Origin of the sequence: Paenibacillus sp. FSL M7-0896 (genome assembly GCF_037975415.1) — a bacterium.
Classification (GTDB): domain Bacteria; phylum Bacillota; class Bacilli; order Paenibacillales; family Paenibacillaceae; genus Paenibacillus_AQ; species Paenibacillus_AQ silagei.
In genome coordinates this window covers 5,419,569-5,477,239 of sequence record NZ_CP150250.1, presented here as the reverse complement: position 1 = coordinate 5,477,239, position 57,671 = coordinate 5,419,569, and the positions used below count along the sequence as shown (strand labels likewise).

The 57,671-nt window shown below is 54.1% G+C and carries 44 protein-coding genes (1 of these 44 only partly in view); 39 read left to right on the top strand and 5 right to left on the bottom strand.

Annotation, left to right across the window (positions count from 1 at the left end; translation table 11 throughout):
* Positions 1–264 precede the first annotated feature (264 nt).
* The 3 genes from MKY12_RS23585 (at position 265) to holA (ending at position 3,401) form a co-directional block, all read left to right on the top strand.
* On the top strand, positions 265–816 hold the full coding sequence (locus MKY12_RS23585; protein WP_036690462.1) for a sigma-70 family RNA polymerase sigma factor: 552 nt from the start codon (positions 265–267) through the stop codon (positions 814–816).
* A complete protein-coding gene (locus tag MKY12_RS23580) occupies positions 813–2,069 on the top strand; it encodes a zf-HC2 domain-containing protein (RefSeq protein WP_339311137.1) in 1,257 nt (418 codons plus the stop codon). Before MKY12_RS23585 ends, MKY12_RS23580 begins: the two co-directional genes overlap by 4 nt.
* Before the next feature lie 312 nt (positions 2,070–2,381).
* Positions 2,382–3,401: a DNA polymerase III subunit delta gene (holA, locus tag MKY12_RS23575; RefSeq protein ID WP_036732248.1), complete on the top strand. Its 1,020-nt coding sequence runs from the start codon at positions 2,382–2,384 to the stop codon at positions 3,399–3,401.
* 181 nt (positions 3,402–3,582) lie between these two features.
* Here holA and rpsT read toward each other — a convergent pair whose 3' ends face one another.
* Positions 3,583–3,855: a 30S ribosomal protein S20 gene (gene rpsT / locus MKY12_RS23570; protein WP_036732246.1), complete on the bottom strand. Its 273-nt coding sequence runs from the start codon at positions 3,853–3,855 to the stop codon at positions 3,583–3,585.
* Between the two features lie 180 nt (positions 3,856–4,035).
* Here rpsT and gpr point away from each other — a divergent pair, with 180 nt between their 5' ends.
* The 6 genes from gpr to MKY12_RS23540 all read left to right on the top strand — a co-directional run bounded on the left by gpr (position 4,036) and on the right by MKY12_RS23540 (position 11,177).
* A complete protein-coding gene (gene gpr, locus MKY12_RS23565; protein ID WP_036732245.1) occupies positions 4,036–5,046 on the top strand; it encodes a GPR endopeptidase in 1,011 nt (336 codons plus the stop codon).
* 293 nt (positions 5,047–5,339) lie between these two features.
* Positions 5,340–6,713 carry a stage II sporulation protein P gene (spoIIP, locus tag MKY12_RS23560; protein WP_339311134.1) on the top strand — a complete coding sequence of 458 codons (1,374 nt, stop codon included), beginning with the start codon at positions 5,340–5,342 and terminating at the stop codon, positions 6,711–6,713.
* Positions 6,714–6,743: 30 nt separating this feature from the next.
* Positions 6,744–7,241 (top strand): hypothetical protein, encoded by a 498-nt coding sequence (locus MKY12_RS23555; protein WP_051478637.1) that lies wholly within the window; start codon positions 6,744–6,746, stop codon positions 7,239–7,241.
* A 211-nt stretch (positions 7,242–7,452) separates the two neighbouring features.
* On the top strand, positions 7,453–9,264 hold the full coding sequence (gene lepA / locus MKY12_RS23550; protein WP_036732242.1) for a translation elongation factor 4: 1,812 nt from the start codon (positions 7,453–7,455) through the stop codon (positions 9,262–9,264).
* Positions 9,265–9,408: 144 nt separating this feature from the next.
* Positions 9,409–10,593, top strand: a complete 1,185-nt coding sequence (gene hemW / locus MKY12_RS23545; protein ID WP_036732240.1) for a radical SAM family heme chaperone HemW — start codon at positions 9,409–9,411, stop codon at positions 10,591–10,593.
* 176 nt (positions 10,594–10,769) lie between these two features.
* Positions 10,770–11,177, top strand: coding sequence for a GNAT family N-acetyltransferase (locus MKY12_RS23540; protein ID WP_339257594.1), 408 nt, complete (start codon positions 10,770–10,772; stop codon positions 11,175–11,177).
* Positions 11,178–11,277: 100 nt separating this feature from the next.
* Here the strand turns inward: MKY12_RS23540 and MKY12_RS23535 are convergent, their stop codons facing one another.
* A complete protein-coding gene (locus MKY12_RS23535; RefSeq protein ID WP_339311131.1) occupies positions 11,278–11,994 on the bottom strand; it encodes a hypothetical protein in 717 nt (238 codons plus the stop codon).
* Between the two features lie 211 nt (positions 11,995–12,205).
* On the opposite strand from MKY12_RS23535, the gene hrcA reads away from it, so the two are divergent.
* The 5 genes from hrcA (at position 12,206) to MKY12_RS23510 (ending at position 17,542) form a co-directional block, all read left to right on the top strand.
* A complete protein-coding gene (gene hrcA / locus MKY12_RS23530; protein WP_036732236.1) occupies positions 12,206–13,237 on the top strand; it encodes a heat-inducible transcriptional repressor HrcA in 1,032 nt (343 codons plus the stop codon).
* Between the two features lie 49 nt (positions 13,238–13,286).
* Positions 13,287–13,874, top strand: a complete 588-nt coding sequence (gene grpE / locus MKY12_RS23525) for a nucleotide exchange factor GrpE (RefSeq protein ID WP_339311129.1) — start codon at positions 13,287–13,289, stop codon at positions 13,872–13,874.
* A 73-nt stretch (positions 13,875–13,947) separates the two neighbouring features.
* Positions 13,948–15,795 carry a molecular chaperone DnaK gene (gene dnaK / locus MKY12_RS23520; RefSeq protein ID WP_036732232.1) on the top strand — a complete coding sequence of 616 codons (1,848 nt, stop codon included), beginning with the start codon at positions 13,948–13,950 and terminating at the stop codon, positions 15,793–15,795.
* Positions 15,796–15,913: 118 nt separating this feature from the next.
* On the top strand, positions 15,914–17,041 hold the full coding sequence (gene dnaJ / locus MKY12_RS23515) for a molecular chaperone DnaJ (RefSeq protein WP_036690440.1): 1,128 nt from the start codon (positions 15,914–15,916) through the stop codon (positions 17,039–17,041).
* A 210-nt stretch (positions 17,042–17,251) separates the two neighbouring features.
* Positions 17,252–17,542 (top strand): hypothetical protein, encoded by a 291-nt coding sequence (locus MKY12_RS23510; RefSeq protein WP_339311128.1) that lies wholly within the window; start codon positions 17,252–17,254, stop codon positions 17,540–17,542.
* Positions 17,543–17,635: 93 nt separating this feature from the next.
* On the opposite strand, the gene MKY12_RS23505 is transcribed toward MKY12_RS23510, so the two are convergent.
* Positions 17,636–17,947: a hypothetical protein gene (locus tag MKY12_RS23505; RefSeq protein WP_339311127.1), complete on the bottom strand. Its 312-nt coding sequence runs from the start codon at positions 17,945–17,947 to the stop codon at positions 17,636–17,638.
* A 493-nt stretch (positions 17,948–18,440) separates the two neighbouring features.
* Here MKY12_RS23505 and MKY12_RS23500 point away from each other — a divergent pair, with 493 nt between their 5' ends.
* Entirely contained in the window at positions 18,441–18,608 is a 168-nt protein-coding gene (locus MKY12_RS23500; RefSeq protein ID WP_339311125.1) for a hypothetical protein, read from the top strand.
* A 67-nt stretch (positions 18,609–18,675) separates the two neighbouring features.
* Here MKY12_RS23500 and MKY12_RS23495 read toward each other — a convergent pair whose 3' ends face one another.
* Positions 18,676–22,809: a S8 family serine peptidase gene (locus MKY12_RS23495; protein ID WP_339311123.1), complete on the bottom strand. Its 4,134-nt coding sequence runs from the start codon at positions 22,807–22,809 to the stop codon at positions 18,676–18,678.
* Between the two features lie 508 nt (positions 22,810–23,317).
* Here MKY12_RS23495 and MKY12_RS23490 point away from each other — a divergent pair.
* The 13 genes from MKY12_RS23490 (at position 23,318) to MKY12_RS23430 (ending at position 36,479) form a co-directional block, all read left to right on the top strand.
* On the top strand, positions 23,318–23,677 hold the full coding sequence (locus MKY12_RS23490; RefSeq protein ID WP_076082583.1) for a hypothetical protein: 360 nt from the start codon (positions 23,318–23,320) through the stop codon (positions 23,675–23,677).
* A 36-nt stretch (positions 23,678–23,713) separates the two neighbouring features.
* Positions 23,714–23,893, top strand: coding sequence for a YfhD family protein (locus tag MKY12_RS23485; protein ID WP_036732220.1), 180 nt, complete (start codon positions 23,714–23,716; stop codon positions 23,891–23,893).
* 122 nt (positions 23,894–24,015) lie between these two features.
* Positions 24,016–24,375: a hypothetical protein gene (locus tag MKY12_RS23480; protein WP_036732217.1), complete on the top strand. Its 360-nt coding sequence runs from the start codon at positions 24,016–24,018 to the stop codon at positions 24,373–24,375.
* 110 nt (positions 24,376–24,485) lie between these two features.
* Complete coding sequence (locus tag MKY12_RS23475; protein WP_339311119.1) at positions 24,486–25,397, top strand: methyl-accepting chemotaxis protein; 912 nt, start codon at positions 24,486–24,488, stop codon at positions 25,395–25,397.
* 188 nt (positions 25,398–25,585) lie between these two features.
* A complete protein-coding gene (locus MKY12_RS23470; RefSeq protein ID WP_339250301.1) occupies positions 25,586–26,143 on the top strand; it encodes an RNA polymerase sigma factor in 558 nt (185 codons plus the stop codon).
* Complete coding sequence (locus tag MKY12_RS23465; protein WP_339311117.1) at positions 26,103–27,764, top strand: DUF4179 domain-containing protein; 1,662 nt, start codon at positions 26,103–26,105, stop codon at positions 27,762–27,764. Before MKY12_RS23470 ends, MKY12_RS23465 begins: the two co-directional genes overlap by 41 nt.
* Positions 27,765–27,883: 119 nt before the next feature.
* Positions 27,884–28,465 carry a DNA-3-methyladenine glycosylase I gene (locus MKY12_RS23460; RefSeq protein WP_339311115.1) on the top strand — a complete coding sequence of 194 codons (582 nt, stop codon included), beginning with the start codon at positions 27,884–27,886 and terminating at the stop codon, positions 28,463–28,465.
* A gap of 160 nt (positions 28,466–28,625) precedes the next feature.
* On the top strand, positions 28,626–29,684 hold the full coding sequence (gene prmA, locus MKY12_RS23455; RefSeq protein WP_339311114.1) for a 50S ribosomal protein L11 methyltransferase: 1,059 nt from the start codon (positions 28,626–28,628) through the stop codon (positions 29,682–29,684).
* 2 nt (positions 29,685–29,686) lie between these two features.
* On the top strand, positions 29,687–30,370 hold the full coding sequence (locus MKY12_RS23450; RefSeq protein WP_339311112.1) for a site-2 protease family protein: 684 nt from the start codon (positions 29,687–29,689) through the stop codon (positions 30,368–30,370).
* A 163-nt stretch (positions 30,371–30,533) separates the two neighbouring features.
* Positions 30,534–31,298 (top strand): RsmE family RNA methyltransferase, encoded by a 765-nt coding sequence (locus MKY12_RS23445; RefSeq protein WP_076082556.1) that lies wholly within the window; start codon positions 30,534–30,536, stop codon positions 31,296–31,298.
* Between the two features lie 3 nt (positions 31,299–31,301).
* Positions 31,302–32,636, top strand: a complete 1,335-nt coding sequence (gene mtaB, locus MKY12_RS23440) for a tRNA (N(6)-L-threonylcarbamoyladenosine(37)-C(2))-methylthiotransferase MtaB (protein ID WP_339311111.1) — start codon at positions 31,302–31,304, stop codon at positions 32,634–32,636.
* 466 nt (positions 32,637–33,102) lie between these two features.
* A complete protein-coding gene (locus tag MKY12_RS23435) occupies positions 33,103–35,331 on the top strand; it encodes an Ig-like domain-containing protein (protein WP_339311109.1) in 2,229 nt (742 codons plus the stop codon).
* Between the two features lie 242 nt (positions 35,332–35,573).
* Positions 35,574–36,479, top strand: a complete 906-nt coding sequence (locus MKY12_RS23430; RefSeq protein WP_339314964.1) for an Rpn family recombination-promoting nuclease/putative transposase — start codon at positions 35,574–35,576, stop codon at positions 36,477–36,479.
* 76 nt (positions 36,480–36,555) lie between these two features.
* On the opposite strand, the gene MKY12_RS23425 is transcribed toward MKY12_RS23430, so the two are convergent.
* Positions 36,556–37,545: a Na/Pi symporter gene (locus MKY12_RS23425; protein WP_339311107.1), complete on the bottom strand. Its 990-nt coding sequence runs from the start codon at positions 37,543–37,545 to the stop codon at positions 36,556–36,558.
* A 270-nt stretch (positions 37,546–37,815) separates the two neighbouring features.
* Between MKY12_RS23425 and MKY12_RS23420 the strand changes: the two genes are divergently transcribed.
* From MKY12_RS23420 to floA, 11 genes are all read left to right on the top strand, one after another.
* The gene (locus tag MKY12_RS23420) at positions 37,816–39,219 is read left to right on the top strand and encodes a class I SAM-dependent rRNA methyltransferase (protein WP_339311106.1); all 1,404 of its coding nucleotides are present in this window, start codon (positions 37,816–37,818) and stop codon (positions 39,217–39,219) included.
* A gap of 331 nt (positions 39,220–39,550) precedes the next feature.
* Positions 39,551–39,847: an AraC family transcriptional regulator gene (locus tag MKY12_RS23415; RefSeq protein WP_339311105.1), complete on the top strand. Its 297-nt coding sequence runs from the start codon at positions 39,551–39,553 to the stop codon at positions 39,845–39,847.
* A 67-nt stretch (positions 39,848–39,914) separates the two neighbouring features.
* On the top strand, positions 39,915–43,475 hold the full coding sequence (addB, locus tag MKY12_RS23410; protein ID WP_339311104.1) for a helicase-exonuclease AddAB subunit AddB: 3,561 nt from the start codon (positions 39,915–39,917) through the stop codon (positions 43,473–43,475).
* Positions 43,472–47,656, top strand: coding sequence for a UvrD-helicase domain-containing protein (locus MKY12_RS23405; protein ID WP_339311103.1), 4,185 nt, complete (start codon positions 43,472–43,474; stop codon positions 47,654–47,656). The genes addB and MKY12_RS23405 overlap by 4 nt, the downstream gene beginning before the upstream one ends.
* 831 nt (positions 47,657–48,487) lie before the next feature.
* Positions 48,488–49,669, top strand: coding sequence for an exonuclease SbcCD subunit D (locus tag MKY12_RS23400; RefSeq protein WP_339311102.1), 1,182 nt, complete (start codon positions 48,488–48,490; stop codon positions 49,667–49,669).
* 1 nt (position 49,670) lies between these two features.
* Positions 49,671–53,363 (top strand): AAA family ATPase, encoded by a 3,693-nt coding sequence (locus MKY12_RS23395; RefSeq protein ID WP_339311101.1) that lies wholly within the window; start codon positions 49,671–49,673, stop codon positions 53,361–53,363.
* An 894-nt stretch (positions 53,364–54,257) separates the two neighbouring features.
* On the top strand, positions 54,258–54,617 hold the full coding sequence (locus MKY12_RS23390) for a histidine triad nucleotide-binding protein (protein WP_076075810.1): 360 nt from the start codon (positions 54,258–54,260) through the stop codon (positions 54,615–54,617).
* Between the two features lie 142 nt (positions 54,618–54,759).
* Positions 54,760–54,933: a 30S ribosomal protein S21 gene (gene rpsU / locus MKY12_RS23385; RefSeq protein WP_005547957.1), complete on the top strand. Its 174-nt coding sequence runs from the start codon at positions 54,760–54,762 to the stop codon at positions 54,931–54,933.
* A 15-nt stretch (positions 54,934–54,948) separates the two neighbouring features.
* Positions 54,949–55,392, top strand: a complete 444-nt coding sequence (locus MKY12_RS23380) for a GatB/YqeY domain-containing protein (RefSeq protein ID WP_036724349.1) — start codon at positions 54,949–54,951, stop codon at positions 55,390–55,392.
* A 160-nt stretch (positions 55,393–55,552) separates the two neighbouring features.
* The gene (locus tag MKY12_RS23375; protein ID WP_339311100.1) at positions 55,553–56,935 is read left to right on the top strand and encodes an NfeD family protein; all 1,383 of its coding nucleotides are present in this window, start codon (positions 55,553–55,555) and stop codon (positions 56,933–56,935) included.
* 36 nt (positions 56,936–56,971) lie between these two features.
* Positions 56,972–57,671 carry the 5' portion of a flotillin-like protein FloA gene (floA, locus tag MKY12_RS23370; RefSeq protein WP_339311099.1) on the top strand. 302 nt of this gene lie beyond the right edge of the window, so 700 of the gene's 1,002 nt are visible here — the first part of the coding sequence; the start codon lies at positions 56,972–56,974; its stop codon lies beyond the right edge, outside the window.

Below are 57,671 nucleotides of genomic sequence, written 5' to 3'. Positions count from 1 at the left end.
TTCTCATGTCATTTCTGTAACTAACTTCTATAAAAAGAGTATTTGAATGATAGCAGCATCCCTTGTATGCTTAGTAGGGATTGTGGACTACAAGTAGAAACGGCTTTGCTGTCCTTTTTTAGGACGGTACCGTTTCAGCGAGAAAGATAAGGAACATTTATGCGCGAAGCATATCGTTTTTGTCTTTTAAAATAATCATTACAGGCTTGCAACAAATTCGCAGTCTTGCGCGTCAGTAAGATTGCATAGAGAGGGGGAACCTTCGTGGTGGAGCAGGGACTCATCAGAGCCGCTCAAGCGGGCGATCGCGACGCTCTAATCACCCTATTGCGAGAAATTGAAGGGCATGTATATAAGACGGCCTTCTACATTCTGCATAATGAACAGGATGCTCTGGATGCCTCCCAGGAAGCGTTGATCCGGGTGTACACCAAGATCGGCTCCTATGAGGAGAAGGCGCAGTTCAAAACATGGGTTCAGCGAATAGTAACCAACATATGTATAGACAAATTCCGGAGAACGAAGCCTACCGTTTCTATCGATGAACACGAAATGGTGTTCCAGGATAAAAAACATAACGTAGAGCGCGAAGTGATGTCGGGTTATCTGGCGGAGGATATCCGCGAGGCCATCGACCAGCTTCCGGAGCATCACCGGACGGTAATCGTGCTTCGCTATTTACAGGATTTTTCTTACAACGAGATTGCAGACTGTCTGGATCTGCCTCTGAACACGGTCAAATCGTACCTGTTCCGGGCGCGGCAGCAGCTGCAGAATAGACTTCAGGAGTATCAGAAAGGTGGTGTGTCAGGATGAAGTGCGCGGAGGTGATGGAATGGATGCACCGCTATTTAGATAATGATCTCAGTCAGGAAGAAATGCTTGAAATGTTCCGTCATATCGACGATTGTCCTTCCTGCGCGGAAGTCTTGGACCGGCTGACGCTGCTCTCCCAGCAGCTGGAGCAGCTTCCCGACGTGAAGCCCCCCTTCAGTCTGGTTGACTCTATCCTGCCTCAGCTTGAACAGCTGGACCGCGGTGTCCCGGAAGAGCCTGCCGTAATGGAGCCGGAAGATCCGAAGGTTATTCCCTTCTCCCGTTCAAATAACCGGGGCAAGAAGTCTAAGGGCCCTTCACTGGCTGCGCGGACAGGCATTGGTGCTGCGGCGGCAGCGGTGATTCTGCTCATCGCCGTATTCAATATGCCGAAGAGTCTGCCAGGCGCAGACTTGGATATGTCATCCCAATTAATGAGCGGCGGAGCGGCGAACTCCAGCATGAGTACGGAGAGCAGTGCAGACGCCCCGCAGGCGGACGGACAGAATAACAGCGGCGGCAGCAGTGAGCTGCGAAAGATGGATCAGGCCACGCCTAGTGAATCTGCAGACGTTAATTTGAAATCTGCACCGCCTGCTCCCAGTGAGGGTGCTGATCAACCAGCCGCAGCCGGCGGTGGTATGCCTTCAGACAAGGTGCCTGCGGTAAGCGAAGCTCCGATCAGCAACCGCGCCGCTACTTCGCCTCCGGCGGACCGCCCCAAGAGCACCAAGAAAGCGGATAGCCGGTCGGCAGAGCCCCAAAGCACGACGTCGAGTGCGCCAACACAAGAGAATATAGCGGATGATAAGGCGGCTGCGGGAGATGCACGGATAGCGCCGACTCCAGCCGCTAACGAGGCAGGAGCCATGCTGATGGTCGCAGATTCCTCGTGGACTTCACCCGACGGGCAGCATATGGCTGAGATGACTGGCCAGCATGTTGTAATCTATAGCTTAACCGCAGAAGGAGAAGAACAACAACGAACAGTATTAACTTCGCTTCCTTTGGAGGGGAACTGGGTCTCCGGTGTGTGGTCGGAAGACGGCACCCAGTTCACTTATGTGCTACAGCTTGAGGACGGTACGCAGACGACGAAGGTATACACGGTTCCGGCAGAGAGCGCAACACCTGCTCCATCCGCTTCTCCGGCTCCTGCCAACTCTTCAGCGCCTACCGCTTCTCCGGCGGCGTCTGCTTCACCGGTCACCAGCCCGGCTATTACCCCGGACGCGGCAACGTCCGATAAATAACCGGAACGTTCTTCCGGCCTGCGGAATATGCTAAGGCAAGAGGACATGAATTACAGGCTATGCGAGTATCATCGGTATGACCGGCGGCCGGGAGAGTTTCTAGAGCTGCTCCCTCCGTCGTTTATATAGATGCGCCGCTGAAACGGAGTAACTTTGGCCCTGGCTGCCGAGGTTGCTCCGTTTTGGCTTGCGCCCCGGTCAGGACAAAGTCATAATGGTGATACCTATGTTTTCAGCCGATTTTTTGTTAAAATGTACGAATGTATGTGTCTGATACGGACCAGGCAAGTAAATGAAAAAGGAAGTGGCGGGATGGATGCCAAAACGGCGGCCAAAGACATCAAGCAAGGAAAGGTCTCTCCGCTGTACCTGCTGTACGGCAGTGAGAAGTTCCGGATGAATGAATTCGCGGCCATGCTGGAGGAACACCTGATCCCCAAAGAAGACCGCGATTTCGCGGTGATCCCGTTCGATCTCTCCGAAACTCCGGTTCAGGCGGTCATTGAAGAGGCGGAGACGGTTCCGTTCATGGTAGAACGCAAGCTCCTGCTGGTGCGGGATGCGGCTCTGTTCACGGCAGGCAAGGAGAAGGCGAAGCTGGAACATAACGTGGAGATGCTGAGCGAATATATGCAGCACCCTGCCGAGTTCAGTGTGATTGTATTTATGGTGAACGGCGACAAGCTGGATGAACGTAAAAAAATCGTCAAAAGCATCAAGACCGCCGGCACCGTGCTGGCCTTCAATCCCCTGGGTGCGGAGGAGCTGCTGCGCTGGGTGGAGAAGGGCTTCCGCGAACGCGGCTGCTCCCTTGCGCCGGGGACAGCGGAGGTTCTGATTGCAAGCAGCGGAACCGGACTCCAGGGTCTGTCTGCAGAGATGGACAAGCTGTGTCTGTTCGCCGGTACTGGCGGGCGGGTGGATGCGGCAGCGGTGGAAAGTCTGGTCCACCGGGGAACAGAGCAGAACATCTTCACGCTGGTGGAGGATATTGCGAATCTGCGCCTGGACAAGGCACTGAATACGCTCTATGAGCTGCTCAAGCAGCGGGAGGAGCCGATCAAGATCGCTTCGCTGATTGCCCGGCAGTTCAGAATCATCCTGCAGGTCAAGGATCTGTCAGCCCTTAGCTATTCGCAGGGACAGATTGCCTCCCAGCTCGGACTGCATCCGTATGCAGTGAAGCTTGCCGGAGAGCAGGCTCATAAGTTCGGAAGCCAGCGGCTGCGGCAGATCCTGAGTATACTGGCGGATCTGGACTATCAGATGAAGACGGGAGCTGTCGATAAGGTGCTGGGGCTGGAGATGTTCATGCTGCGCCTTGGAGCCTGAATAGAGCGGCCTTACATGGAACGAATCAAAGAGCCTGTCCACCCGCGTGTATCATGGGATGGACAGGCTCTTTGATTGTACAGCGGTATTAATGAAGGAAGTTAACGAGCATAAAAAAACCTAACCGTATGCAGCATAGCGGTCAGGTTCTTCAGTGCTCGTTATGATTGTCGCCCTTGGCTTAGGCTTGAGCCTTGAGAGCGTTCAATTTCTTAGCCAAGCGGGATTTTTTGCGGGCAGCCGCATTTTTATGAACCAGGCCTTTAGTTACAGCCTTGTCCAGCTTTTTGGAAGCCGCTTGGAAAGCAGCCTGAGCTACTTCAACTTCCGTACCAGTCACTGCTACATCAGCAGTTTTCACAGCTGTACGAAGAGCGGACTTCTGGGAAGCGTTCAGTGCACGGCGTTTCTCGATCGTCTTGACGCGTTTTATCGCGGATTTGATATTTGGCATTGCATTCACCTCCTGAAAGACATTCGAAATCAACAAATGATTCACAACTTAAAATAGTTTAGCATGAAGGGTAGCAAAAAGCAAGATAAAAAGCTTTGTAATTCCCTTAGAGCGGTTTGTATAAACGGAGGCTTTCTCTCGCACACTATCAGCAATATGCAAAAGGAGGCTGAACTAAGAATGGAACTGGATCTTCAGCTGTATTCGGTACGTACGGACTTGGCGGTGGAAGCGAAGGAAATGGCAGAGCGGCACGCCAATACGCCGATCCCGGGTGTCAATGAGGAAGTGGAAGAAGCGGACGGCATCAAGGTCACGAGACTTGCTGTAGCAGACCTTGCCGGTTCTCAGGCGATTGGACGCGCTATCGGCAATTACGTGACCCTGGAGGTGCCTGGGCTGCGCGGAGGGGACACCGGGCTGCAGCAGAAGGTCTCCACAGTGTTCGCCCGGGAATTCGAGCACTTTCTGGATGAAATCGGCATTGACCGCGATTCCAAGGTCCTTATCGTAGGCTTGGGCAACTGGAATGTGACGCCTGACTCGCTCGGCCCGCTGGTCGTTGAGAATGCACTGATTACCCGCCAGTTCTATGAGCTGGTGCCCGACCAGATTTCGCCCGGGTACCGGAATGTCAGTGCTATTGCTCCCGGAGTGCTCGGCCTGACGGGGATTGAATCCAGCGAAGTGGTACAGGGGATTGTGGACCGCACCAGCCCGGATGTCATTATAGCCATTGATGCGCTGGCCTCCCGTTCACTGGAGAGGATCAATACCACCATCCAGATTGCGGACATCGGCATTCATCCCGGCTCAGGGATCGGGAACAAGCGCAGAGGGCTGACCAAGGAGGTGCTGGGCGTACCCTGCATCGCCATCGGCGTCCCAACGGTCTGCTATGCTTCCACCATCGTCAACAATGTGCTGGAGATGATGCGGACCCATTTCGGGCAGATGGCGGACGGCGGTGCTCACACCAAAGAAATTATGGGTCTCCTTGATGATATATCTGAGCAGGAGCGTCTCGCCCTGGTGAAGGAAGTGCTTGAGCCGCTGGGGCATGACCTGATTGTGACCCCCAAAGAGATCGATGAATTCATTGAAGAGATCGCCAACATTGTGGCAAGCGGACTGAATGCTGCACTCCATGAAGCGGTAGATCCGGGCAATGTCGGAGCTTACACTCACTGATCTGTCACTTATCACCTCGCCCGCACCGTCTGCTATAACGCAGAACTGGTGGCGGGCTTTTTGTATAAATATAAGAACTTATATGTTTCACACGATAACTTATCCTTCTATTTCCCGCTGAAACGGTACCGTCCTTTAAAAGGACGGCGAAGCCGTTTCTACTTGGTGTTGCCCCCTCACTTCTCTATCGTTACTCCCTGCTATCTCTCATTCTGTGGTTCTAGCACAACCCTTCCGCTCATAGATTTGGAGTATGAGAGATTACAGAGGGCTTAGAGGAGGACATAACAATCATGAACAGAAAATGGTTTCAGCTATGGAATATAGGGCGGCTGCGCGGACGGCTGATGGATATTCTGTCGCTGGGAAGGACGATGCTGCTGCTGGCCGGAGGTTCGCTTGTGTTGTTCATGCTGCTTGGAGCTGGCGGATTGGCCGGGCAGAAGCTGAATTCTTCGCCCATTCCTTCCATGAAAGGCCTGGCGGCTTCGCTCTCCAGTGGATTCTTCATGGAGCTGCTGGGCATGGAGGTCCCCCATCTGCCGAAGGGCGAGGAGCCTTCAGCCTTCTCCGGGGACAAGGTGACCTCCTTCGTATTCCGGCTGCTTACCAGCGTTGATCCTGGTGATCCCAAGAGTCTGGTCTCACGTGAGATGCCCGGACTTGCTGCCGATGATCCCTTCCTGCTGCGGCAAGGCTCAGGGGGAAGTACAGGAGCACCGGCTGATTATCATCCGGGGGGCGATGAACTGGCCACCGGGGAAGATCCCGGAGCAGGGGGCGATCCTGGAGCCCCGCCGGATTCAGGGAACGGTACTGAGGCTGGTAATGGCCATGACAATCCGGGGGAAGGCGTGGTAGAGCCCGAGGCTTCGCCTGTCCCTGACCCGTCCGGTACAGAACCTGACGAGGGCTACTCCGGAAGCGGAGATGCGGAGAATGGCACAGGAGATACTTCGGTCAAGCGTATTCTCGTTTATCATTCCCATCCCCGGGAGGCCTATAATCCGCTGCTTGGCGCACAGAGCGACAACCCCAGCTCGGCAGTCCCTTCCAAGAATGTCATGCTGGTAGGCTCCTATATTGCCAAGAGGCTGGAAGAGCGGGGGATCGGAACTGTCCATGCCCAGGAGGACTATGCTACAGAGGTACCGGGCTACAACTGGAACTTCTCTTATAAATATTCACGTATGACTGTGAAATCGGCCATGGCCTCCAATCAGAACATGAGTGAGCTGATTGATATTCACCGTGATTCGCAGCGGCACGGCAAAACGACAGCTTTGATTAACGGGAAAAATTATGCCCAGGTATATTTTATTTTGGGGCATGCGAATAAAAACTGGAAACAAAACGAGGCCTTCGCCAATAAAATCCATCAGCTGCTGGAGAAAAATTATCCTGGAATTTCACGCGGGATATGGGGGAAATCGTCCGGAAACGGGAATAATGGGGAATATAACCAGACGTTGTCCCCGAACAGTGTGCTGATTGAGGTAGGCGGAATTGACAACAGCGCCGATGAGCTGAAGCGGACGGCGAATATTCTGGCGGATGCCATCGCTGATGTGTACTGGAGCAGCCGGGATGCCGAGAAGGCAGCTGCGCCAGATCAGGGCAGTACGCAATCTGGAGGCACCGGGGCAGAGACATCAACAGGTTCCTGAACGGATTATAGCTGAAAAGGAGCGGAGAATATGACACGGTTCGGTAAAAAGCTGGTAATGGTCGGAATATGGGCGGGCGTGGGGCTGCTGATCGGACTGCAGTTCGGCGGCGGCGGTTCGGGAGTCTCCGGTATACTGCCGGACTGGAGTAAGCCAGCCGGGAGCAGCGCGCCTGGACAGAACGTTACGGCCGGAACTGCGTACGTTCCGGCTGCCAGTACAGCCCCGGGCGGCCAGGCTTATGTATATGTGCCCGTGACTATTGATCCCGTAACGGGCGCTTACACCATGCTGCCCATGAAGCAGCCGGTTGCAGGTACACAGGCGCAGACGGCTGGCGGCACGGGCAGCCTCCCGCAGCAGGAGGTGAAGGACTACTCTGCGCTCAGTCCTGAGCAGATTCTGATCCCGGAGGAGCAGAAGCCGACTGTGGATGTGCTGGCGGATAAGACCGCTGGCCTGCTCCAGCAGGCTTCGCAGAAGGGCATCCGCTGGGTGGTCTCCCTCTTCGACTCGTCGGAGGAGTGAGCAGGAGCTGGGCTGGAACGAGGTTTAGCACAAAAACGGCTGCGGATGATGGAAGTCCGCACTCGTTTTTGTGTTTTTTTGCAGGATTCACCCTGCGATTGCAGAGGGTTCAGGCGGTTTCTTTCTTTTCCAGCGTCCGGCGGGATTGATGGGTGAAGCCCGTACTGTTATAATAAGTGGATTAACATTAGGCTGTCTGTGGGGGTAAGGAATGACTGACGTTCAGAAACGACAACAACAAATTCGCAATTTCTCGATTATTGCACATATAGACCATGGCAAATCGACATTGGCTGACCGCATTCTGGAGTATACGGGTGCGCTGACTTCGCGTGAAATGCAGGAGCAGGTTCTGGATCAGATGGATCTGGAGCGCGAGCGGGGCATCACCATCAAGCTGCAGGCCGTACGCCTGACGTACCGTGCCGATGACGGCCAGGAATATTATTTGAATCTGATTGACACACCGGGGCATGTCGATTTCACCTATGAGGTATCCCGCAGTCTGGCTGCCTGTGAAGGCGCTCTTCTGGTAGTGGATGCAGCCCAGGGGATTGAGGCCCAGACGCTGGCCAACGTGTATCTGGCGCTTGACAACAATCTGGAGATTCTTCCGGTACTCAACAAGATCGATCTTCCGAATGCAGATCCTGAACGGGTGAAGCAGGAGATTGAGGATGTCATCGGGCTGGATGCCAGCGAAGCCGTTCTGGCTTCCGCTAAGGCAGGCATTGGCATCAAGGAGATTCTGGAGCAGGTCGTGAAGCAGGTTCCGGCGCCGACTGGAAACTCGGAAGAACCGCTTAAGGCGCTGATCTTCGACTCCCATTATGACCCGTACAAGGGCGTAATCGTCTATGTCCGCGTAATGGACGGCAGTATCCGTGCCGGTTCCAAGATCAGAATGATGGCCACTGATAAAACCTTTGAGGTTATTGAGGTGGGGGCATTCATGCCGCGTATGACCATTGTACCCGAGCTGAACATCGGCGATGTCGGCTTCATTGTGGCCGGGATTAAGCATGTGGGCGACACTCGTGTCGGTGATACCGTGACGGATGCCAAGCGTCCGACTGCTGAGCCGCTGCCGGGTTACCGCAGAATTAATCCGATGGTCTATTGCGGTCTCTATCCGATTGAGACCTCTGATTATAATGACCTTCGTGAAGCGCTGGAGAAGCTGCAGCTGAACGATGCTTCCCTGAGCTTCGAGCCGGAGAGCTCCAGCGCCCTTGGTTTTGGCTTCCGGTGCGGCTTCCTGGGGCTGCTGCATATGGAGATTATTCAGGAGCGGATCGAACGCGAGTTCAATCTGCCGCTGATTACTACCGCGCCGAGCGTTATTTACCGCATTAAGCTGACGAACGGGGAGACCATTCAGATCGACAATCCGTCGCATTATCCGGAGATCGGGACGATTGACTTCATCGAAGAGCCGTATGTCAAAGCAGCCATTATTGTGCCTAACGACTTCGTGGGAACCGTTATGGAGCTGTGCCAGAACAAACGCGGCGAATTCGTCAACATGGAGTATCTGGACAGCAACCGTGTAACCATTACGTACGAGATTCCGTTGTCCGAGATCGTCTACGACTTCTTCGACCAGTTGAAATCCGGCACGAAGGGTTATGCATCCTACGATTACGAGATCTCCGGTTACCGCCAGTCCAATCTCGTGAAGATGGATATCCTGCTGAACAATGAGCAGGTCGATGCGCTGTCCTTCATCGTTCACCGCGACCGCGCCTACAACCGCGGCCGGGTCATCTGTGAGAAGCTGCGCGGTATTATCCCCCGCCAGATGTTCGAGGTGCCGATTCAGGCTTCCGTCGGCACGAAGGTGGTTGCGCGTGAGACCGTTAAGGCCATGCGCAAGAACGTATTAGCCAAATGCTACGGCGGCGATATCTCGCGTAAGCGGAAGCTGCTGGAGAAGCAGAAGGAAGGGAAGAAGCGCATGAAGCAGGTCGGCAGCGTCGAGGTGCCGCAGGAAGCGTTCATGGCCGTGCTTCAGATTGAGTAGCAGCATATAAGCTCCCCCCGGAGCTTTCGGTTTATCGCAGAAACGGGTGCCGTCCTACGTAGGGCGGTGCAGCCGTTTCTTCTTGCTTTTTAGCAGCAGGTAGTGTGGCAGGCCTGTATATTAATAGAACAAAGGAGACAGCTAATGAATACAGCTACGAGCACTGCACACCATGGCCGTCCCCCTGAGGCCGTATATATTCACATCCCGTTCTGCACCAATAAATGCTTCTATTGTGATTTCAACTCTTACGTGCTGAAGGACCAGCCGGTGATGGACTATCTCCATGCGCTTGACCGCGAGATGGAGCTGACCGTGCAGCACACGCCTCCGGGTGTGATCAAGACGATTTTTGTCGGCGGGGGTACGCCTACTGTCCTCAAGCCTGATGAGATGGCTTATTTCCTGGAATCGGTCCGCAGGCATTTTCCGCAGTGGGACGAGAATATTGAGTTCTCTATGGAAGCTAACCCCGGAACTACCGATATTGATAAGCTCAGAGTCATGAAGGAAGGCGGCGTCAACCGGGTCAGCTTCGGGGTGCAGGCGTTCCAAAATGAGCTGCTGAGCGGAATCGGCCGGATTCATGATGTGAATGACGTATACCGCAGTCTGGAGAATGCCCGTGCGGTCGGGCTTAATAACCTGTCGCTGGATCTGATGTTCGGCCTGCCGAACCAGACGGTGGATATGCTCAGAGAGAGTATCGACAAGGCGCTGGCGCTGGATCTTCCGCATTATTCCATCTACAGTCTGAAAGTGGAGGAGAATACGCTGTTCCACACCCTGTTCAACAAGAACAAGCTTCCGCTGCCGAATGAAGAGGATGAGCTGGCGATGTACCTGCTGCTTATGTCTACCATGGAGGCTGCGGGGTATACGCAATATGAGATCAGTAATTTTGCCAAGCCGGGGCTGGAGAGCCGCCACAACATCACGTACTGGCGCAACGAGGATTATTACGGTCTGGGCGCAGGGGCGCACGGATATGTGGGCCGGCAGCGGCACATGAATATCAAGGGCGTGAACCCTTATAACGAGGCTTCGCGCAGCGGGCTGCCGCGTCTGGACAGCTTTGAGATCTCCGAGCAGGAGGCGATGGAGGATTTCATGATGGTTGGCCTACGGATGCGCGAAGGGGTTTCGGATGCGGCGTTCCGCTCACAATTCGGAAAGCCGCTGGAGGCTGTTTTTGCAGGACCGCTGCATAAAATGCTGAAGGCCGGGCTGCTGGAGCAGGCCGGGGACACCTATCGTCTGAGCAAGCAGGGAATCCTGTTCGGCAACGATGTTTTCGGGGAATTTGTCGGTGCTTTGACAGAGGTTTAATTTTGAAATACCTCTTGAATTGTAATTCACCTTGTTGTATATTTATTCATATTAACAACAAGGGGTGAGTCAAGGTGCTTGTCAAAACGGATCATTTCCAAGAGGCTTCTCCAGCAGGAGAGCAGCAAGTGATATGCAGAAATGCTACGGTGGAGGATGTAGAGCCGCTGTATCTGATGATAGAGGAGTATGCCAGGCAGGGGATTATGCTGCCCCGTTCAAGGCAAGCACTGACCCGCCAGATCGACCAGTTCGTGATCGCCGAGATCGGCGGCAAGTTTGTCGGCTGCGGTTCCTTGTTCCGGCTCGGAAATGACCTTGTTGAGGTCCGTTCGATTGGCCTGAATGATGCTGGCAAGGGCAAAGGTGTAGGAACGATGATCCTGGAGAAGCTGGTTGAAGAAGCGAGACGCCAGCAGATTCCGAAGATTATGGCACTGACCTATGCCGTGGACTTCTTCCTTAAGAACGGCTTCGATGTGGTGCAGAAGGAGATTTTCCCCGAGAAGGTCTGGACCGATTGTGTGAACTGCAAGAAGCAGCATGCCTGCGACGAGATCGCCGTGCTGAAGAGACTGGACTAATCCGGCGGGCTCTAGCCCCCAGTAAACTATATAATAAGAAACCACTGTTCACCCGGAAGCTGATGCTTCAGGGTGACAGTGGTTTTTTGCAGATACAGGTTTATTGTGCGTAGATAAGCTTGCGCTGTTGCTCTACCAGTTCGGCAAGCTCCGGTGTAGCATATGCGGAAGGGTTAAAGGAAGGGGACAGTGTATTATAAGTAATTCCGATGCTGGACCCGTCCGTCATCTCAATCTCCAGCCAGTATTTGTCTCCCACCCAACCCTTGGTCTGCTTGTAGAGCTGCTCGAACGGGAGGTATTCCAGCTTGGGGAATTCGCGGATGAACACGGCGTTGGCCTCCGGGGTAAAGTCCATGAGGTAAGAACCGTCATTGCCGCTCACAAAACGGACAGTTTGTATTTTTCCCTCGATATCCAGCAGATCGTTAAGGGTGTTGGCGTCAGGGTTGTTGCGTGCTTCATACAGCCGGTCTCCCGCCCAGAGTCTCGCCGATGTCTTATAGCCTTCTACCTCGTAGAGCGGTGTGCCTGTCTTAAGAGTTGTCGCATCTCCATCCTGCAGCCCAGCGCGTGGACACTCCTGCTCGGATTTGCTGTATGTGATTTTGCCGATCTCCTTGCCTTTGCCCAGTGGGGCGGGGTCAGGACCGGTATCATCGTAGTACATGACGCCGTCCCATTGCAGGATGGATGCATAATTCGCATCCACACCGATGCACTTGACCGGTAAGATTTTACCAGTACAGCCCGTAAGTGCTAATGCAGTTAAGAGGCCTGCGATTATAGCCCATAATGCTGTTTTCTTGAAACGCATTTTTATCACTCCCTGAGTATTGGACGGCATTGTCCGGGAAATGGTTGCGGTGAAATATACAAAATCTTGCTTTGACTAAAATAGGCGCAATCAAGTTGCTGAACTCACTTGACAATGCCGAGGTCAGTTTGGTATTTTTGTATTAGTGGTTAGCACTCATCTCACTAGAGTGCTAACGAATCGGAGCCACAGCCGGATAGGAGGGAATAACATGTTAACTGAACGCCAGAGAATGATACTGAATGCCATTGTCGATGACTATATTTCTTCCGCTGAGCCGGTGGGCTCGCGCAGTATCTCGAAACGCGGGGATGTGGGCTACAGTCCAGCCACGATCCGCAACGAAATGGCCGATCTGGAGGATCTGGGTTATCTGGAGCAACCTCATACGTCGGCAGGGAGAATCCCGTCCCATAAGGGCTACCGCTATTATGTGGATCATCTGGTACCGTGGAATTCCGCCGAAACGGCCGAACTGGGCACGATCCGCGCTTTTTTCGCCGAGAAGCTGAATGCTACAGAGCAGGTTATCCAACATGCGGCAATGATCCTGTCCAATATGACGAATTATACTTCCATCCTGCTGGGACCGGAGGTTTTTCATACTTCATTGCGCCATTTCCAGCTGCTCCCGCTCGATGACAAGACCGCTGTGGCGATTATCGTTACCAGCACCGGGCAGGTAGAGAACCGGACCGTGAGTCTTCCTCCGGAGATATCTGTCTCCGAGATGGAGAAGGTCGTGAATCTGCTGAACAGCAAGCTGGTCAATGTACCGCTCTACAAGCTGAAGAGTCAGCTCTATTCCGAGCTGGGCGAAGAAATGCAGCGCCACATCTCCCATTATGAAGAATTAATGCAGGTGCTGGATAAGGCGCTGGAAAGCGACCATGATCAGCGGATTTACTTAAGCGGAGCCACGAATATGCTGACCCAGCCGGAGTTCAAGGACGTCGACAAGGTGAAGACGATTCTCGATCTGCTGGAGGAGACGCCTACGCTGCTCAAGATGCTCACCCCGGCCAGCAGCGAAGCAGGAATGCAGGTGCGCATTGGTACAGAGAATAAGCATGAGGCTTTTGCCAACTGCAGTCTGATTACCGCCACTTATTCACTGGACGGCAAACCGCTGGGGAGCATTGGCATCCTGGGTCCGACCCGTATGGAGTACGCACGTGTAATGGGTATTCTGGGTATTCTGTCCCGGGATTTGACAGCAATGCTGGCACACTGGTATAAGTGAACAGAGTGTACTAGTCCATCGCGAATGATATTAAGGAGGTGAAGACAACTTGAAAGAGGAAGAGGTTCAGGAAATGAATGAGAAGAATGACCCCTCGATGAATGACAATCTTGCGGCTGAAGAGACTGATACCACAGCAGACAGCGGCTCATTCACGGCTGAAGAGGCCGGCGAGGCGGCTTCAGGCAATGAGGAATACAGAAAGCTGCAGGAGCTTGCAGATGAACATCAGGCGCGTACCTTGCGTGTGCAGGCTGATTTCGATAACTTCCGCCGCCGGACCCAGAAAGAAAAGGAAGAGCTGGCGCAGTACGCAACATCTAAGCTCGTAACTGAGCTGCTCCCGGTAATGGATAACTTTGAACGCGCACTGGCGACTCCTGCAGCAGGTGCAGACGCTGAAGCGTTCATCAAAGGCGTGAATATGATTTTCCGTCAGCTGGAGGGAGTCCTTAAGACTGAAGGGCTTAAAGCTATGGAAGTGGTAGGGCAGCCTTTTAACCCTGAATATCATCAGGCGATCATGCAGGTGGAGAGCGAGGAGTACGAGGAAGGCATCGTGACGGAAGAGGTCCAGAAGGGCTATCTCCTGAAGGATAAGGTTCTTCGTCCGGCCATGGTCAAAGTCAGCATGTAGATCTGTTCTATATAAGATAATAAATATGGATGAAGCCCCGGGCTTCACATTATTTCTGAGGAGGCACATTACTGTGAGTAAAGTTATCGGTATTGACTTAGGAACCACGAACTCTTGCGTTGCCGTTATGGAAGGCGGCGAAGCCGTCGTTATCCCGAATCCGGAAGGCGCGCGTACAACCCCATCGGTTGTAGGCTTCAAGAAGGACGGCGAGCGCATCGTTGGTGAAACGGCAAAACGCCAGGCCATTACGAACCCGGACCGTACCATCGCTTCCATCAAACGCCACATGGGTACAGGCCACAAAGAAAGCATTGACGGCAAAGACTATTCTGCACAGGAAATCTCGGCAATGATTCTTCAGAAGCTGAAATCCGATGCTGAAGCCTATCTGGGCCAGCCTGTAACTCAGGCGGTTATTACAGTTCCTGCTTATTTCAATGACAGCCAGCGTCAGGCTACCAAGGATGCAGGCAAAATCGCCGGCCTTGAAGTGCTGCGTATCGTTAACGAGCCAACAGCAGCAGCTCTTGCTTACGGTCTGGAGAAATCGGAAGATCACACCATCCTGGTCTATGACCTTGGCGGCGGTACCTTCGACGTATCCATCCTTGAACTGGGCGACGGCTTCTTTGAAGTGAAGGCTACCAGCGGTGACAACCGTCTGGGCGGGGATGATTTTGACCAACTGGTGATGGATTACCTCGTAGCTGAATTCAAGAAAGAGCAGGGCATTGACCTGAGCAAGGACAAGGCTGCTGTTCAACGTCTGAAGGATGCTGCAGAAAAAGCAAAGAAAGAGCTGTCCGGCGTACTTACAACTACAGTATCGCTTCCGTTCATCACGGTAGTTGACGGAGTGCCTCAGCACTTGGAGATCAACCTGACCCGTGCCAAGTTCGACGAGCTGACTGCAAGCCTGGTTGAGCGCACGCTGGGACCTACACGTCAAGCGCTGAAGGATGCCGGAATGACCCCTGCGGATCTGAACAGAATCGTACTGGTCGGCGGCTCCACCCGTATTCCTGCCGTACAGGATGCGATCAAGAAGCTTACCGGCAAAGAGCCTCACAAGGGCGTTAACCCGGATGAAGTAGTAGCCCTGGGTGCTGCTGTTCAAGCGGGCGTACTGACTGGTGATGTAAAAGACGTAGTTCTGCTCGACGTCACTCCGCTGTCCCTCGGTATTGAAACTGCAGGCGGCGTGTTCACGAAGATGATTGAACGCAACACTACGATCCCTACAAGCAAATCGCAGGTGTTCTCGACCTTCGCAGACAGCCAGCCTAGCGTGGAAATCCACGTATTGCAGGGTGAACGCGAGATGGCGAACGGCAACAAGACACTGGGACGCTTCATGCTGAACGAGATTCCACCGGCACCGCGCGGCGTACCGCAGATCGAGGTTACCTTCGACATCGATGCCAACGGTATCGTTAACGTCTCTGCTACAGATAAAGGCACCAACAAGAGCCAGAAGATCACCATCACTTCTTCCAGCGGTCTGAGCGACGCAGAAGTGGAACAGATGATGAAGGATGCCGAGCTGCACGCTGAGGAAGACCGCAAGCGTAAAGAACTGGTCGAAGCCAAGAACGGTGCTGACCAGCTCGTATACTCCACAGATAAAGTAATTAAGGATCTGGGTGACAAGGTCGATGCTTCCGAGATCGACAAAGCGAATGAAGCCAAGGACAAGGTGAAGGCTGCACTTGAAACCGACAACCTGGAAGAAATCACTGCCGCTACAGAGGCGCTGAATGAGATTGTGCAACAGTTGTCCGTGAAGCTGTATGAGCAGGCTGCACAGGAGCAGCAGGGCGCTGAAGCGGGCCAGGATGCTTCTGAAGGCAATGCCAAGAAGGATAACGTGGTAGATGCGGATTACGAAGTGGTTGACGATGAGAAGAATCAAGGGTAACCTTAGACGATAAGTTCTATGGTGGTGAGAGGGAAGGTCAAGACCGGGGCATCCCGGGTTTTGGCTTTCCTTTTACCTTGTAAATGGGGAGAATTAACGATGTACGGAGGTGAAAGCAGTGGCAGATAAACGTGATTATTATGAGGTTCTGGGCCTCGGAAGAGATGCTTCAGAAGACGAAGTGAAGAAGGCCTACCGCAAGCTGGCGCGCCAGTACCATCCCGATGTGAATAAGGCCAGTGATGCTGAGGCCAAGTTCAAAGAGGTTAAGGAAGCCTATGATGTCCTGAGTGACGGGCAACAGCGTGCGCGGTATGACCAATATGGGCATATTGACCCTAATCAGGGAATGGGCGGCGGCTTTGGCGGCGGTGGCGGAGATTTCGGCGGTCTTGGTGATATCTTCGATATGTTCTTCGGCGGAGGCGGTGGACGGCGTGATCCGAATGCCCCACAGCGCGGCGGCGATTTGCAGTATACGATGACCATTGAGTTCAAGGAAGCGGTGTTCGGCAAAGAGACCGATATTACCATTCCGCGCACGGAGACCTGCGATACCTGCTTCGGCTCCGGAGCCAAGCCGGGTACGAAGCCGGAGACCTGTTCCGTCTGCCACGGCAGCGGACAGCAGGAATTCGTGCAGAATACACCGCTTGGACAGATGCGTAACCGCCGTCCCTGCTCCCATTGCAGCGGCACAGGCAAAATCATCAAAGAGAAATGCACCACCTGCGCAGGCCAGGGCAAGGTAAAGAGACAGCGCAAGATCCATGTGCGTATCCCTGCCGGTGTCGATGACGGCGCACAGCTGCGCATGACTGGTGAAGGCGAAGGCGGCACACGCGGCGGCCCGGCCGGAGATCTGTACATTGTGATCCGTGTGAAGAATCATGATTTCTTCGAGCGCGAGAACAACGATATTATGTGCGAGGTTCCCTTGACGTTCGCTCAGGCGGCACTGGGTGACGAGATTGAGATCCCAACGCTGACCGAGAAGGTGAAGCTCAAGATCCCGGCAGGAACCCAGACCGGTACCTTCTTCCGCCTCAAAGGCAAGGGGGTTCCGCATCTGCGCGGCAACGGCGTCGGCGACCAGCATGTCCGCGTCATCGTAGTCACACCTAGCAAGCTCAGCGATGAGCAGAAGGACCTGCTCCGCCAGTTCGCCTCCCACAACGGAGAGAACACGCATGAGCAGGAACAGTCTTTCTTCGACCGTGTGAAGCGGGCGTTCCGGGGAGACTGAAAGATAAGGAATTTATAGTGTAGCAACTAGAGCAAGCCCCCAATCTGGAAGAGGAGATTGGGGGCTTTTTGTTAATAACGAATAAGGAGGAGCTATGGATAAAAGAGTGGAAGAAATCATTGCTTCACTTGATGCTATCAGCATTAAAATAGTGGTACCACTTAGAAAAAAGTTATTAATAAAACTGCATTCAGCGAGCTTTTTGGATTAATGAGTGAATTGCAGAAATTACTTACTAATGAAAAATGGATACAGAAAGAATTAGTGGAAAAATTATTTCACATATATACCCAATTGGATATGCAGGCTGGTTATATTAAGGAGGAAGAAGTTAAAAATGAATTCACTGTCTATCTTAGCAAAATGAGAAGAAAAATGAGAGAAATCTTTGGCAAGAGGGTGCAAGATACTGAGGGAATTTCAGTTCAACAGCTCATAGATAATTCGGATTTTGCTAACTTACAAGAAATTATGGATGAATTTAAGAAGTTATACGAGTAGTTTTGTCTAATATCTTCATATACAAAAGTAAAGCCCCTTCACTTCCCGTATGGGAAACGAAGGGGCTTTATCCTTAGTTTTATGTTTAACACTTTAACGCATTACTTCTTCTTTTTCGATTTCAATTATTTCTCCATCTGCAACTTTTCTATGTTCATAAAGTTCAAATTTACTTCCTACAAAAAGCAAATTTCCTGGTGCCTTCTCAGGAAACAAAAATTCTATATTACAGAGTGTTTCATAATTATCATAGTTTGAAATAATATTTAGTACAACACTCCAATCCCGATCTGCCACATCATAATGAAAATGTGCAGCTGTTGAATAGTTTATTAAAGGAAACCTCTTTTTCCCACCTTGTTCCGTTGGAATCCAGCTAACTCTAGCTACCACCTTATTATCCATGTTATTTAATCACCTTTACCTTCCCAAACTAGTGTTTAGATCTTCTAGTAGACCATCAGAATTAAACAAGCGATTTCATTCCATAAAAGCGGTGAGGTATGAAGCTGCATTCGTAGTGAAAAAACAGGGATAAGTGTATTCTGTACAACTAAAAACAGTGAAACGGATGGACATCCTCTTCTAATTGTATTTTGTGCAACTACATTTACCCGGATGGACGAAAATCCAGGTATAGGGGCATTTTAATTGCACGAACTACATTTAAACGGAGATTTGGAGGCATATCGGACGATTTAGTTGTACGAATTGCAATTAAGCCTCCCCCTTGCCCCCTAATCGGGGTGAGGTAACCACTCAGCAAACCATTAGTTAAAGTAATTTTCATACGTCTAGAGCTGACGAGCTACTAGGTTAAAACAATATACATAGATGTAGGATATTAAGATTTTAGCATAAAATGCTTCCTTTTCCTTATAACGAATAAGGAGGAGCTATGGATCAAAGAGTGGAAGAAATTATTGCTTCACTTGATGGGATTAGCATTGAAATAGTAGTGCCGCTCAGAAAAAAAGTGATTAACGAAGCAGCACTCAGCGAGCTTTTTGGATTAATGGGTGAATTGCAGATATTACTTAATATCTACTGTCTTCATAAACAATAGTAAAGCCCCTCCACTTCCTATCCAGGAAGTGGAGGGGCTAAATGTGTTAATCTTTGCGCGGAGCGTTCTACTGAATCAACCCGCTCTTGCTCAGCAATTCATAGAGTGCAGCGGCTGCTGTCTCACGGGTTGCCGGAGCTGTTGGGTTGAAGGCAATGCCTGATTCGCTGGCGAAGATGCCGGCTTTGGTCAGGGCTTGCAGACTGTCCTTGGCGTAAGGAGCTACCTTAGCGCTATCGGAGTAGGTTGTGAACGAAGGATTGGCTACAGCCTTCAGTTCAGTGCCTGTCAGCTTCAGCGCTCTGTCCAGAATGACGGCGAGCTCCTGACGGGTTACTTTTTGCGTAGGTGCAAACTTGCCGTTGCCTATGCCCAGAATCAGACCAGACTTGGAGGCTGCGGCGACATCCTTGGCGTACCAGTCCGTTGATTTCACATCGGAGAAGGTTACGCCAGCATCGGTACGCAGACCCAGTGCACGGGTTAAGAGTGCTGTGAACTCAGCGCGGGTCAGATTGCTCTGCGGCGCAAAAGTTGTTGCCGAGGTTCCCTGGATAATCAGTTTGTCGGCCAACGTCTGGATGGCAACCGCTGATTTGGAATTCGCGATGTCTGTGAAGGCTGCTGCCGGTTTGCTGACTGCTGCATACACGGAGAAGCCTGGACGGCTTACGGTCACAAGGGTTGTTCCATCGGCTTGCGGTGTGAAGACAGAAGCAACCGGGGTCACCAGTCCGTCTTTCTCAAACAGTACGCCTGCGGTCTTGGATTCAATCTTGCCAGGTACAGTAAAGGTGCGCTTGATGAACACGTTGGTTGGAACGTTCAAGTAAGTGCTGCCTGTAGCTGTAGTCCATGAAGCTTCATAGGATACCGGGGTTCCGATAACCTGGGCACCCGGAGTACCTGCAATCAGCTTGCTGGCTGCGTCTGGCTCTTGCTTAATTACTAGCTTCAAGCTCTGGCCTGCAGGGGAAGCGGCTAATAAGGATACCGGCAAGGCTACAGCAGATCCGCCAACATTCACGATAAGGGTGCTGCCTGCTTGAATGGCGGACAGTAATTTCACCTGATCAGCAGTCAGGCTCAGTTCAGCAGACTTATCTGAGATGCTGATCAGAGAGATAACAACGGCTGTCTTGACAGTAGCGGCTTTGGCCAGAGCGGCCTTCAGATCGCTGTCGCTCACGGTTACTGTCGTTACACCATCCTTCGATGCGGTTAGAGGTGTTACCGTTACTTGCTGAACGCCTTCTTCAACAAGGGACTTCACAGGTTCTGGAACCACCACAGGTGTTGGCGTAACTACTGTACCGCCACCTCCACCACCGCCGCCATTGTTTCCACTGTCAGAGACAGTGATAAAGCGGAATGAGGTGTAGCTACTGTAGTATTCATCATTGTTATAGTCAATCTTGATCGGTTTGGTGTTATCTTTGGCTTTAATGCCGATAACCTCAAGCTTGTAGACTCCATCGGTCAGACCGGCCACCGCAGGGTTGCCGTAAGCATCCAAGATTGGATCACCATTGTGGTCATATGGGTGATAGGTGGATGATACAACCGTGCTATAGTTCCCAGGCTCGAAGAACTTATCCGGCGCACCGGTCGTGGATACCTGGAAGGAGCCTTTCTTGATATCATCCAAGCCAATCAGATTCACTTCATAGTAGTTAATATCTTTTGCTTTAAGCTTGTAGTTCAGAATAGCACTTGAATTGGTGTAGACGATCGGCTGGCTCAGTGCAGCTTCCTGAATGCCTGTGCCCCAATCAGGTTGTTCGGTCGTCTTATCTACATTGATTGCAAACGGCAAGTGCAGAGTTGGCTGTCCTGCTGCTTCCAGGACGACATTACCTTGCAGCATTTGCGGCACGGTATCAGCAGCGACGGTAACCTTCAGGTTGAACGTGGAGGCACCTTTTGCGGCGGCAGTTACCGATGATTTGTCGAGCGTCGCAGATACATGCTTGGGATCACCATAGTTCCATTCCACGGAAGCAGAATAGGTAAGCGCAGTATCGCTCATATTCTTTAATTGCAGCACTTGGCTAGCTTCAGAACCGGGAAGCAGGGTGCCAAAGCTTGTAGACGGATTGTAGTTGATTACATTCTGCGGGATAAAGTTCTTGTCCAGAATAGAGATCGGCTCTATCGATTGCAGCAAGGCCGGAGTGATGATGGCATTTTCTACATTGGCGCGTCCAGGACCTTGAAGATAGAAATCTTCAGGTGCATCCTGGTAGAACACAGGATCTGCTGTGTTGGCCAGAGCGGCACGAATGTCTAATGGTGTATAAGTTGGATGTGCCTGCTTGATCAGCAGTGCCAAGCCTGCTACATGCGGTGTTGCCATACTTGTACCACTAATACGATTGTATGCTTTGGAATAATCAGTTCCTGGATGACCTTTGCCATAAGCAGGCCACGTAGACAGCACTCCGTCACCAGGAGCTACGATGTCCGGCTTAATGCTTAATTTACCGTCGAAGTTCGGTCCTAGTGAGGAGAAGCTGGTCACTTCATCGCCGGCGGTCATATCCATCGGATATTCGGAGCTGAAAGTAAAGTAAGCAGGTTTGTTGCCGTTAGCAACAATGGCTCTGGCTAAAGCGCGGCCTTGGGAGCCCTTCAGGTCCAGCGTAGGGATGTTGTCATATCCATCGCCAAGGTTGGAACCGATAAAGTCAGAACGGTCAGTATAACTCTCATCCAGAATAGCTACTTTCTTACCGTCTACTGTCTGGAAATTACCATTGAAGATCACAATAGCTTTGGCACCGTGAGCTTTGGCATTAGCAATCTTGTCTACAAAGGCTAGATCGCCACGGGATACCAGAACAACAGTTTTCTCACTGAAATTTCCTTCCGGGTAATCTTCATTTGCGCCTAAATTAGCGTAGAACACTTTAACCGGCTCTGTTCCAATAATATCGGCAAAGTCTGTTTGACCCAATTCATAGGCCATGACATGGAACGGATTATAGGTGTCATAAGTCACTGAAGTGACTGAACCCGTAATCTCTGCCTTGAACTCACCGGAGAACGCTTTGATAGGGCTATTAACGGCACCTACCGAAATTCCGAGTTGGGAGGCAGCAGGAGAACCCATGGAGAAATAACCTGCTTCTCCATTATTCCCATTCGCAATTACAGCAGTTACTCCAGAGAGTACGGCATTATTAATCGCGATGGAATCCGGGGAATTCACATCCTTCTCGGAATCGGAGCCGAGCGACAGGTTGATGACATCCATGCCGTCCTTGACCGCACGTTCAATTCCGTCTATGACTTGAGCGGAAGATCCGGAGGAAGTGTTCGGCTTATCAATATTACGGCCCAATACTTTGTAGACATACAGGTCAGCCCCGGGAGCGACACCCTTCTGAGCCACATCACCTTTGGCTGCATACTGACCGATGATGGTACCGGCCACATGCGTACCGTGGTAAGTTCCCGCATAGCCTACGCCATACTCGATATCTTCTTCAGGAGTCAGCGGAACTTCTTCATAAGGATCATTATCCTGATAGAAGGAGTCATAGCCGCCCTTATAAGCCGGGGCAATATCCGGGTGCGTATAGTCCACACCGGTATCAATTACACCGACCTTCAGTCCGGCCCCGGTGAGGCCTTGGTCAGCCGCCCAATCGGCATGAATCTGCTTCAGGGGAGCATTGTCGTTTCTGTAAGTCACTTCGGTCACTGTCTGATCAGGGAGAGCATACCAGGTGCTGTTCGGATAAATGGAAGACACGCCGGAAATCTTCGCCAGCTCAGGGATTTTGTCAGCCGGAACGGTGACTTCAAAGCCGTTCAGAATCGTGTCGTACTTGTAATTGACGGTCAGGTCAATCTTCTTGGCTTCAGCCTTATCCAGTACTTCTTCCTGTTGGCTGTTCACTGCAGCTTCAGTCGCTGTATTGGCGAGCGCTGTAATTCCTTGTCTGGCAGCATACTTGCCGACGGCAGCAGGCTGGCCGCTGAGCTGAACGATAACCCGGACAAGATTTGAGGATTTGGTGTTAATCTGTGGAGAAATATAAGGCTGATTCACTGGAATCAAGGCTGGAAGATGATTGCCTGATACGGGTGTCTTCAAGCTGCTGGCGGCGAATGCCGCGCCTGGAATCATACTTGCAGCCACACCCAATGATAAAGTTAGTAATGATAGCTTACGAGGTAATTTTGTCCACTCCAAATGTAATCCCCTCCACAATATGATGTTGGTTCTGGCTTACATCTCTCCTGCTACAGACAGTAGCCGGATTCTCCTTTTCTATTAATCCGGTTTATTTCCGTCAAGATTACTAGGAAAAATATTAAGAAGATTTTACCACTGGTTATTTGTAAAATCTACACAAAATTTATAGAGTTTTGAGAATGTTTTCATTTCCTGCGGAATGTTATATGACACAAATAGACTTATAAAACTACTATGAAGAAATTAAAAGACAAAAAAATACAAAATAACAGAGAAAAAAACAATTTTCGTCATGAATACTGACATGAATGTTGGTTGGAAAAACAGGGCTGAAATTTAGAAGTGTGGCTTCTGGATAATGAAATCTGCGGACAACAGCGGGTGAAAGTTCAAAACTTCGCTGGAGTCACAGCCAACCATAAATGTATAAAATCATGTCCGGAAATCCAAAATAGCCAAGTAAGCTTGTACGTTATGGACACCAGGCAGAAAGCGGGGAATTCCCATGTCTGAAAAAAGTATACTGGCCTACTTCAAAACCCCGGAGGAAGCGGAAGGGGTCTCCCGTAAGCTGCAGGCACTGCGTGCAGAGGAGATTTCCATTGACCGGTTCAGCAGGTTTGGGGGAAGCGGGCAGGAGCCGGGAGTAAATCCGGTTACCGGCAATTTGGCGAGCATGGATTCGATGACAGCCGTCAGTGACCATACGGGCATATTAGCTGCGGCGCATACGAGCGGGAGCGGGATGAGCCACGGAGGGGATGGCGGGCCTACAGGCAGAAATATTCTGCTGACGGTTATTGTAGATGCAGCTATTCATGGTCAGGCGATGTCACTGATTGAGGAAGCCGGCGGAATGATTTGAAGATCAGATCAATACATTGGAGGCTGATGGCAAGCTATGGACAGAGAGAACTCGAAGATCTTTTCCAAAACCGAAAAAATGAAAATGCTCTATGAGGCGAAGGCCGAGGATGTTGAATTCTCAGCAGCTGAAGCAGATCAGGATGATATAGAGGCCATGGACCGTTCCCGTGAGGCTGATAAGCGGCAGCTGGGAGAAATTATGAAGAAAGAATAATTCGGTGAAGTCAAGAAGAGATGAGCAGACGAATTGTTGCTACGGATACCCTGCGTAAGTGGGGTATTTTTGTGTTTTGGCGTGTATAATGGAGTGATATGCGAGGCCGGGAGGATACATAAGTGAATACAGTGATAATGTGGGTAGGGCTGGCGCTGCTGGTGGCGCTGTTGACCTTCATGAACCAGAAGCAGGTCTATTCCTCGAAAGTGAAACGAGCTTACCGGGAGCTAAGAATGCTTGCTGAAAAGGTTCGAGCAGAACAGTCGGAGACGTCAGATCTGGGAGGCTGGGAAGCTTCCATCTCCGAAATGGAAAAGCACCCCAATGAATTCAACAAGCTGGATAAGGAGATCGGACTGCGCCAGGCCTTCGTCCAGTATTTGGAGCGGCATTATCCGCAGGATACGAGACTTCCAGAGCTGCAGGAAGCGGCTGCCTACCGGAAGGACAGCGTGTGGGGAATTAAGATAGGGAATTAAAAAATCTTATCATTTTAAAAGCCGAAACAGCCGTTAATAAGAGTAAAGTGAAATAAGCGAGAGTCGTCCTCATATCAGTTAAAAATTGAGATGTATAGGGAGCAGTCAACATGGAAAATCTAGCAGACCAAGCAGTTACAGACGAACTGGTTGTCAAAGCCTTGGAAAAAAACCTTGCCATGATCCGCTTTGATCTGGATCGGCGTGTCGCCTATGTCAATGAGATCTTTGCCCAGTCAGTGAAATACAAAGCGGAGGACATGTACGGCATGCAGCACAGCCAGCTGTGCTTCCCCTCATTCGTGAACAGTCCGGATTATGAGTTGTTCTGGCAGAATTTAATGGCTGGCCGGAGCTTCCAGGACAAAATTGAACGGATGGACGCAGAGGGGAATTCGGTCTGGCTGGAAGCTACATATATGCCGGTGTTTGATGAGACAAATACTCATGTCATCGGCGTATCCAAGGTGGCCACTAACATTACGGAGAGACAAAACAACATGAGCCATGTCGTGGAGCTAATGCAGGGCATGGCGGATAGCCTTAATCAGCGTGCGGACAAAGGAATTGAGCGGAGTCAGGAGCTGCTGCAGAGTATTGACAGGATTGCCGAGGTGTCGACTGAGAATACCGAAACACTGCTAAGTCTGCAAAAGCAGGCTGCGGCGATCCGCGGCGTAGTGCAGACCATCCGTGATATTGCTTCCCAGACTCATCTGCTTGCCCTGAATGCAGCGATTGAGGCTGCACATGCCGGAGAATTCGGCCGGGGATTCGATGTGGTGGCCAAGGAGGTAAGAAAGCTGTCTGCGATGGTGCAGGATCAGATTACCGAAGTCCGGGACAGTGTCCAGGCCATTACGGAAGAGGTAGGCAGAATATCAACGGGATTGAACCAGGTGCAGGATAATGTGCAGCTCAGCCAGCGGCAGATTCAAGTGGCGCTGGATGAATTCACGCTGATCGCTACCTCTGCACAGGAACTGGACAACCAGGCGCGCGAGGTCATGAATATTATCTAAGCTGTGCTTGCTCTGAAGTTGAGCAGTTATTCCCGGACAATCTATTGTAAGCAGTATGCAGCCTGTGCTTTTCAGGTGGACATGCTGCTTTTTTAGTACATATAGCTGGATATGCTGCTGAAAATGAACCTTTTGAAGCCCGGGGTTGTTATAAAGGTAATTCAAACAAGAAAGGAGGGCATGCTCAAGTGGGCAACAGGGAATTATTCCAAACCTACAGCAAGGAGGTATATCGTACCTGCTATTATATGGTGCACGATGCTGCCGATGCTGAGGATCTGTGTCAGGAGGTATTCATCACTCTCTTCCGCAGCGAGTGGCAGGGCATTGAATATCTGAAGGCTTGGATTATGAAAATCACCGTCAACACCTGCCTGAACCACCTGAAGCGCAGGAACAGCCTGCAGCAGAAGCTGACGGCCCATCTCCATATGTTCAGGGAGAATCCGCAGCCGCTGGTAGACAAGCTGGTGGAGCAGAAGGAAACGAAGCTGGAATGGGCGGGATACATGTCCCGGCTCCCGGCGAAGATCAGGGCGGTGCTGACCCTGCGGTATATGCATGATTTCAGTCTGGAGGAAATCCGCAAGATGCTGGATATCCCGCTGGGAACTGTGAAGTCCAGACAGCATAAGGGACTACGGATGATGAAGAGGATTCTGGAAGAAGCGGGCGTTCAGCCCATAACGAAGGAGGACGATGAATATGGACAGAACCGAAGCGCAGTTAAAGCGTCGCTTAAATGAGGATCAGGAGCTGAATTATCCTGATTTCGAGCAAATGTGGGGCAGAATGGAGCAGACCGGATATGCATCATCCAAAGGCGGCAGCCGTGCGGGAGCAGGCAGCCCGGTCCGCCACCGCAACTGGCGAAAGATCACTGTCGCAGCCTCCTTCAGCGTAGTGCTGATGGCTGTTCCTGTGTATGCCGCTGTGCAGTATGACTGGGGTAATCTGCTGAACCATAGAAGCGGTGTACAGGCTGCACTGTCCCAAAATCTGGGTCAGCCGCTCGGACAGACGATCACCAAGGATGGAGTCACCCTGACGCTACATACGGCGCTCTCCGATGAGAACCGGACGGTGATTCTGTACAGCTTGGATGTCGGGGGAGACAAGGGCAATGGAATGTGGAATGTGAATGGAATGTCTCTTAAGGATGCAAATGGGAACGGCGATGACAATGAATACAACTACCAGCAGTGGGACGAGAAGAACCAGCGTTACAACGGTTATTTCGAGACAAACTGGAGTCCGGGACAGGAGACGGTCAAGGTGAGTCTGACCGCAACAGGAATTCAATCCTACTCCCAGCAGGAGGTAGATTTGAAGCTGGATACGGACTCACCGGAGCGGCAGAGCTTCCCGGTGAACCGGGATGGGCTGGAGTCGTTCAGTGTTCAGCCCTTTAAGGAAGGGAATGAACAGCTAATGCTGTCCACGGCTGCAATCTTTAATAATCCCGAAGCTAAGAGCTTGGCATACCCGCAAATCATAGCATATAGAGATGGAGAGCCTGTCAAGAACTCTCAGTCAGGTGCAATGGGCAAGCCGGGGGATAACGGGGAATACACCTCAATTCAGTATTACAATCCTGTAGATGTCCCTCGGGCAGAGACAGCCTATAAACTCAGCTATACCAAGCTGGAACGTAATATTGATGGCCCATGGACGTTCGATTTTGAGCTGAGCAAGAAAAAAATGGCGGGTGCTACCATCAAGACGGCACTGGATCTGCCGCTGGAAGCGGAAGACGCCGGTAACCGGATTGAGCAAATGGTAATAACACCTACACAAATCCGTGTGTCCATCCGGACTAAAGCCAAATTCGCTGAGCTGCCTTATGTTAATTATACTCTTGAGGTAGGCGGACAGAAATTGGAAGGCGGATTGTGGTATTCGACAACGGAGGACAAGGATCTGAGAACGCTGCGCTTCGAGCGGCCTGTAGATCTTGAGATTACAAAAACAACGCCAATGACGCTTGTAGGTAATTATAAGGTTACCCGGCATGAGGATGACAAGAAGCCACTGGAATTAACCAACATCTCCAGTGAGAAGCAGACGCTAATCCGGCAAACCGGCGGGTATCCGGTGCAGTGGACCTACTATATGCGGGGAGCAGACCTCTACGTGGAGACGAAGAGCGATGATCCGAATTTTGGCGGCGTGAATCAGACTCATATTGGCACAGGTAAAGATCGAATCTTGGGTAAAATAGTAACTGTAAACTTCCGTGGAAACGGAAACAATCACAGCATTGATGTATATAAGGATTTCAAAGGCACAGAAGCTTCAATATACATGTTCTTCTACTCTACCAATGAACCGGACAAAGAGACACGGGTACAGCTCCAAGGACAATAATAACATTATTTCATTATTTTAACGGGAAGAACCTTGTGTTCTTCTCTTTTTTTCGTATACAGTTAGAAGATATGGCTATGAATAGCTGCCAGAATTATAAGACAAAGGAGAGAATAACTATGGAAATTAAGCGCTGCGACTGGGTAAACTCGGACCCGGTATATATAGCTTATCATGATGAAGAGTGGGGCAAGCCGCTGGTTGATGACCTGAAGCTGTTCGAGCTGCTGATGCTGGAGGGGATGCAGGCCGGACTGAGCTGGTATACGGTGCTGAAGAAGCGGGAGGGCTTCCGCGAGGCTTTTGACGGCTTTGATCCGGAGAAAATCGTGCTGTATGGGGAGGACAAGGTCGAAGAGCTGATGCAAAATGTGGGGATTGTGCGCAACCGTCTGAAGATTAAGGGAGTGATTACCAATGCACAGGTGTACCAGCAGATCTGCCGGGAGGAAGAGGGTGGCTTTGCCGGTTATCTGTGGAGCTTTGTCGGCGGGACGCCGGTGGTGAATCATTGGAAGAACAGAGCCGAGGTTCCCGCGACGACCCCACAGTCCGATCTGATGAGCAAAGCGCTCAAGCGCAAAGGCATGAAGTTCGTCGGCTCGACGATCTGCTATGCATTTATGCAGGCTTCCGGGATGGTAGATGACCATGCGCTGGATTGTTTTTGCCGCAGCACCCCGTCTACCGTAGAGAGTTGAACGCAGTTTGGCGCTGAACGGGTAAGAAATGCTATACTAGCTAAGATAAGCTTCGAGGGACATTATGCTCCCAAAACTGAGTCTATGCTTCCGAAGTAAGTTTGTTCGAAGCAGAATCGAGAGAAGTAACGCTCACAAACTTTTAGGAGGATTCATTACCATGCTATGGCACGAATTGACGGTACATACAACCGAGGAAGCACAGGAGATGATATCCAATCTGCTGGTTGAGGCCGGAGCGGGCGGAGTCTCTATTGAAGAATCCGGGACGCTGAATAAAAACCGGGATACACGTTACGGTGAACTATACGACGAACCGCTCAATGACATCCCCGAAGGGGAAGCGGTCATTAAAGGATATTATGCGGAATCGGTGGACATGGATGCGGTTGTGTCCGAGGTGACGCCAAGGGTGGAAGAGTTGAGAGAGTTCGGCATCGACCCCGGGCTGGCACAGATCTCCTGGAAGACGGTGGATGAGGAGGATTGGGCCCATGCCTGGAAGCAGTACTTTAAGCCGCTGCGCGTCTCGGAGCGGCTGACCATTAAGCCGACATGGGAAGAATATACCCCGGCCACTGCCGATGAGAAAATCATTGAGATTGACCCCGGTATGGCCTTTGGAACCGGGACGCATCCGACAACGGCGCTGTGCCTTCGCGCTCTTGAGAAGCATATTGTCAGCGGTGACGAGGTCATCGATGTAGGTACGGGCTCCGGCATCCTTGCTGTCGGAGCGATGCTGCTCGGTGCCGCCTCTGTCCTGGCGCTGGATCTGGACCCGGTCGCCGTAGAGAGTGCCCGTGAGAATGTGGCGCTGAACCGGCTGGAGTCAGCAATCACCGTGAAGGAGAGCGATCTGCTCTCGCTGCTGGGCGGTGAGGGGGCGGCGGATACCGCAGCCGGAGAGATGTGGCCTTCAGCCCGGCCAAGCAATACGGCTGACCAAGAGGCCGTTCCTGTTGTTGCCCCGGCGGCAGACGGGCTGGGAGTGACTCTGCCGGTCCGTGTAGTCGTGGCGAATATTCTGGCCGAGATTATTGTGCTGTTCACGGACGATGTCTACCGTGCGCTTCAGCCGGAGGGGATCTATATTACCTCGGGGATTTATAAGGATAAGGAAGGGCTGGTCGCGGAAGCGCTGAAGTCCTCCGGTTTCGAGATTTTAGAAGTAACCCGCGAAGAAGATTGGGTGGCGTTCACAGCCGGAAAGAGGTAGACATGGGTTCCCTGGATCAATTTTTAGTATATCCTTTACAGCAGCTTCCGTTTTTTCTGATTACGATTGTTATTGCGTTTACGGTGCATGAATTCGCCCACGCCTATTTTGCCAATAAATTCGGGGACCCTACAGCACGCCTGCTGGGCCGTATGACCTTGAATCCGGCGGTGCACTTTGATCTCTTCGGTATCATTTTGCTGCTGATTGCGGGCTTCGGCTGGGCGCGCCCGGTCCCCGTGAACCGGGATAACTTCCGCCGTCCCCGCCTGATGGGTGTCATCGTATCTGCCGCCGGGCCTATCAGCAATCTGCTGCTGGGTATTCTGGGCGCGCTGATCTATGCGATTCTTGTGGGAACAGGCACGATGGATTCGATCAAGAACGAGCAGGTGCTCCGGGCGCTGATCTGGTTCTTCGGGATGTTCATTCACTTCAACTTCTTCCTCTTCGTATTCAACCTGATTCCGCTGCCGCCGCTGGACGGTTACCGGATCGTAGAGGATATCGCACCGCGTCCGATCCGTGGAAGACTTCAGCAGTATGAGCAGTATACGGTGTTCCTTTTCCTGCTGATCATCTTCATTCCGGGTCTGCGCGCCTATACGATAGAACCGCTTAGCTACTGGGCGACACGTACGGGTAATGATTTCTTCCAGCTGTTCCTAAGGTTGTTCGGGGTCTGAGAACGTCAGTAAGGACGGGGGCTGTTCAGTGCATGGCAAACGTTGTAGAATATAATGTGATTATTAAGTAGATGAATGATACGTGTGAAGCGGCGGCCGGGACCTGATTTGGCGGGGACTACGCCGCTTTTACGCTGAATAACGGACAGAATGAGGTTGAGAGATGCAGCGTTATTTCGTAACTCCGGCACAGTTCGGACAAGACAAGGTTAGCATTGACGGTGAAGACGCCCGCCATATCGCCAAGGTCATGCGCGGCAAGGCCGGGGACAAGCTGATCGTCAGCGACGGCGTGGCCCGGGAGGCGCTGGCCGAGATTGCTGACATAGAGATTGGACTCGTTACCGTGAACATACTGGAGCCTCTGGCTATGACTCATGAAGCGCGCATTCAGATTACTGTCGCCCAGAGCCTGCCCAAAGGGGACAAGCTGGAGACAGTCATTCAGAAATGCACGGAGATCGGGGCTGTAGCCTTCACGCCGTTCCTCTCAGAGCGGACGATTGTGCAGTACGATGAGCGCAAGGAGAGTAAGCGGCTAGAGCGTTGGCGCAAAATCTGTAAGGAGGCTGCCGAACAGGCGCACCGGAATATTGTTCCGCAGGTGCATTCGCCGCTCAGCTGGAAGCAGCTGCTCCAGAGCTTCAACGGCTATGATGCCGTCTATTTCTGCTATGAGAAGGAAGAGGGACTCCAGCTCCGCAGCGCAGCCGCGCCATGGCTGGCATCGCTTCCGCAGGAAGCTGCGGCTAAAGTGATGATTGTTGTAGGGCCGGAGGGCGGCTTCAGTACGGAGGAATGCCGACTGGCTGAGGAGGCCGGAGCCGTCTCTGTCGGGCTGGGGCCGCGTATTCTGCGCTGTGAAACCGCAGGCATGGTTGCCGCCGCCTGCATTTTATATGAATCCGGAGAAATGGGAGGAGCTTAAACCATGCCATCTGTAGCTTTTTATACATTGGGCTGCAAAGTCAATTTCTATGATACCGAGGCCATCTGGCAGCTCTTTAAGAATGATGGATACGAGCAGGTAGATTTCGAGGGGTCCGCCGATGTCTATCTGATTAACACCTGTACAGTGACCAATACGGGCGACAAAAAAAGCCGGCAGATGATCCGCCGCGCAGTGCGCCGCAATCCAGACGCCATCGTAGCGGTTACCGGCTGCTACGCGCAGACCTCACCTGGAGAGATTCTCGATATTCCCGGAGTCGATCTGGTGATCGGCAACCAGGACCGTGAACAGATCATGACGCATGTAAAGAATATTCAGGAGTCACGCCAGCCCGTGAATGCGGTCCGCAACATTATGAAGACGCGTGAGTTCGAGGAGATGGATGTGCCCGGGTTCGCTGACCGGACGCGGGCGTTCATGAAGATACAGGACGGCTGCAACAACTTCTGTACCTTCTGCATTATTCCCTGGTCGCGCGGTCTGTCGCGCAGCCGTGATCCGAAATCGATTGTCGCCCAGGCGCATCAGCTGGTGGAGGCCGGATACAAGGAATTCGTGCTGACCGGCATCCATACCGGCGGGTACGGGGATGATCTGGACAACTACCGCCTCGCTGACCTGCTCTGGGAGCTGGATAAGGTGGACGGGCTGGAGCGTGTCCGCATCAGCTCCATTGAAGCGAGCCAGATTGACGAGAAGCTGCTTGAGGTGCTGAACCGCAGCACCAAGATGTGCCGCCATCTGCATATTCCGCTCCAGGCGGGCCATAACGAGGTGCTGAAGGCGATGCGCCGGAAGTATACGACGGAAGAGTATTTTGCCAAAATGCAGTTGATCCGAGAGGCTATGCCGGATGTGGGGATCACAACTGATGTGATCGTCGGCTTCCCGGGCGAGACGGATGAGATGTTCCGGGCAGGCTACGACTTCATGAAGGCGGTCAACTATTCGGAGATGCATGTCTTCCCGTATTCCAAACGGACCGGAACCCCGGCTGCACGGATGCTCAATCAGGTCGATGAGGAGATCAAGAATGCGCGTGTGCAGGAGCTGATTGACCTCTCTGAAGAGATGCAGCTAGCTTATGCTCGGCGGTTCGTCGGCAAGACGTTATCCGTGATCCCGGAGCGGGCGGCCAAAGGCTCGGCGGGACGCAGCGTACAGCACGGCTTCAGCGACAACTATCTCCAGGTGCTGTTTGGCGGCGACGATTCGCTGCAGGGCGAGCTGTGCCAGGTGAAGGTAACCGAAGCCGGCGTGAATGAATGCCGGGGCGAGCTTGTCAGTGTTAGCCGGGCAGTGGCAACCCTCTGACCGGACAGACTGCTACAGGATGTCTTCTATGCCTTTGACGGCAGGAAGACATCCTTTTTTTCGTTATCCCGTAATTAGCTATTTAAATTGGACTTAAAAAATATATAAATAAACAAAAGAGCAAAAGAAGTGGAGGGGAAATTTGGAACTGTAGGAGCGATAGCGACCGCCTTTGTATTTGGATTTCTACCGCGAGAAGCGGTTTTAATCAAGAAATCCAAATACAACAGCGGCCGGAGGGCCAAATGTTCACCGCAACGACGGCCATGCTTCAATTGCTAATCTTAAGTGCTTTTTAAATACAATTTATATAGTTACAAAGACCTGAATTTGCCCGGGAATCGTGAAATATGGAAAATGGGGTAAAGACTTGGGCCGGATTTGTCGATATAGTGGAAGAGAGTGGCAAAAAGTCCACCGATAATCAGACCGTCTAAGGAGAGAACAGATGACCGTGTACAGGAAAATGACAAAAACGCTCCTCATTATGATATTGCTCGTTGTAGCCGCTTTTCCGGTAAACGTCTTTGCCGCTGCTGGAGACACTATCTCTATTGAATTCGACAGCTCAGCCAAGGTAGAGCTTACCGTTGGCCAGTCACCGAAGCAGCTTAAGCTATATGCCAATGTAGAGGGCTCCGCTTCCAAACGGGATGTGACGGCAGCCGCAACATGGACCTCTTCCAAGAAAGAAGTAGTTACAGTATTAAATGGCCAGCTTACACCGGTGAATTCCGGAACGGCGGTAATTACAGCAACTCTCAATAATGCGATAGCCTCTGTAGAGGTGTCGGTCACCCATGCCTTCAAGGAACTGAAATTGACCCGCAGCACAGAGGGCAGCTATAAATTAGGCGACAAAGAGGAATTGCTGTCTGTTACGGCCACCGCCATCGGCGGAACATCGGCCACTGCGGAGAAGGATGTCACGAAGGATGCAGAATGGAGCAGCTCGAATACGGGCGTGCTGACTATTGCTGCGGGCAAGATTACGCTGGTCGGTGAAGGTAAGGCTACCATTACCGCCAAATATAAAGGGTTAACCGAAACGATCAAAGCGGTGGTAGAGCTTCCTTATGCCGCTATCGTGCTGAAAGACAAGAATGACACCATCGTCAAGGAAATGGAAATGCTGGTCGGGGACCATCCGGCCAAGCTGACCGCCAAGACCAAAGCCACTTCGGCAAGTCCGGAGATTACCCTGGGCAATGAGGTGGAATGGAGCAGCTCCAGCGAGAGCGTAGCTACTGTTAAAGACGGTGAGATTACCATCCTGGGCGTGGGTAAAACGGTCATCACCGCAAGCTATCTGGGTGTCACCCAGTCGGTGGATGTCTATGTGCGTGCGCCTTATGAAGCGCTGCTGCTGACGCCTTCCGGCGACCAGTCGCTTTTCCTGGGGGAGAGTCTGAATGTAACCGCAGCAATGCGGAATGCTGTCAATTCAACCTCGAACGAAACAGCGTCCGCCGTTTGGACCTCGGATAACCTGATGAATGCTACAGTAACCGCCAATACGGCGGATGCAAGCAACGCTTATGCCACTGTTACGGGTAAAGCGGTAGGAACTTCAATCATTAAGGCCAGCTATCTGGGCATCAGCAAAAGCTTCAAGATCACCGTCTATCCAACCCTGACGGAGCTGGGTCTGGAGAAGACGGAGCAGGAAATCTACACGGCGGATGCAGTAAGCCTGCCGAAGGTGACCGGAACCAAGTATGACGGCACCAAGCTGGATATCAGCGATGAGATGGAGTGGACCTCTGCGAATGAAGAGATTGTCTCCATCAAGGACGGGAAGTTTGTCGGCGGCAAGGCAGGTACGACCATCCTGACCGGGAAGCTCAAGACTGGCGAAGTGACCTCCGCTTCGGCTGCAAGTATCCGCTCCAAGAGCGTTCAGTTTAACGTAACGGTTCAGAATAAAGTGCTTGTCCTGATCGGACCCGATGCTGCTCTGGGAGTAGTGATTGGTGAAGAGCTGCCACTGCCCGCTGTCCAGGCTGTGCTGGAGAATGGCGACGAGCTGGATGTGTCGGGAAGCATCAAATGGGAGCTGAGCGGCAGCAATGCGGTTCTTAAGCAGACAACTGCCGCCAAGACCATCAAGGGACTGGTCAAAGGTACGGCAACCCTGAAGGGAACCTACTCCAACAAGACCATCAGTGTTCCGGTAACGGTTGAACAGAAGGTCGTGAAGCTGGTGGTGGACCCGGCAACGCTGGAAATGAACATCAAGGCCTCCAAGAGCATTAAGGCCACCGGATACTTTTCAAACGGCAAATCTGCCAACTTCTCGGGGGTAATGAACTGGGAATCTTCGAACCCGGCTGTGGCTACTATTAAGGGAACTTCCGTCAAAGCATTGGCTGAGGGGACAACTACCCTGACCGGTTCTTACCAGGGCATTCAGGCGACGGTAAAGATAACGGTTGTTCCCAAGCTGATGAAGCTTACAGTCAGTGAGAACCGGCTGAGTCTTGCACCGGGCGCAGGCAAAAACGTAGTGGTAACCGCGCTGTATGATACCGGCCGCACTGCAGTTGTCACAGGAAGCATGGTCTGGACCAGCTCCAAGCCTGCTGTCGCCAAGGTGAATGCTACCGGGCAGATTACAGCAGTGAGCAAGGGGAACGCATCTATTAAAGGAAAACTGGGAACTAAGACAGTCTCGGTATATGTTAGTGTGAAATAGTGTAATGCTGCTTGCGGTTTGAGCGGCAAATAAGAAGACCTGTACATTCGTCCATGTGGCGGTGTGCAGGTCTTCTTGTTTTGGTGAGGAATGGGAATGCTCAAAATTAATAAGGTAGGGGTATCACATTCAAACGCGAATGTATGTTCCTTTTATTATATACAATCCCAAATAAATGGAATATAATAACTCAAAATAAGCTTAAACAGAACAAGTTCCAATCTTAGAAGGAGGGGAAACGCATTTCCATACCGCATGATGAAGCGTTTAAAAAGCTGCTTGAGACATTCTTTCAGGAATTTATTGAACTGTTTTTTCCTGAACTGGATGCCATGTTGGACTATAGTGAGACACGGTTTCTGATGCAGGAGCTGCTCGTGGATATTGTGGGCGAGGAAGCGAGGGAACTGGATTTGCTGCTGGAGACCCGCTACAAAGGGCTGGACGGTTATATCCTAATTCACCTGGAACCGCAATCGTATAGGGATACCGCATTCCGTGAGAGAATGTTTATTTACTTCAGCCGTCTATTCAAGCGCTACCGCAAAGACCATAAGCTGATTATTCCGATTGCGATCTTTACCTCAGATGAGGTCCGGGAAGAGCCGGACACGCTGGAGATGTCTATTCCGGAGCATTCCATTCTGCGCTTCCAGTTCCTTAAGGTGGAGCTCCGTAAGCAGAACTGGCGGCGGTTCATCGACTCGGACAATGCGGTGGCTGCTGCGTTATTAGCGAAGATGGGGTATACTACAAGAGAGGCGAGAGAAGTACGGCGGGAATTCCTGCGGATGTTCATCAAGCTCAGGACACGATTGGATCAGGGACGGCTGGCGCTGATTATGTCAGTGGCGGATTTGTATTTCAAGCCGGACCGGATACAGGATGAGGAGATTCTAAGAGAATTAATCGATCATTACCCGGAGGAGGGAGAAGTCATTATGGAATTGATGCCAGCCTGGAAGCGTTGGGGATACGAAGAGGGCAAAGCGGAAGGAATTGAGGAAGGCAAAGCAGAAGGAAAAGCTGAAGGAAAAGCTGAAGGTCAAGCGGAGCTTATCCGGAAATTGCTGCTCCATGGATTTTCTCCGGAAGAGGTATCTCAAGCTGTTGAGTTGCCGCTGGATAAAATTAAAAGGCTGATGTAAATATAGACCTGGGGTGATGGCGCCCTAGGTCTTTTTTGAAGTATAATGAGGACTGCGATTACGATTCTTGGAAGACTCAGGACTGCAGCCGTTGCTCCAGCCTGGACCAGACGCGCAGATAGCATAACGGCAGTACACCAAGCGAACAGACGACGTTGAAAATAGTCTGGGCATGGGCGAGTTGGGCGGCAGGTCCGCCGCCGATCCAGGCGGACAGGGATTGCAGAGGCTGGATGAAGGGCAGGAAGAGTAAGGCGCCGCCGACATTCAGTGTCACATGCGACCAGGCGACGAATACGCCGGAAGGCGTACTGCCAATGGCGGCAATGACAGCAGTGACGCAGGTGCCGATATTCGCGCCGAGGACGATGGCAATGCCAAGCGCAGGCGGCATCACGCCGCTGGCAGCGAGGCCCATCGCCATGCCGATGACTGCGGCGCTGCTGTGCACCATCGCCGTCAGCACAGCCCCGGCGGCTAGTCCCCACAGAGCGCTGGTTGCGGCATGTCCGAGAAACCAGCGGAACAGGGCACTGCCTTCAAGGGCAGGGCCGATGGACTGTATGACCGCGATGCCCCACAGGACGAGCGCGAAGCCGGTGACCGCGAGGCAGATGAATTGCAGCGGTCCCGAGATCCGGCGGCAGACCTCAAGCAGCCGCTGGGACTGCGGGGCCAGCTCGCCGGCCATCACGGCGGCGGCCCACAGGCAGAGCGCCGCGATCAGCAGCGGCACGGCCAGCATGCTGATCTGCAGGCTGATCAGCTCCGTTGTCAGGCAGGTGCCGATGTTGCTGCCGAGAATAATGCCAAGCGTGCGGGCATAGGTCAGCAGCCCGGCATTGACCATGCCGATGGTCAGCACCGTTACAGCGGTGCTGCTCTGCAGCAGCGCCGACAGCAGGGCGCTGACGATCAGGCCTTTGGCTGGTGTGGAGGTCGCCTTGTGCAGGCTGCGCTTCAGCAGCGGACCGGCCAGCCGCGACAACGAGGCTTCCATCACCTTCATGCCGGCGAGGAATATGACAAGACCGTAGAGGACAGGGAATAACAGTTCACGGATCATAAGGACAGGCTCCTTTTTGAAAAGATAAGAAATTATTGGTTTCACACAATAACTTATCCTTCTATTTCTCGCTGAAACGGAACCGTCCTTGAGAGGACAGCACAGCCGTTTCCACTTATATTGTTTCGGGGTCCCCGCAAAGTACCTGAGACATCCTCGAAGCTAACGCCTCACTTTGTGGGGTTATTTTACGGGGGTTGTACCAATATATGAACGCCAGGCATAGGACATGTATATTAATCTGGCAACAAGAATAGGGAGTTGAAGGTATTGGCATCAGTAATTCTGGAACGCAACCGTAAAAAAAGACTGGAACAGGGCCATCCATGGGTCTTCGCCAGTGAAGTAGCATCTGTAGACGGAGATCCGCAGCCAGGCGGACTGGTGGATGTTCTGACCCATCAGGGGCGGTACTTGGCTACCGGGTATTATAATCCGGCTTCACAGATCCGGGTGAGAATTCTGTCGCAGCATAAGCTGGCGGCGATGGACACGGCGTTTTTTGCACAGCGGTTCGCGGACTGTCTGCGGCATAGGGAACGCTTCCTGCCGGGGGCGGACGCTTACCGTCTGGTCTACGGGGAAGCGGATTTTTTGCCGGGGCTGATCATTGACCGCTTCGGTGAAGTCCTTGTGGTGCAGCTGCTGACACTGGCTATGGATCAGCACCGCTCCGAGATTGTGGAGGCGCTGGTGCAGGTGCTGGCGCCGCGTGGCATCTACGAGCGCAGCGATGTCAGTGTGCGGGAGCTGGAGGGACTGGAACAGACCACGGGTGTGCTCTACGGCGAATGCCCGCGCCACATTACTGTAAGTGAGAACGGGCTGAAGGTCATCGTTGATATTGAAGAGGGGCAGAAGACCGGCTACTTCTTCGATCAGCGGGAGAATAGAGCATCGATTGCTCCGCTGATGAAGGGCTGGGGCGGGCGCAGCGGAATTACACTGCAGAACGTAGCAGCCGAGGATGGTTCACTTCAGACGCTGCCAGTCAACAAAAGCGGCAAGCCTGTCACCTTCCCGTACTGGGATGGTGCGACTGTGCTGGAATGCTTTGCGCATACGGGAAGCTTCACATTGCATGCCTGCAAGTACGGTGCCAAGAAGGTAACCTGCCTGGATGTATCCGCGCATGCCATCGAGAGTGCAAAGGCCAATGTGGAGATCAACGGATTCAGCGACCGGGTGGAATTCGTGGTAGATGATGCATTTGCCTTCCTGCGCAATCAGGTCAAGGGTCAGGAGGAACGCACTGAGCGGGCTACGGGCGGCACAGCGGCGGAAGGGAAAACCGGAAGCAAACCGGCTGCCAAGGCGGACACCGCGAAGCCGATGACCGCCGGGGGCGGACGCACGTGGGATGTCGTGATTCTGGACCCGCCTGCTTTTGCCAAGACCAAAAGTGCAGTGGCAGGGGCCGTACGCGGCTACAAGGACATCAATCTGCAGGGTATGAAGCTGGTGAATGACGGCGGATATCTGGTCACGGCCAGCTGTTCATACCACATGCAGCCGCAGCTGTTCCTTGACACGATCATGGAGGCGGCCAAGGATGCCGGCAAGGTGCTGAGACTGATCGAATGGCGGGCCGCAGGCAAGGATCATCCGCAGATTCTCGGCGTGGACGAGGGGCATTATCTTAAGTTCGCCATCTTTGAGGTGCGCAGCAAATAGAATTGTCAGACCCGGCTGCATAGCCGGTTTTGCGGGAAGAGTCTCTTTTATAGAGGCTCTTTTTTGATGTATTTGGTACAGTTAAAAGACCGCCCAAAACCAGAATAGCTGAGATAGGTGTGTTCTGTACAATTAAAATCGGCTCGGAGTAACTGTGGAGATGAAAATCTGATTTTTAGTTGCAGAGAATACACTTAAACCTGTTAACGAGCTATTTTGGCCGCTTTTAGTTGTACCAAATACACCTAAGCACAAATATCAGCCCGAGTCCCGCGCCTGCTGCACTTTAACTTTTGGCGGCTGGAAAAGCTATATCAATCACTTCGCCAGCATGGGCTGCGAATTCGTCGATAGCATGCAGTTCCGCAATGTAACACAGTCCATTAACCGGGCCAGAGAATATATCCGGCTGCATCTGGAGGAGAATCTGACCCTTAACAGCTGTGCGCAGGTCGTTCACTTAAGCCCGAGCTATTTCGCAGGCGCCTTCAAGAAGGAGAACGGCATGACGCTGATTCAGTATATTACCAAGCTGCGGATAGAGCGGGCGCTGCAACTTAGTGAACATTTGCAAACAATGGCAAACGTACGTTCTGGAGCACGCGGTGGAGGTATGCTATACTGTTGAGACGAGAAGTTTCATAGATTCTGGTGTCACATAGAGCGCCAGGGTTCAACGGAAGGAGTCTGCTGAAATGACGGTTAACTTCATCATCGGCCGCTCGGGCAGCGGCAAGACGACTACAGTATGGGAGAGGGTATCCTCAAGGCTGAAGGCAGAGCCGCTTGGGGCCCCGATCATTATACTTGTTCCCGAGCAGGGATCGTTCGGAGCGGAACGGGGACTGCTGGCGGCGGGCGGCGTGAAGGGAAGTCTGCGCGCCCAGACGCTCAGTTTCTCGCGGCTTGCCTACCGGGTGAAGCAGGAGACCGGCGGCAGCGCAAGTCTGCCTATCAGTGAAGAAGGCAAGAAGATGCTGATCTACAAGATTATCAGCAAGCGCAAGGAGGAGCTGAAGTTGTTCGGGGCTTCCTCGGACCGGCCGGGATTTGTGGAGCGGCTCAGCAGTCTGCACACGGAGCTTAAGCGCTGCTGTCTTGGAGCCGGAGACCTGGAGGAGCAGATCGGCAGAATGCGGGATGCCACGCTGGGCAGCCCTATTCTGGCCGGGAAGCTGGATGATCTGCATCTCGTCTTTAGCGAGCTGGACCAGGAGATGTCACAGCTCTATATAGATGAAGAGGACAGACTAGCCGAACTGGCTGAGCATATTGCGGACTCTGCCTATATCCGCGGCGCTGAGATCTGGGTGGACGGCTTCCACGGCTTCAGCAATCAGGAATTCATCGTCTTGCGTGAGCTGATGCAGTACGCGGACACAATGACCATTGCGCTCACACTGGACCGGATCTATCCGCCGGGCGTTGCCCCGCACGAGCTGGAGCTGTTCCATCCGGCGGCGGTTACTTACATTAAGCTCCGGGGAATAGCGGAGGAGATGGGACTTACCGTATGGGATGAGCTGCTGGCTCCGCCTGTCCTGCCAAGGTTCAAGGACGCTCCCGTACTCGCGCATCTGGAGCGCGGATTACAGCGCCGGCATCCCTGGACGGGACCGGCTGAACAGGTGAAGGAAGCCATCAGCATCCGGGCTGGGGCTTCACGCCGCACCGAGGTGGAGGGCGTGCTGCGCGAGATGCAGGCCCTGGCTAGAGAATCGGGGGCTAAATATGGGGAAATGGCGGTATTCATGCGCAATATGGCTGATTATGAGCCGCTGATTGCCCCGTTATTTCAGGACTTCGGCGTTCCGTTCTTCCTGGACCAGAAGCAGAGTGAGCTGCATCATCCGCTGGTGGAATTCATCCGCTCCGCTCTCGATGTCGTCCGCCGCCGCTGGCGTTATGAAGATGTGTTCCGCTGCGTGAAGACAGAGCTGCTGCTCCCGCTGGACGGAAACATTACCCGTGCCCATATGGATGAGCTGGAGAACTATGTGCTGGCCTGCGGCATTCACGGCTATCGCTGGACGGACGGGCGCTCCTGGAAGGGGATTCCGCGCCTCTCCCTGGAGGGCAGTGAGGCTGTAGATGAAGCCATGCTATCCAGAATGGAAGCCTGCCGGAGTGCGATTACAGGACCGCTGCAGGCATTTGAGCAGAGAATCAAAGCCAGCCGCAGCGGTCTGGAGCTATGCCGGGCGGTATATCTGCTGCTGGAGGATACGGAAGCGGCACGGAAGCTCGAAGGGATGGGAGCGGAGTCTCTGAAGCAAGGCCGCCCGGAAGCTGCCCGGGAGCATAGCCAGCTCTGGGGCGCTGTTCTGGGTCTGCTGGACCAGATTGCCGAGATGATGGGCAAGGAACGGATAGATTTCAGCCTGTTCGCCGGGGTGCTGGAGACCGGGCTGGCTGAGCTTAAAATGGGGCTCGTCCCGCCCGCACTTGACCAGGTGCTGGTAGGTACGATGGACCGCACCCGGGTGTCGGGGGTGAAGTACGCCTTCCTGCTCGGTTTCAATGAAGGAGTGGTTCCGGCTCAGTTCAAGGAAGACGGCATTCTCTCCGAAGGGGAGCGCCTCCTGCTGGAGAAGTCCGGTATGGAGCTTGCACCGGGCTCATCCCGGAAGCTGCTGGATGAACGCTTCCTGATCTACAATGCGCTTACCACTGCCAGCAGGAAGCTGTGGATCAGCTATGCCGTAGCTGACGATGAGGGCAAAGCGCTGCTGCCTTCGGAGGTCATCCGCCAGCTGCAGGGAATGTTCCCGCAGCAGTTAGATGAACAATTCCTCTCCGGCTTCCCGCAGAGCGGCAATGATGACGACGCTACCCATATGGACTTCATCGGCCATCCTGAGCAGACGCTCCGCATGCTGCTGCTTCAGCTCCGCCAGTGGCGTCAAGGGGCAGAGATACCCGGCATGTGGTGGGAGGTCTATAACTGGTTTGCGGCGGAGCAGGGTGCAGACAAGCCTGCGGATGAACAGGCAGCGGAATACCGCCATGCGGATCTGTCCATGAAGCTGAAGCTGGAGCGGCTGCTCGGCTCGCTGTTCTACCGCAATGAAGGCATACGGCTGAAGAAGGAGACCAGCCTGCGCCTGTATGGCGGCTCCACGCTGCGCGGCAGCGTGTCACGGATGGAGCGGTTCGTTGCCTGCTCCTTCTCCCATTTCGCTTCCTATGGGCTGAGGCTGAAGGAGCGCCAGCTCTACAAGCTCCAGGCCCCGGATATCGGGCAGCTTTTCCATGCGGCCCTCAGTGAGATGGCGAAGCGGCTGCAGGAGCAAGGCCGCAGCTGGGGCAGCATGACTGCGGAGGAATGCCGCACGGAGGCGGGGAAGACCGTAGACAAGCTGTCTCCGCTGTTACAGGGAGAGATTCTGATGAGCAGCAAGCGCTACGGCTATATCTCGCGCAAGCTGAAGAATATTGTCGGCCGCGCTTCGGTCATCCTCGGGGAGCATTCGCGGCGCGGGAGTTTTGAGCCGGTCGGGCTGGAGCTGGATTTTGGCCCGGGCCAGGAGCTGCCTCCGCTGAGAATCACACTGCCGAACGGCTGTGTCATGGAGGTGGTCGGCCGGATTGACCGGGTGGATAAGGCTGAAGGGGAGCAGGGGATTCTGCTGCGGGTGATCGACTACAAATCAAGCCAGAAGGATCTCAAGCTGCATGAGGTCTACTATGGATTGTCGCTACAGATGCTGACTTACCTTGATGTGCTGCTGACCTATTCCGAGCAATGGCTGGGCCAGGAAGCACTGCCTGCCGGAGCGCTCTATTTCCACGTTCATGATCCGCTCCTGACCTCAGCCAACGGAATGAACCGGGAGCAAGCGGAGCAGGAGCTGATGAAGCGCTTCAAGATGAAGGGCCTGCTGACCGCCGACCGTGAGGTGGTCTCGCTGATGGATACCACACTCGACAAAGGGTATTCCTCTATTGTTCCGGTAGCGCTGAAGAGTGACGGCAGCTTCTACAGCAGCGCATCCGTAGCTACCCCAGAACAGTGGGGGCAGCTGCGGTCCTCAGTGCGCAGCACGATCTCGGAGATCGGGACTAGCATTACAGAGGGGGATGTGGCAATACAGCCTTACCGCATTCAGCAGGAAACAGCCTGTACCTTCTGCTCCTTCCGTCCCGTCTGCCAGTTCGATGAAGCGGTGGAGGGCAATAGCTATAACATTCTAAGTAAGCCGGGCAAAGAAGTGATCTGGGATCTGCTGTCCCGCAAAGGAGGAGAGAAGCTGTGAGTACAAGACCTGTACCCGAAACGAAGCCGGAAGGCAGTCTGTGGAGTGACGACCAGTGGCGCGCCATTGCCGAGAGCGGCAGCGATATTCTCGTGGCAGCGGCAGCCGGTTCCGGCAAAACGGCGGTCCTTGTCGAGCGGATTATCCGCAAAATCAGCAATGAGGAAGCGGGCTTCAGTGTGGACCGGCTGCTGGTGGCAACATTTACCAAGGCTGCCGCCTCCGAGATGCGCCAGCGTATCCGGGAAGCGCTGGAGCGTAAGCTGGAGGAGGACAGTGAGGGCGGGAATGAATATCTGCGCCGCCAGCTTGCCCTCCTGGGCAGAGCCTCCATTACCACGCTGCATTCCTTCTGCCTTGAAGTAATCCGCCGGTATTACCAGATTATTCCAATTGATCCCGGCTTCCGTATCCTGAATGAGCATGAGGCGGAGATGATGCGCCAGGAGCTGCTGGAAGAGTTGCTCGAGGAGAAATACGGCGAGGTTGCCGAGGACGGGGAAGATACCCTGTTCGTGCAGCTCGCAGACTGGTTCAGCGGTGAACGGAGCGATGATGCGGTGCATTCGCTGATTCAGCGGCTGCATGATTTCGCGCGCAGCCATCCCTGGCCTGCGCAGTGGCTGCGGGATACCGCAGCCGACTTTGCGCTGCCGGATGCTGAGGCTCTGAGCCATACACCTTGGGTGCAGAGCATTCTTGCCGAAGCCAGGCTGACGCTGAAGGGGGCGATCAGCCAGCTGGAGCAGGGGCGTGACATTGCGCTTCAACCCGGCGGTCCGGCGCCTTACGCGGAGAATCTTGCTGCCGATCTGGAGATGGCGCAAGGCCTGCTGGACGCGGTGGACTCACAGCCCTGGGCCGGATTGTATGATATCTTCATGGAGATCTCCTTCGGGAAGCTGAAGCCCTGCAAGAAGGATGCCACTGATCCGCTGCTTCAGGAGAGCGTGAAGGCAATCCGGGATCAGGTGAAGAAGAGCCTGCTCGAGCTGCAAAAATCTCTGTTCGGCCGTCCGGCGGAATCCTTCCTGAGTGAACTACATACGGCGGCTCCGCTGATGCAGGAGCTGGCGGAGACCGTAATCGCGTTCGGCGAGCGCTACAGGCTGGAGAAGGCGGGCCGGGGGCTGGTGGACTTCAGTGATCTGGAGCATTACTGCCTGCAGATTCTGCGCCATCCGGACTCGCAGCCGGGGCATTCGCTCCCGTCGGATGCGGCGATGGAGTATCGCAGCCAGTTCGACGAAGTGCTGCTGGACGAATATCAGGATACTAACAGTGTGCAGGAGGAGATTGTCCGGCTGATCTCCCGGGAATTCCCCGGCAACCGTTTCATGGTCGGGGATATGAAGCAGAGTATATACCGGTTCCGCCTGGCGGAGCCGGGACTGTTCCTGGATAAATACCGCAGGTTCAGTAATGATCCTTCCTACGGAGACAGTGCAGGTAGCACCCTGCATGTCTTTGAGGCAGATGGCCGGGCGGGGGCTGATCCGGGACAGGAGGAACGGGAAGATGGTCTCGTCATCGATCTGGCCCGCAATTTCCGCAGCAGGCTGGAAGTGGTGAATGCGGTGAATATGGTCTTCCGGCAGATCATGGACAGCAATGTCGCGGAGATCAGTTATGATGAGCGGGCAGAGCTGGTGTACGGAGCAAACTTTCCGGGAGCTGCGGATAAAGGTCCGGATACTTATTTTGCGCCGGAGCTGCTGCTGATCGACAAGGGAGCCTCAGCCCCGGGTCCGGCGGACGAAGCGGCAGAGGGCGATGAGCTGCCCATTCTGGAGCTGGAGGCTGCCGAGAGTGAGACTGCGCAGCTGGAAGCACGGGCCATTGCCCGTCGTATCTCGCAGATGACGGGAATGACCGGCGGTGAGCCGCTGCTGATCTATGATAAAGGACTGCGGATCATGCGTCCCGTAGTATACGGCGACATTGTCATTCTGCTGCGTTCGGCCCGGGTATGGACGCCGCTGATGATTGAGGAGCTGCGGGGTGAGGGTATTCCGGCGTACGGGGACCAGAACAAGGGTTATTTTCAGGCTACCGAGGTAGAGATTGCCCTCTCCCTGCTGCAGATTGTCGATAATCCACGCCAGGACATTCCCCTGGCCGGAGTACTGCGCTCACCGGTAGTGAATCTTCGCGAGGAGGAGCTGGCGAAGGTGCGGCTGTGCAGCAGAGGGACGTTCTACGATACGCTGGTTGCGGCCTCTGAAGCAGGGGAGGCACTGCGGGACAATCCGCCGGATCTGTTCTGGGAGGCCGCGCTGCTGGCGGGGCAGGGGGCCGGTACCGGTGACACAGCCGGAGAGACAGCCGCCGCGTCAGAGCTTACGCCATCGTCAGGAAATGAGAGTGTACAGGAAGGTATAACTGACGGAACCGATGCTTCGGCGGCGCTGCGGGATATTCCGCTTACGCTGCAGCGTAAGCTTAAGTCCTTTCTGGATAGGCTGGAGAACTGGAGAAATGCTGCCCGGCAAGGAAGCTTAAGCGAGCTGATCTGGAGGATCTACCGGGAGAGCGGGTATCTGGAGTGGGTCGGAGGGCTTCCCGGAGGCTTTCAGCGCCAGAACAATCTGAAGGCGCTGTATGACCGGGCTGTTCAATTCGAGAACGAGACCTCGGCCAGAGGGCTGTTCCGCTTTCTGGTGTTCATCTCACGGTTGAGAGAGAATGGCGGCGATCTGGGGGTTGCCGGAGGAAGCAGCGAGGAGGCCGGGGGCGTCAGAATTATGACGATCCACAAATCCAAGGGTCTGGAGTTCCCTGTTGTTTTCCTGGCAGGTATGGCCAAAATGTTCAACCGTCAGGACCTGCATTCCCCGTTCCTGATGCACAAGGAGCTTGGCTTCGGGCCGCGTTTCGTGGAGCGGGAGACCCGGGTCAGCTATCCGACGCTGCCCTATCTGGCGATTAACCGCCGTTCGCGGCTGGAGCTGCTCGCTGAGGAGATGCGCGTGCTCTATGTCGGACTGACCCGTCCGCGCGACAAAATGATTCTGGTCGGCACGGTCAGAGATCTGCCGCGCACGGTTTCGGGCTGGGCAGCGATGCAGGGCCGCGAAGAGTTGCTGCTGGCGGATCACCTGCTGGCCCGGGGCCGCAGCTATCTGGACTGGGTGGGACCGGCGCTGATCCGCCACCCTGCCGCTGCTATTCTGCGCAAGCTGGCAGGCAGTGAGGGACCGGTATCCACGGTGCTGCATGGCGATGAGTCGAACTGGAGCATTACGGTGACTGGTGCAGCGGAGCTTAGCCCGGGCGCTTTTCTTGCCGGGGACGGCGATCAGGCCAAAAACGAACAACGCCGGGTGATGCTGGAGGCGCTCCGCAGGGGCAGGGCGGTGTCAACACCTGAAACCCCGGCAGCTGCGCAGATAGCGGAGAGACTGGGCTGGACTTACCGGTATGCGGCAGCGTCAAGCATCCCTGCTAAGACCTCTGTCACCGAACTCAAGGGGTTATTGTCGATGCAGGAGCAGCCGTCTTACGACCAGCTGGAGGAGCGGAAGCTCCCGGGTGGACCGGACGAACGGAACGAACGCGGGTATAGGGACAGCCTGCATCTCCAGCGGCCGAAATTCATGGAGCAGCGGGGACTTACCCCTGCCGAGCGCGGAACGGCTTATCACACGGTGATGCAGCATATCCCCCTGGATGAGCCGGTAGACCGGTCTGTGCTGGAGGCTACGCTTGCGCGTCTTGAAAGGCTTGCTATCCTTAGCAAGGAACAGGCGGATGCGGTGGTGCTGGAGGAAGTTGAGCAGTTCTGCCTGAGTGAGCTGGGACACAGACTGTTCCATTCTGCCTGGAAGACCAGAGAGCAGCCCTTCAGTTACACGATGCCAGCCGGTGAAGCCTACCGGGGGCTTGACTATCTGGACGAAGCGGCTGCCGGACTTGCGGATGAACGCGGCGGCGGTGATTTTGCAGAGACGGTACTGATTCAAGGGGTGATTGACTGCCTGTTCCGGGAAGAGGGGCGGCTGATTCTGCTGGATTACAAAACAGATCATATCCCTCCGCACGGGGACGGGCTTACACAGCTGTCGGACAAATACCGTTTCCAGCTGGAGCTGTACAGTAAGGCGCTGCTGGATATTCTGGGCGAGCCGGTCAGCGAGGTGTGGCTGTACTTTTTCGACGGCGGACATGCTGTGAGATTGTGATTGGCGGGGAAGGATTGCGGTAGCTGCGGCGGATGAGGATGAGGCGGATCTAGGGTGCTACGCGGTATTTTAGACTAATACATGCTTGCGGTCTGAAGTTCGTTGGCTGTCGACTGAAATGATATTTATGGATAAGAGTTCTATGAATGATTCGTAGAGTGGCTTTGCTGGCTGAATGTGGCTGAAGGATCGCCGGGAAGAGCAAGAGTGTATCTAATCTCACGGTTAAAGGCTGAATGTATGCTATAAGCCGAATGCAACCGGCTGGAACAGCGACATATGGACCGAGTGTATCTAAAAAACAACATACATGGTGCTTGCACGCAGGTGAATGATCCGAATATATGCGAAAAACAGCATACATTGTGCTTGCGCGCAGGCATATGAACCGAATGTATGTGAAAAACAGTATACATGCATGGTGCTTGCGCGCAGGCATATGAACCGAATGTATGTGAAAAACAGTATACATGGTGCTCGCACGCAGGTGAATGGTCCGAATATATGCGAAAAACAGCATACATCGTGCTTGCGTGCAGGCATATGAACCGAATGTATGTGAAAAACAGTATACATGGTGCTCGCACGCAGGCATATGAACCGAATGTATGTGAAAAACAGTATACATGGTGCTCGCACGCAGGCATATGAACCGAATGTATGTGAAAAACAGTATACATGGTGCTCGTATGCAGGTGAATGGTCCGAATATATGCGAAAAACAGCATACATTGTGCTTGCGCGCAGGCGTATGAACCGAATGTATGTGAAAAACAGCATACATTCTTTGAATCTATAATTGCCGCAGACAGGCGGGGAAAAGAGGCGGAAATGCGCATATTGCATACGGGAGACTGGCATCTGGGGCGGACGCTGGAGGGCCGAAGCCGGCAGAAGGAGCAGGAGCAGTTCGTGGATGAGCTGGTTATGATAGCCGATTCCTCCGGGGCGGATCTGATTCTGATGGCGGGGGATGTCTATGATTCGGTCAATCCTCCGGCTGCGGCGGAGCAGCTGTTCTATGACGCGGCGGCCAGACTGACGGCAGGCGGCCGTCCGCTGGTGGTTATTTCGGGCAATCACGACCAGCCGGAGCGCGTAGCTTCCGTGTCCCCGCTTGTCCGCAGACAGGGGATTACGCTCGTCGGAATGCCGACTTCGGAGCCGGTCACGGTGCATGCGGCCAGAACCGGCGAGGTTGCCAAAATCGCTGCGCTCCCTTACCCCTCCGAAGCCCGGTTGGGCGAACTGCTTGCCGGAGACAGCGGAGAGGCTGAGCTGAGGCTGGCTTACAGCGCCCGGGTGGGGCGGCTGATGAATCTGCTTGGACGCGAGTTCACCCCGCAGACCGTCAATCTGGCGATGAGCCATATCTATGTGCTGGGCGGCGTGGAGAGTGACTCTGAACGGCCGATTCAGGTCGGCGGCGCTTATACCGTTGATCCTTCGGCACTTTCTTGCGGAGCGCAGTATACGGCACTTGGGCATCTTCACCGCGCCCAGCGGGTCAAGGGCGAGGGGATGATCCGCTATAGCGGCTCCCCGCTGGCTTACAGCTTCTCAGAAGCAGGCCAGGCCAAGTCGGTGGCGATGATTGATGTGGCACCGGGCGGGGAGCCTGTGTTCGAGGAGATCTATCTCTCCTGCGGGCGGCCGCTGGTGAATTGGAAGTCTGCGGGCGGATTGCAGGAGGTCTACGGCTGGCTGGATGAGGGCAGGGATGAAGGAGCATTCATTGATCTGGAGCTGCGCTTAACCGAGGCCATGTCGATGAATGATATCCAGCGGCTGCGCAAGTCACGGGAAGGCATCGTCCATATCCGGCCAATCTATCCGCAGATGGAGCAGGAGCTGGAAGAGATGTCCCGCTCCCGCATGCCGGTACAGGAGCTGTTCCGCAGGTTCTATCAGCGCCAGACCGGCGGTGCGGAGCCGGATGACAGCCTGATTGAGCTGTTCCTGGAGCTGGCGGAAGAAGAGCGGCATGAAGCAGCGGAAGGGGAGGAGAACTGATTTGAAGCCGATATTGTTGAAATTATCCGGGCTGCAGAGTTACCGGGCGGAGCAGGAGATTGATTTTGCCAGCCTGACCGAGACGGGGCTGTTCGGGATCTTTGGTCCGACGGGCAGCGGCAAATCCAGTCTGCTGGACGCGATTACACTGGCGATGTACGGCAAAGTGGAGCGCGCCGTGAACGGAACCCAGGGGATTATGAACCATTCCGAGGACCAGCTCAGCGTGGCCTTCACCTTCGAGCTGAACTCCTCTTCCGGGACGCGTCGCTATCGCGTAGAACGGAAGTTCAAACGCACCGGGGAGCAGTCGGTCAGCAATACGATCAGCCGGTTCATCGAGGTCAAGGCGGACGGGGATCTTGTGATGGCCGACAAGCTGGCGGACGTTACGCGCTGTGTCGAAGAGCACATCGGGCTGAAGATGGACGACTTCACCCGGGCCGTTGTGCTGCCGCAGGGCAAATTCGCCGAGTTCCTGTCGCTGCGGGGCGTGGACCGCAGGCAGATGCTCCAGCGTCTGTTCCATCTGGAACAGTACGGCGACGGGCTGGCACTGAAGCTGAGCCGCCGCGTCAAGGAGAACGAGGCGGCACTGCGCGCTCTGGAGGCCGAGCAGCAGGGGCTGGGCAGCGCGGGCAAGGCAGATGTGGAAGCGGCAGCCGTCCGTGTGCAGGAAGCGATCCGTCATGCGGCGGATTGCCGGGGGCGGCTCACGGAGGCTGCGGAGCGCGCCGAGCGCTTCGCCCGCATCCGCGAGCTGCAGGAGGAACGGGCCCGCCGCGAGTCGCAGCGGCAGGCTCTGCTGGCCCAGGAGGAGCAGATCCTCCTCCTGGAGCAGAAGCTCGGCAAGGCGGACGAAGCCGAGCGTAGATTGCCCGCACTGAAGGCTTGGCGCAGCGCGGAGGAGGCCTGGAAGGCCCGGGCGGCACGCGCCGGGGGCCTTGAGGTCTTGGCTGCCGCCGCCGTGCAGGAGGCGGCAGCCGGGGCGGAAGCGGAAGCAGCGGCCCAGGCCGCGCTGTCCGCAGGCGAGCCGGCCCTCCGCGAGGAGGAGGGCCGGTACCGGCGCGCGCTCGAGCTGGAGGCCGAGCTCGGCGCGCTGCACAGCGAGCGGGCGGCGCTGCAGGTGCGCCGCGAGGAAGCCGCCCGGGGCCTGGCCGCCGGGCGGGAGAGCCTGGCCCGGGAGCGTGAGCTTTTGGCCCGCGGCCAAAAGAAACAGCACGAGCTGCAGCAGAGCCTGCAGCCGCTGGCGGTCCGCTCCCAGGAGCGGCAGTCTCTGCAGGAAGCCATGCAGAGACTGCAAGGACTGCGTTCTGCCGAGGCCCAGCGGGAATCGGCAGAACGTGAGCGCCAGAGCCGCGCGGCGGTGCTCGCAGCGGCGGAAGTGCGGCTGGCCGCCGCCGGGTCCCGGCGGCAGGCGCTGGATGCCGGGCGCGGAGAGCTGCTGGCCGCCGCCGCCCTGCACCAGGAAGAGCTGCGGACGGCCGAAGGGGCAGCGGGAGACGCTGCCGGCCGCCTGGAGGGGCACATCAGCGCGGTGGAGGCTGCGCTGAAGGAGCAGGAGGTTCACCGGCTCTCGCAGGCACTCGCCGGTGAACTCCAGGAAGGGGTTCCCTGCCCGGTATGCGGCAGCGAGCATCACCCCTCCCCTGCGCTTGTTCAGAAGCAGGGGGACCCTGAGGAGCTGGACAATAGGCTCCGCCATGTCCGCGCTCAGGCCCGGCAGGCGCTGGAGACGCGCCATCTGCTGCGCAGCCTGCTGGAGCAGGACAGCTCGTGGCTCGCTGGGCTAGCGGGAGCCGCGTCTGAAGAGGCGCTGCACCAGTCCGCCGCTGGCGCCGCCGGGGCAGAGGCGGCTGCGGACAAGACGGCAAGCATGACTTCCTACGCCGCACCCGCACCCAAGCTCTCAAGCAGTTCCGGTTCGGATGCCGGATCTGTCACTCTCAGCAATTCCGAGTCTCACACCGCTTCAGATTCCTTAAACACTTCGGAGTCTCTTGAGGCTTCCAAGTTCCCAAGCAGTTCCGGCTCTTATACAGCATCTGACTCTCTGGACAGTTCCGGCTTCCACGCCGAACCTGATTCTTTAAGCACCCCGGCCTCGGAGTCTCACGACTCCATGGTAACCGCGCAGCTTCCGGATGAACAAGCTTTATCCGCGCTGGATGGGCGGTTGTCTGCCTTGAATGATCAGCTGGCCGCGCTCCGAGGCCGCTCCGCAGAGCTGCGCCGTGCAGCCTCAGACTGGCAGCGTTCCCTGCAGGAGCTGGAACAGGTGTACCACAAGGAGGCGGCAGGTGCCGAAGCGGAGAAGACCTGGCTGCAGGGACTGTCTGCCAAGGCAGAGGAACTGGCTGCTTCAGCCAGCAAGCTAAGGGAGGAATGGAGCCGTCTCTTCCCGGAGCTTGCCCCGGAGGAAGCGGAGATAACGTATCGGGAGATGCTTGGCAAGGATGAACGCGCCGAGGAGATCCGCAGCCGGCTGGAGATCAGCGTCAAGTTCCTGGACGAGAAAAGCCTCGCTGTACAGACGCTGAACGAGCAGCTGGCCGGGCTGGACAAGGAGCTGGCGCAGTGGGATGCGCAGCTTGAAGGCAAAGAGGCGCTTGCCCGCGATAAAGAGCAGCGCCTTCGCGAAGGGACCGGCGGCCGGCCTGCCGGGGAACTGCTGGCCGGGTGTGAACGCAGATTGCTGGAGCTGCAGACTGCGCTGGAACGCTGCCGGCAGGAACACCGCCGGGCAGCGGACAAGGCGCAGCAGCAGACACGTGAAGCTGCGGTAGCCCGACAGGCGGCAGAATCGGCGCAGGAGCATTATACCGCTGCCGCCGCCCAGTGGGAGGAGAGTCTGCAGTCTTCGCCGTTCGCTTCGGCCGCAGAAGTGGAGGCCTCATCGCTGGAGACCGGAGAACGGGCAGAAGCTGCCGAACGTGTGAAGTCCTACCGCGAAGAAGAGGCGGAGTGCCTGCTGCAGCTGCGGAGTATTGAAGAGAAGCTGGCTGGAGCTGTGCTCAGCAGTGAAGAATGGCAGGAGAGCCAGGAAACGCTGCTGAGGTGCAAAGAGGAGGACGAAGCCTCGCTTCAGGCCCGTGCACGGGCAGAACGGGATCTGGAGGATCTGCAGCAGCGCCATATCCGCTGGGTAGAGCTGGAGGACAAGCGGGCCGGACATGCGGCGATGCAGGAGCGTCTATCCAAGCTGCAGACCGTACTGCGCGGCAACGCCTTTGTGGAGTATATTGCAGAGGAGCAGCTGATGCAGGTATGCCAGGCTGCGTCACAGCGTCTACGGTTCCTGAGCAAGCAGCGTTATGCATTGGAGGTGGATTCAGGCGGGGGCTTCGTCATCCGGGATGACGGGAACGGCGGCGTTAGACGTCCTGTGTCCACGTTATCCGGGGGAGAGACCTTCCTGACCTCCCTGTCGCTGGCGCTTGCCCTGTCAGCCCAGATTCAGCTGCGCGGACAATACCCGCTGCAATTCTTTTTCCTGGATGAGGGCTTTGGCACCCTGGACCCGGATCTGCTCGACACCGTCATCACTTCACTGGAGAGACTGCATAATGACCAATTGTCTGTGGGCATCATCAGCCATGTTCCTGAGCTTCGGGCCCGCCTGCCGCGCAAGCTGATTGTGGTTCCTGCAGAGCAGGGCGGCGGGGGTTCAACCATTCTTTTGGAAAAAATGTGAAAGACGGGGTTGGTTGTGATGAGAATCACAGATACACCTCCAACCCCCTGTTATAATACAGCTAAGCCGACATTATTTGAAACACCTCGGCGGACGTATGACAGGGAATGAACTCCTTCTCATACGTCCGCCGCCGAAGCAGCTCATATGAGCTGTGAAGGGTGTTTCTTTTTTTTGTCTTTTTTTGGGTCCACGCTCAAAACTAGCAACGGTCCTACCCCAAGGAGGGAGCACCCTCCTTTAAGGCAATCGAACAAAATGTATGCGAAAAACCGAACACAATATGGCTGTTGAGGTGTTTGTTGACCAAATGTACACGATAAACCGAATTTATTGTGCCGCCCACCCTGTTATAATACAGTCTGCCCTACCTACACCCCCTGTTATTGTGATCCTCCACTCCCTGCCACTGATATTAACGCCCTGTTCGCGTGATACTTCCACCCCTGCTTCACTGATCCGTCTCCACCTGATATCCTGATCCCTATTCCCTGATCCCTGCCTGTTTACCTGCTCCCACACTCCTTGCTGCTCCCACCCCAGTTCCCCCATACATCGCCGCCCGCCCACTTTCCCTCACAATCCCAGCATAAGCCGCGCCAGACATTTGGTTTTACCAGAAAATAGCCTTCCGCCTTTCGTAATTGCTCAACATCCTGTATGATTAGTTCCATAAATTGAAATTTGTCGCGAAGCCGATCAGGCCGGAAGCCCGATGATCTTCAGGCGTGTGCGCCCCGCAGAGCTCTAGCTGTATTGACGGTCATTGCCTGTGAGTAGCGGGTGGCCGTTGTACGAATAAGAGTTAGGTTCGTGTCTGTTATCTCAGCCTCTGCTGCGGAAAGTGCCGGATGCAAGCTTCTGCATTACAAATTTTTTGGGAGGAAGCGTGGTATGGAAACTGTATTCAGCAAAATTATCGAAGGTGTAATCCCGTCCAAAAAGGTGTTCGAGAATGAGCGGATTCTGGCGTTCCACGATATTGAGCCTGCCGCCCCTGTGCATGTGCTGATTATCCCGAAGAAATACATCGCTTCTATGAACGAGGTTACGCCTGAGGATCTGCCGCTGATTGGCGAGATTCATGCCGTAGCACAGCAGCTTGCCGCAGAGCTCGGAATTGCCGATACCGGCTACCGGCTGATTAATAATTGCGGTCCGGACAGCGGGATGGCAGTGCCGCATCTGCATTATCATCTGCTGGGTGGAGCCAAGCTTGGTGCCCTTACGGGGAACTCCAGTTCTCATGCCTAAGTAAGCAATGCAACTATGTACAGCCCGGCTAAAAAAAGAATAACGCGAAGGTTGACACCTTATTTAGGTTTGACCTATAATGAAAGGTGATGAACCGTGTTGTTATGCTCTTGGACGGTCTGGTCGGAGGGAGGGAAAACTGGTGTCTGAAACGAAAGTTCGCAAAAACGAGACAATTGATGCTGCACTTCGTCGCTTTAAACGTTCCATTGCTAAGGATGGTGTCTTGGCTGAGGTGAAGAAACGCAAGCATTATGAGAAGCCAAGCGTAAAGCGCAAGAAGAAGTCTGAGGCTGCTCGTAAGAGAAAGTTTTAGGAGGATTACCCACGCATGAATCTTAGCGAACGATTAAACGAAGATATGAAGCAAGCGATGAAGAGTAAGGACAAGTTCACACTCTCCACCATTCGAATGGTTCGTTCTACAATAAAGTATCTTGAAATAGATTTGAAGAGAACATTAGACGACAACGAAGTGCTTGATATCCTTAGTCGTGAGATCAAACAGCGCAAAGATGCCCTCCAAGAATTTGAAGCAGCGGGTCGCGATGAGCTTGCCGCGAGTACTAAGGCAGAAATCGAGATTATCATTAAATATCTTCCCGAGCAGCTTACCGAAGAAGAAATTAAAGTAATTGTACAACAGACCATCCAGGAAACCGGTGCTTCTTCGAAAAGTGAAATGGGTAAGGTGATGAGCGCACTGATGCCTAAGGTCAAAGGTCGCGCCGATGGTAAACTTGTGAACCAGGCGGTTCAGCAGTTTCTGCAATAATATAACGCTAGCACCCCTTTTATAAGGGGTGTTTTTCATTATGTGGAGCTTTTTGGATAGAACTGCGTATAAGGTATACTAAGAATTATATGCAGACTTACATAAAATGATAAGTTGAGAATGCAAATGGTTCACGTACAAAAGGGGGGGGGGCGCAGGCTTGAATAAGTTACGCACCATCATATTTTCCTGTTTCGCGGCCTTAATGGTTCTTCTGTTCCTGCCATTGGCGGGGACGGTTCAGGCGGATAATGAAGCGGTCCGCGCACCGGGAGCAGCCTCAGGTACAGTGGTCAACGGACCCGTCTTCATTATTCCGGTGGATCAGGAGATTGAGCGGGGGCTGCAGAGCTTTCTGGAACGGGGCTTTCAGGAAGCGGCGAATTACGGCGCAGTTCTGATTATTCTGGAGATCGATACACCTGGAGGACGGGTGGATTCCGCCGAACGAATCGGCACTCTGGTCAGAGACAGCAAGATCCCGGTAGTAGCCTATATCAAAGGCAACGCCGCTTCCGCAGGCAGCTACATCGCGCTGAGCGCGGACGCCATTATCATGAAGCCGGGCAGCATGATCGGGGCCGCTTCGCTGGTGGACATGAACGGGAAGAGCGTGGAAGACGCCAAGATGGTATCCTATTGGAAATCCAAAATGATCGGGGCTGCCTCGCTGAACGGGCGTGATCCTGAAGTGGCGGCCGGCATGATGGATGTCCATCTGGTAGTTAACCGCCCGGAGCTGGGCGTGAACAAGCAAGCGGGCGAGATTATCGCTCTGAGCAGCAATGAAGCACTTCAGGCTGGTTACGCCGACCAGATTGCTGGAACAGAGCAGGAGGCGATTACCTGGCTGGGCTACTCGACAGACGACATTTTTCGCGTTGAGCATACTGGTGCGGAGAAAATGTCGCAATTTCTGACTCATCCGGTAGTCATGACGATTCTGCTCTTTGTGGGCATCGCCGGTGTGTTCATCGAGCTGCTGGTGCCCGGCTTTGGGGTGCCCGGAATTGTCGGTACGCTGGCATTTGCCCTTTACTTCTTCGGCAACTATGTGGCCGGCTTCGCCGGGGCGGAGACGCTGCTGCTGTTCATTCTGGGACTGGTGATGCTGATTCTGGAGCTGTTCGTGCCGAGCTTCGGTATTCTGGGAATTCTCGGGTCCATCAGTCTGGTGGCGGGTGTTGTAAGGGCTGCTTACAGCTTTACACATGCTCTGTTCAGCCTTGGTATTGCTTTTTCGGCGGCGGCTGTGGTTATTGTGATTGTAGCCGTAGTCTTCAAGGAGCGGGGCATCTGGAACCGGTTCATCCTTCAGGATAGCCTTACCAGAGAGAAGGGATTCGTGCCTGTTCCGGAGAAGCTGCGTCTGATCGGGGCCTCCGGTATCAGTGTTACCCCACTGCGTCCGGCCGGAACCGCCACCTTTGGCGGCGAACGGATAGATGTGGTGACAGAAGGCGGGTTCATCGAGGCGCAGACGGCCGTGTCCGTGGTGAAGGTTGAGGGCGGCCGTGTGGTAGTGAAGGAAGCTGCGAAATAATTTTTGTCTATCAAAATATCGGAGGTAGGTAAGCGTATGTTAGAAGCATCTATGATTACTTTTTTGCTGATCGCGGTAGCCGTGATTATTGTACTAAGCGTCTTCTTCAGCTTCTTCCCGGTAATGCTGTGGATATCTGCCTGGGCCTCCGGGGTCAAAATCAGCATTATCACGCTGGTAGCGATGCGTCTGCGCCGGGTAACGCCGAGCCGGATTGTCAATCCGCTGATTAAGGCGACCAAGGCCGGGCTGGGGCTGAATATCAATCAGCTGGAGAGCCATTATCTGGCCGGAGGGAACGTGGACCGGGTAGTGAACGCGCTGATTGCCGCCCAGAGAGCGGATATTCCGCTGGAATTCACACGTGCCGCTGCCATCGATCTGGCCGGACGCGATGTGCTGCTGGCGGTTCAGATGAGCGTTAACCCGCGTGTCATTGAGACGCCGATTGTTGCGGCTGTAGCCAAGAACGGGATTGAAGTCAAGGTCAAGGCAAGGGTAACGGTGCGGGCCAATATCGACCGGCTGGTCGGGGGTGCGGGCGAAGAGACGATTATTGCCCGTGTCGGCGAGGGGATTGTAACCACAGTCGGCTCCAGTAATTCGCATAAGGATGTGCTTGAGAATCCGGATTCCATCTCCCGGACCGTATTATCCAAGGGTCTGGACTCAGGGACTGCCTTTGAAATTCTGTCCATTGATATTGCGGATGTGGATGTAGGCAAGAACATTGGTG

What these genes read in the sequence shown, in the direction of transcription:
- spoIIP (WP_339311134.1), top strand. Translation starts at nt 5,340, where the DNA reads ATGAACAGAAAATGGTTTCAGCTATGGAATATAGGGCGGCTGCGCGGA.
- MKY12_RS23580 (WP_339311137.1), top strand. Translation starts at nt 813, where the DNA reads ATGAAGTGCGCGGAGGTGATGGAATGGATGCACCGCTATTTAGATAAT.
- addB (WP_339311104.1), top strand. Translation starts at nt 39,915, where the DNA reads ATGACGGTTAACTTCATCATCGGCCGCTCGGGCAGCGGCAAGACGACT.
- MKY12_RS23390 (WP_076075810.1), top strand. Translation starts at nt 54,258, where the DNA reads ATGGAAACTGTATTCAGCAAAATTATCGAAGGTGTAATCCCGTCCAAA.
- MKY12_RS23445 (WP_076082556.1), top strand. Translation starts at nt 30,534, where the DNA reads ATGCAGCGTTATTTCGTAACTCCGGCACAGTTCGGACAAGACAAGGTT.
- MKY12_RS23510 (WP_339311128.1), top strand. Translation starts at nt 17,252, where the DNA reads ATGAGTGAATTGCAGAAATTACTTACTAATGAAAAATGGATACAGAAA.
- MKY12_RS23465 (WP_339311117.1), top strand. Translation starts at nt 26,103, where the DNA reads ATGGACAGAACCGAAGCGCAGTTAAAGCGTCGCTTAAATGAGGATCAG.
- gpr (WP_036732245.1), top strand. Translation starts at nt 4,036, where the DNA reads ATGGAACTGGATCTTCAGCTGTATTCGGTACGTACGGACTTGGCGGTG.
- MKY12_RS23475 (WP_339311119.1), top strand. Translation starts at nt 24,486, where the DNA reads ATGGAAAATCTAGCAGACCAAGCAGTTACAGACGAACTGGTTGTCAAA.
- MKY12_RS23500 (WP_339311125.1), top strand. Translation starts at nt 18,441, where the DNA reads ATGGATCAAAGAGTGGAAGAAATTATTGCTTCACTTGATGGGATTAGC.
- MKY12_RS23400 (WP_339311102.1), top strand. Translation starts at nt 48,488, where the DNA reads ATGCGCATATTGCATACGGGAGACTGGCATCTGGGGCGGACGCTGGAG.
- MKY12_RS23485 (WP_036732220.1), top strand. Translation starts at nt 23,714, where the DNA reads ATGGACAGAGAGAACTCGAAGATCTTTTCCAAAACCGAAAAAATGAAA.
- rpsT (WP_036732246.1), bottom strand. Translation starts at nt 3,855, where the DNA reads ATGCCAAATATCAAATCCGCGATAAAACGCGTCAAGACGATCGAGAAA.
- MKY12_RS23435 (WP_339311109.1), top strand. Translation starts at nt 33,103, where the DNA reads ATGACAAAAACGCTCCTCATTATGATATTGCTCGTTGTAGCCGCTTTT.
- MKY12_RS23555 (WP_051478637.1), top strand. Translation starts at nt 6,744, where the DNA reads ATGACACGGTTCGGTAAAAAGCTGGTAATGGTCGGAATATGGGCGGGC.
- MKY12_RS23505 (WP_339311127.1), bottom strand. Translation starts at nt 17,947, where the DNA reads ATGGATAATAAGGTGGTAGCTAGAGTTAGCTGGATTCCAACGGAACAA.
- MKY12_RS23540 (WP_339257594.1), top strand. Translation starts at nt 10,770, where the DNA reads ATGATAGAGGAGTATGCCAGGCAGGGGATTATGCTGCCCCGTTCAAGG.
- mtaB (WP_339311111.1), top strand. Translation starts at nt 31,302, where the DNA reads ATGCCATCTGTAGCTTTTTATACATTGGGCTGCAAAGTCAATTTCTAT.
- MKY12_RS23450 (WP_339311112.1), top strand. Translation starts at nt 29,687, where the DNA reads ATGGGTTCCCTGGATCAATTTTTAGTATATCCTTTACAGCAGCTTCCG.
- MKY12_RS23490 (WP_076082583.1), top strand. Translation starts at nt 23,318, where the DNA reads ATGTCTGAAAAAAGTATACTGGCCTACTTCAAAACCCCGGAGGAAGCG.
- MKY12_RS23415 (WP_339311105.1), top strand. Translation starts at nt 39,551, where the DNA reads ATGGGCTGCGAATTCGTCGATAGCATGCAGTTCCGCAATGTAACACAG.
- lepA (WP_036732242.1), top strand. Translation starts at nt 7,453, where the DNA reads ATGACTGACGTTCAGAAACGACAACAACAAATTCGCAATTTCTCGATT.
- MKY12_RS23380 (WP_036724349.1), top strand. Translation starts at nt 54,949, where the DNA reads ATGAATCTTAGCGAACGATTAAACGAAGATATGAAGCAAGCGATGAAG.
- prmA (WP_339311114.1), top strand. Translation starts at nt 28,626, where the DNA reads ATGCTATGGCACGAATTGACGGTACATACAACCGAGGAAGCACAGGAG.
- hemW (WP_036732240.1), top strand. Translation starts at nt 9,409, where the DNA reads ATGAATACAGCTACGAGCACTGCACACCATGGCCGTCCCCCTGAGGCC.
- hrcA (WP_036732236.1), top strand. Translation starts at nt 12,206, where the DNA reads ATGTTAACTGAACGCCAGAGAATGATACTGAATGCCATTGTCGATGAC.
- MKY12_RS23460 (WP_339311115.1), top strand. Translation starts at nt 27,884, where the DNA reads ATGGAAATTAAGCGCTGCGACTGGGTAAACTCGGACCCGGTATATATA.
- MKY12_RS23425 (WP_339311107.1), bottom strand. Translation starts at nt 37,545, where the DNA reads ATGATCCGTGAACTGTTATTCCCTGTCCTCTACGGTCTTGTCATATTC.
- holA (WP_036732248.1), top strand. Translation starts at nt 2,382, where the DNA reads ATGGATGCCAAAACGGCGGCCAAAGACATCAAGCAAGGAAAGGTCTCT.
- MKY12_RS23535 (WP_339311131.1), bottom strand. Translation starts at nt 11,994, where the DNA reads ATGCGTTTCAAGAAAACAGCATTATGGGCTATAATCGCAGGCCTCTTA.